Raw genomic sequence first — 57,054 nt, 5'->3', positions numbered from 1 at the left:
GCGCGGCGCCGGGCTCGTGCACGGCCCGTTCATGCGGGGGCTCGGCACACTGCATGTCGCCGGGGACGAACTGCTCGCGGAGCTGTCGGTCGGCCCGTCCGCCCGGGAGTACCTCGGCCACTTTCCTCTGCACCCGGCCTGCCTGGACGCTGCCGCGATCCTGCCCGCGTGGTTCGCCGACCGGCCCGACCGGCGTGGGTTCGGGGAGGCGGCTGCGGAGGCGCGTGGGCCGTACGTCCCGGTCCGCATCGAGTCCTTCCGCGCCCGTGGGCCCGTCGGTGCGGACAGCCGCGTGCGGGTGCGGCTGCCTTTCCGCGGCCTGGACTCCTGTGTCCTGGACCCCTGTGACCTGGACTTTTATGACGCGGACGGGGTGCGGCAGATGTGGCTGCACGGGCTCACGTCGCAGCGGGTCCACTCCGTGGGGGTGGTGAGGGGACGCGCGGACGCGCTCGACGCTCGGCTGACGGGCGTCCTGCGGGAGCTGCTCGGCGTGGGCGCCGCAGGGGTGACCGCGACCGACACGTTCGCCGAACTGGGCATGGACTACCCGGCCATGGCGGCGTTCGCGCGGCGGGCGGCGGCGGAGCTGGGGGCCGAGCCGTCCCCCTCCTTCCTCGGCTTCTTCCTCGACGGCGGGGCGACGGCGTCCTCGGTGGCCGCCCGGTTGCCCGGGGCGGGGACCGTCACGAGGGCCGTCGGCGCCGGCCCTCCGACGGGGGTGCCCGTCGCGGACCACCCTCTGCTCGGGACGGCCGTCGAACTGCCCGAAGGGCACCTCTTCACGGCGCGGCTGTCCTTGGCGGACCACCCGTGGCTCGCCGATCACGTGATCGGCGGTTCGGTGCTGCTGCCCGGTACCGCCTTCGTGGACCTCGCCTCGCACATCGCTCACCGCATGGGTGTGCCCGTGGTCGAGGAGCTGACCCTGTCCGCCCCCCTCGCCCTGCCCGGACCGCACGCGGCCGTCACCTTGCGCGTCTCGGCGGACGCCGCCGACGCCACGGGCCGACGGGGTTTCGCCGTCCACTCGCGGCCGGAGGACGCCCGGGAGGGTGCGCCGTGGACGCGGCACGCGACCGGCGTGCTGGCCGCCGCCGGACCGTCTTCCACCGGCCGCGCGACCTGGCCGCCGCCCGCCGGTGCCCGGACCGTGCCGGTCGCGGGGACGTACGAGCGGCTGGCCCGGGCGGGGCTCGGCTACGGCCCGTTGTTCCAGGGCTTGAGGGCGGTGTGGCGCCAGGGCCGGGACGTGTACGCCGAGGTCGCCCTGCCCGGTCCTGCCGACGCGGGCGGGGGCGGGGGCTTCGGGGTGCACCCGGCGCTGCTGGACGCCGCGCTGCACGCGATCGCCTTCGGGGATTTCCTCACGACGCCCGGCACGCCGTACGTGCCGTTCGCGTGGAGCGGGGTTCGGCTGCGCGCGGCTCCCGGTGTCGTGGGGCTGCGGGTACGGGTGTCACCGGCGGGGACCGACGCCGTGACCCTGGAGACGACGGACGTCACGGGCGCGCCGGTGGTCACCGTCGAGTCCCTGGCCCTGCGCCCGCTGTCCACGGGTGCGGGTGACGGCTCGTTCTTCCAGGTCGACTGGGTGGAGCTGTCCGCCGCTGCCGCCGGTACGGCCGTGCGGCGCTGCGCGGTCCTCGGCGATTCCCCGGCGCTCTCCGCCGCGCTGTCGGCGGCGGGCGTGCGCGTCGTGTCCGCCCCCGACCCGGCCGCGCTCGCGGCCTCGGGGACGGTCCCGGAGCTGGTCTTCGCCCCGTGCGCCGCGACGACGACGCCCGGCGGGGAGGCGGCGCGGTGGGCGCTGGCGCTCGCCCGGGCGTGGTCGGCCGACGCCCGCTTCGCGGGGTCCCGGCTGGTGTTCCTGACCCGGGGCGCGATGGCGGTCGCCACGGGGGACCGGGTGGACGACCCGTGGCACGCGGCGGTCTGGGGCCTGCTGCGCTCGGCCCAGTCGGAACACCCGCACGGCTTCGCTGTCGCGGACGTGGAGGGCGACATGACCACGGCCACCGCCCGCGCCCTGCTCTCCGCCCTCACGACGGACGAGCCCCAACTGGCCGTGCGCGCGGGCGTCGTCCACGCGCCACGGCTGGCCCGTTGGGCTCCGGACGGGACGGCGGCGGGGGAGCGGGGCGTCGCGGACGGCGCCTGGCGCGCCGGGGCGGGAGCGGGGGTCATCGGGCCCGGCCCGGAGGGCGTGTCGTCCGTCGTGGACAGGGCCCTCGCGCCGGGCGCCGAGGGGAGTGGCCGCGCGCTGCCGGGCCGGTCGTACGGGACCGCGCCGACGGCAGGGCGCACGGCTGGCAGCGCCGTGCCACCGGCTGCGGGTGGCTCCGGGACTACTTCGGCGGGTGTGTCGTGGGCCGGGCATGGGGCGTTCGCATCCGACGCGCCGGGCACGGCGGGCAGCCCGGTCGCCGCACAGGCTGCGGGTGGCCCCTCAGCCACCCCGGCGGGTGTGTCGTCGGCCGGGCATGGTGCCCTCGCGCCCGGTGCGTCGGTCGGCGTCGGCAGGGCCGTGCCACCGGCGGCGGGTGGCTTCACCGGTGGTTCGCGTACCGACACGGTGGACGTGGACGCCCACGGGAATCGCCGCGCGCTGCCGAGCGCGCCGGGCCCGGCCGGGCCCGGCGCGGCAGACGCGAAGCCAGCGAGGCCGGGGCCGGGCCCCGTCGCCGCGTTCACCCCCGGCGGGGCGAAGGCTCCGAACACCGGCTGGGCCGGGGCCGGCACCGTCGTGGTCACCGGTGCGTCCGGCGCGCTCGGCAGGCTCGTCGCCCGGCACCTGGTGGTCGAACACGGCGTGCGGGGCCTGCTGCTGCTCAGTCGTCGCGGGGCGCGGGCGCCCGGTGCCGAGAGGTTCGAAGCCGAGTTGGCCGGGTTCGGTGCGCACGTCACCACCGTGGCGTGCGACGTCGCCGACCGGGAGGCGCTGGCCGGTGCGCTCGCCCGGGTTCCGGCGGAGCGCCCGTTGAGCGCCGTCGTGCACGCCGCCGGTGTGCTCGACGACGGTGTGCTGGGCGAGCTGACCCCCGCCCGTCTGGACGCCGTGCTGCGGCCGAAGGCAGACGCGGCGTGGCACCTGCACGAGCTGACCCGCCATCTGGACCTGTCCGCCTTCGTGCTGTTCTCCTCCGTCGCGGGCGTCGTCGGTGGTCCGGGGCAGGCCAACTACGCCGCCGCCAACGCCTTCCTGGACGCGCTGGCCCACCACCGCCGCGCCCGGGGCCTGGCCGGGCTCTCGCTGTCCTGGGGGCTGTGGGAGAGCGCCGACGGCACGGCCGACGGCACGGCAGGCGGCACGGCGGCCGGCATGGGCGGCACGCTCGACGGAGCCGGCCGCCGTCGGCTCGGCCGTACGGGCGTCACCGCGCTCGCCGCCCGCGAGGGCCTGCGGCTGCTCGACGCGGCGGCCGCGTCCGGACGGGCGCACCTCGTGCCGGTCGCCCTCGACCCCTCCGCAGGCACGGGCCCCGTGCCGCCACTGCTGCGCGGCCTGGTCCGGGAGCCCGCCCCCGCCCCGCTCGCGGCCCTGCCCGCGTCCGGGCTCCGCGAGACGTTGGCGCAGTGCGTGCGCGAACAGGCCGCGGGCGTGCTCGGCCACGCGGACGCCGGTGCGATCGCGTCGGACCGGCCGTTCGCCGAGCTGGGCTTCGACTCGCTCAGCTCGGTGGAGTTCCGCAACCGGCTGGAACGCGCACTGGGCGCCGGCTGCCCGCGTCTCCCGGCCACGCTGACCTTCGACCACCCCACCCCCGACGCGCTGGTGGAGTACCTGTGCGGCGAGTTCGGCAGCAGGACAACCGCGCCGGACGTCACCGCCGGGCCCAGCCAGGAGCCCATCGCCATCGTCGGCATGGCCTGCCACTACCCCGGGGGCGTCCGCACGCCCGACGACCTCTGGCGGCTCGTCGCCACCGGCGCCGACGCCGTCACCGGCTTCCCCGAGGACCGGGGCTGGGACATCGGCGACGAGGGCACCACCCGCGAAGGCGGGTTCCTGCACGACGCGGCCGGGTTCGACGCCGGGTTCTTCGCCATGTCGCCGCGCGAGGCCCGCGTCACCGACCCGCAGCAGCGGCTCTTCCTCGAAACCGCCTGGGAGGCCGTCGAACGCGCGGGCATCGACCCGCACACCCTGCGCGGCACCCGCACCGGCGTCTACGCGGGCGTGATGTACCACGACTACCCCGGCGCCGACGCGGCCGGCAGCGTCGTCTCCGGCCGGGTCTCGTACGCCCTGGGCCTCACGGGCCCGGCCCTCACCGTGGACACGGCGTGCTCGTCGTCGCTGGTGGCGCTGCACCTGGCCGTGCACGCGCTGCGCCGCGGCGAGTGCGCGCTCGCGCTGGCCGGCGGGGTCACGGTCATGGCGACCCCGGGCACGTTCGTGGAGTTCGGCAGGCAGCGCGGGCTGGCGGCGGACGGGCGCTGCAAGTCCTTCGCGGCCGCGGCCGACGGCACGGGCTGGGCCGAGGGGGTCGGGGTGCTCCTCGTCGAGCGGCTCTCCGACGCGCGCCGCAACGGCCACCGGGTCCTCGCGGTCGTCCGCGGCAGCGCGGTCAACCAGGACGGTGCCAGCAACGGTCTGACCGCGCCCAGCGGCCCGTCCCAGCAGCGTGTCATCCGCGACGCGCTGGCCGACGCGGGCCTGTCGGCCGACCGGGTCGACGCCGTCGAGGCGCACGGCACCGGCACCCGGCTCGGTGACCCGATCGAGGCACAGGCCCTGCTGGCGACCTACGGACGAGGCCGGGCGCCGGGGCGGCCGTTGTGGCTCGGGTCCGTCAAGTCGAACCTCGGTCACAGCCAGGCGGCCGCCGGTGTCGCGGGCGTCGTCAAGACGGTGATGGCCCTGCGCAACGGGCTGCTGCCGCGCACCCTGCACGTCGACGAGCCCACCCCGCACGTCGACTGGTCGGCGGGCGACGTGCGGCTGCTGACGGGACCCGTGCCGTGGCCGGGCACGGCCGGCGAGGTGCGCCGGGCCGCCGTCTCGGCGTTCGGGCTGAGCGGCACGAACGCCCACGTGATCATCGAGGAGGCGGAGGCGGAGGAAACGGAGGAGGAGCCGGAGGGCATCCCGCGCGGACCCCTGCCCTGGCTGCTCTCCGCCCGCACCCGGGAGGCCCTCCGCGACCAGGCCGCCCGGCTGCGTGCCTGGGCCCGGGACCGTCCCGCGCTGCGCCCGCTCGATGTGGCGTACGCGCTGGCGACGACCCGTTCCGTCTTCGAGCACCGGGCGGTGGTGCTGGGGGCCGGCCGCGCGGAACTGCTGGCCGGGCTGGACGCGTTGGCGGACGGCGCGGCGGGCACCGGGGCCGTCATCGGTACGGCCGTGCCGGACACCCCCCTGACCGCGCTCGCACGGGCGTACGTCGGAGGCGGCCCGGTCCCGGACCGGGCCGCCGCCTTCGCCGGTACGGGCGCGCGGACCGTGGAGCTGCCCACGTACGCCTTCCAGCGCGAGCGGTACTGGGCCACACCCCCGGCCCCCGGCACCGGCGCCGCCCACCTCGGGCTGCGCGCCACCGCCCACCCCCTGCTGGGCGCGGCCGTCACGCTCGCCGACACCGAGGGGCTGCTGTTGACCGGCAGCGTCTCGCCGCGCACCCACCCCTGGCTCGCCGACCACACCGTGGACGGCACCGTGCTGCTGCCCGGCACGGCCTTCGTCGAACTGGCCCTCCGGGCCGGGGGCGAGGCGGGCTGCGACGTCCTGGAGGAACTGACGCTCCAGACGCCGCTGGCCCTCCCCACCGGCGGGGTGCGGCTCCAGGTGACGGTCGGCGGACCCGACGCGGACGGCCGCCGTCCGCTGGCCGTGCACTCCCAGGCGGCGGACGCGGACGATCCGGGCTCCTGGGTGCGGCACGCCACCGGAGTGCTGGCCGCCGGCGCCCCGACGGCCCCGCCCGCGGTGGGGGAGTGGCCGCCGCGGGGCGCCGAGGAACTGCGGCCCGAGGACGTCTACGCCGCCATGTCCGCGGCCGGGCTGGAGTACGGACCGGCGTTCCGCGGCGTACGGGCCGTGTGGCGGCAGGGCGCCGACCTGCTCGCGGAGGTCGCCCTGCCGTCCGGCACGTCCGGTTTCTCCGGCACGGAACCGGACGCGACCGCGTACCGCCTGCACCCGGCTCTGCTCGACGCCGCGCTGCACCCGTTGGCCCTGGGCCTGCCCGGAACGGGCGACGAGCCCGGGGGACGGCCCCGGCTGCCCTTCGCCTGGCGCGGCATCGCCCTGCACGCCTCGGGCGCGGGCACCCTGCGGGTCCGGCTGACGGCCGGGGCGGGTGGGGCGGGCGGGGTGCGCCTGTACGTCCACGACGCGGCCGGCGGCCCGGTGGCGACGGTGGACTCCCTCGTCGTACGCCCCCTACCGGAAGGAGCCCTCACCGCGGGTGCCGCCGGGGCGCGGGAGACTCCACTCTTCCGTGTCGAGTGGACGCCCCTCCCGGTCCCGCTTCCGGCGGAACCGGTGGCGCGGAGCGTGCCGTGGGCGGTCCTCGGTCCGGACGGCCCGGCGCTGACCGAGGCGTTGGAAGCGGGCGGTGTACGGGCACGGGCCTACGAGGGCCTCGCCGCACTGACCGCCGAGCCGCCACCCGGGCCGGTGCTCGTCCCCTTCTTCCCCCGCCCCGACGCGGACCTCGCGGCGACCGCCCGCACGGCGGTGCGCCGGGCCCTGTCCCTGGCCCAGGGCTGGCTGGCCGACGACCGCTACGCGCGGTCGCGGCTCGTGCTCGTCACCCGGGGCGCGTCGGGCGCCGAACCGCCCGGCGACCCGTCGCACGCGGCCCTCTGGGGCCTGATCCGCTCCGCCCAGTCCGAACACCCCGACCGCTTCGTCCTCCTGGACCTCCCGGCTTCGACCGCCCCCTCGGACGTCCCCTTGGCCGGTCTCCCGGCGGCCCTGGCATCGGGGGAGCCGCAACTCGCCCTGACGGCCGATGGCGTGCCGCGGGTACCGCGCCTGGTGCGGGTGAGTGCCGAGCCTTCCGGCAGGGGCGCCGTCGGCCAAGGCGCGGGCACCCCCCACCCACCGGGCCCGCGGCCCGCGCGCGCCACCTGGGACCCCACCGGCACCGTGCTGATCACCGGCGCCACCGGCACCCTCGGCGGGCTCGTCGCCCGGCATCTCGTCCGTACGCACGGCGTGCGGCACCTTCTCCTGGCCGGGCGCCGGGGGGCGGGCGCGCCCGGGGTGGCGGAGCTGGCCGACGAGCTGACCCGGCTCGGCGCGGACGTGGCGGTCGTCGCCTGCGACGTCGCCGACCGGGCCGCGCTGCGGGAGCTTCTCGCGGGGGTGCCCGAGGCGCACCCGCTGACCGGGGTCGTGCACGCCGCCGGGGTCCTCGACGACGGCGTGTTCGCCGCGCTCACCCCCGACCGGCTCGACCGCGTCCTGCGGCCCAAGGCCGACGCCGCCGCGCACCTGCACGAGCTGACGTGCGAACTCGGCATCGAGCTGTCCGCCTTCGTGCTGTTCTCCTCCGCCTCCGGCGTGCTGGGCGGGCCCGCCCAGGCCGGTTACGCCGCCGCGAACGCCTTCCTCGACACCCTGGCCCGGCACCGCCACGCGCGGGGGCTCGCCGCCTCCGCCCTCGCCTGGGGGCTGTGGGAGGAGCGCAGCGACATGACCGGTGCCCTGGGCGCCGCCGCCCGCGACCGGATGGCCCGTACCGGGTTCCTGCCGCTGGCCACCGAGGACGGGCTCGCGCTGTTCGATACTGCCCAGGCGGCCGACGACGCCGCGCTCGTGCCCGTACGGCTGGACGTGCGCGCCCTCCGTGCCCTCGCCGCGCACGACGTGCCGCCCCTGCTGCGCGGGCTGGTCGAGCCGCCCGCCCGGGCCGACGGTCCCGGATGGGCGGACCGGCTGGCCGCACTGTCCGGCAGTGCGCGCGAACAGGCGGCGCTGGACCTCGTCCGCGACCGTACGGCCACGGTCCTCGGCTTCGCCTCGCCCGACGCGGTCGAGACCGCACGCACCTTCCAGGAACTGGGCGTCGGCTCGCTCAACTCCCTGGAGCTGCGCAACCGCCTCGCCGCCGACACCGGCCTGCGGCTGCCCGCGACGCTGGTCCTCGACCACCCGACACCCCGGGAACTGGGCCGCCACCTGCTCTCCCTGCTCCCCGAACCGGACCGGCCCCCGGCTCCTGCCGCCACCTCCACCCACTCGCAGGACCCCGTCGCGATCGTGGCGGTGGCGACGGCCGACAGGCCCGACTTCGACCCGGACTTCTTCGCGGGTCCGGCCGCCGGACGGCTGGCGGAGACCGTCTGGGAGGCGTTCGAGTCCGCCGGCATCCTCCCGGCACACTGGTCGGAGGCGAGCGGCCGCGTGGGCGTCTTCGTCGGCCGCACCCACCGTGCTCCCGGCCCCCACGCGGGCCGGGTCTCCGCCGCCTACGGCTTCCAGGGCCCGGCGGTCACCCTCGACACGACGGACACAGCCGCCCTGATGGTGCCGCATCTGGCGGTCCAGTCCCTGCGCCGCCACGAGAGCGGGCTCGCCCTGGCGGCCGAGGTGACCGACGCGGGCTGCGCGGTGCTCGTCCTGCGACGTCTCTCCGATGCCCACCGTCACGGCCACCCCGTCCTGGCCCTCGTGACGGACAGCGCGGCCGGCTGGGGCCCGACAGCCGAAGCGGTCCCGCCCGGTGGCCCCGGCCTGGCCGGGCTGATCGCGTCGGTCCGAGCCGTGCGGCAGGGCACGCCCACACTGCGCGTCTCCGCGTTCGGCGCGGACGGAACCCACGCCCACGTGGTCCTCGACGGGGCCCCGGCCGATACCGCCCCCGCCACCCCCACCCCCGGCGGGCGCCCCGGGACGGCGGTGACCGTCTGCGTGGTGTCGGCGAAGTCGCCCGACGCGCTGCGGGCCCAGGCCCGCCGCCTCCGGGCGCACCTGAGGGAACGCCCCGGCCTCGCCCCGGCGACGGTCGCCCACGCCCTGGCCACCACCCGCACGGCCTTCGCCCACCGCGCCGCCCTCGTCACCGAGAGCCGCGCGGAACTCCTCGACGCGCTCACGGCCCTGGCCGACGGCAAGGACGCCGACGGCAAGGACAGCGCGGCCCTTTTGCGTGGGGAGACCGGCCCCACCCCGCCGACCCCGCTGACCATGCGCTTCGCCGCGCACGACGGCCGCAGGCCGGTGTTCGGGCGGGGCCTCTACCGCGCGTTCGGCCCGTACGCCGAGGCGTTCGACGCGACGGTCGAGCTGCTGGACGCCTCCCTCGGCCGCCCGATGCGGGACGTCGTCTGGTACGAGCCGGTGCTGCTGGAAAAGCCCGAGTACGGTCACCCGGCGCTCTTCGCCGTCCAGGTCGCGACGTTCCGGCTGCTGGAGCACCTGGGCCTGCGCCCGGACCGGCTCACCGGCACCGCGGTCGGCGCCGTGGCCGCCGCCCATGCCGCGGGCGTGCTCGATCTGCCCGACGCGGCCGCGCTGGCCGTGGCACACGGACGGCTGGTGGCCGGTACGCCGCGGGAGGAGTTCGAGCGGGTGGCCGGGCGCCTGACCTGCCGGCCGCCGACGGTCCCCCTGCTGTCCGACACGGGCCGGGCCGTCACCGACGAGGAGCCGGCCTCGCCCGCGTACTGGCTCCGCCGAACCGGCGAGACCGCCCCGCCCGCGTCCGACGTGCTGCAACTCGGCCCGTACGGCCCGCACTTCGGCCCGAACGGGCCCGTGGACGCCGCGTCCCAGACCCGCGCGCTCGCCGAGACCCTCGGCCGGGCGTACGTGCGGGGGCTGGCGCTGGACTGGGACGCGCTGTACGGGGGCGGCGGCCGGGGCGTGCGCCCCGGGCGGTACCTCGGCCTGCCGACGTACGCCTTCCGGCGAAGGCCCCGCGGCGGCTAGCGCGCGAACAGCGCGGGCAGCACCGCCGCCTGGTAGGGCGTCAGCTCGGGCCGGCGGGCGCGGGCGGGGTCCGGGCGTCCCAGGGTGCGCAGCGTGTCACGGGAGGCGCGCAGCGCGTCGAGTTCCGCGTTGCGGCGCATGGAGGGCAGGGCCAGGCCCCGGTGGCCGGCGTGCTCCAGGCACTGCCGGACCGGCTCGGTCAGCACGGGGTGCGCGCTGATCTCCAGGAAGACGCCGTGCCCGGCGCAGCTCAGCTGCCGGACCGCCGGGGCGAACCGTACCGGCTCGCGCAGGTTGTCGATCCAGTACGAGGCCGTCAGCTCCGGGCCCTCGATCCTGCGGAGGGTCACCGTGGAGTACAGGGGGACGGCCGCCCGGCGGGGCCGTACGCCGGACAGCGCCGTGCGCAGGTCGTCGCGCAGCTCGTCGACGCAGGGGCTGTGGGAGGGCGCGGTGTCCGGGATCCGCCGGGCGTGCACATCGGTGCCCGCCAGCCGGGCGAGGACCGCGTCGAGGGAGTCGTGGTCGCCGGACAGGACCGTCGTCGTCGGGCTGCCGTACCCGGCGACGACGGCCTTCCCGCCGGTGTCCGCGATCAGTGCCGCGGCCTCGGCGGCGGGCAGCTCCACCACGGCCATCGTGCCCCTGCCGCTGATCCGCTGGAGCAGCGCGCCGCGCCGGCACTGGACGGTCGCGGCGTCCTCCAGGGTCAGGGCGCCCGCGACGTGGGCCGCGGCGACCTCGCCCATGCTCTGGCCGACCACGGCGTCGGGCACCACGCCCCAGGACCGCCAGAGGGCTGCGAGCGCCACCTGCACGGTGAACAGCGTGGGCTGGAGGACGTCGGTGCGCCGCATCAGGGGCCAGGCGTCGTCGCGGGTGAGCCGGTCCACGACCGACCAGCCGGTGTGCGGGGCGAGCGCGGCGTCACAGCGCTCCACGGCCGCCCGGAACACCGCTTCCGTGCGCAGCAGGTCCCGGCCCATGCCGGCCCACTGGTGTCCCTGCCCGGCGAAGGCGAAAACGAGCTTCCCGCCGTCACCACCCGGACCGAGGTCACCCGGGCCGCCGTCACCCTTCCCGGCTGCCTCGCGCGCGCCCACGGCCACCGGATCGAGCGACATGGTCACCTCCGCACACCTCTCGTCAGCGTGCCCGGCGGGCACACGGACGAGAACCTCCGCCGGCCCCCGGAGGTCACTCCCGGCCCGGCGCGCGGGCGCGTGAGGCGCCGGTCAGGCGCCCGCGGCGGGGCCCGCGCGCCAGACCCACGGGGTGGCGTCCGGGCCGAGGGCCACCGCGCACAGCTGCTGTCCCGCGTCCGTGAGCAGCGAGGGCGTGCCCACGGGGACGAGGCCGCCCGGCGGTCGCCGCGGTTCGGAGTCGGGGTCCGCCGCGTCCTGGAGCTGTATCTGGCCGCTCACGGCCCGGCCCAGCACCATGACCGTGTCCTTGCCCCGGGCCGCCACGGAGCGCGCGACGATCGGCCCGTAGCCCGCGAAGTTCTGCAGACCGGTGCCGCTGACCTGCTCGGCGGCCGCGACCTGCTGCCCGCCCCCGCCCCCGCCGGGCAGGAAGCGGTAGACCACCGGTTCCCGCGCGGCCGGGGTGCGGTAGACGACGTTCAGCCCGCCGTCCGGGCCGACGGCCGCGGCGGGCTGGTCGCCGGGCTGCGGCAGGCCCGCCAGCGGCTGGTGGCGGACCGGCCCCGACGGGGTGTCCTGGGCCCAGTGGTGCACGGTGTCGCGGCCCGCCCCGAAGACGTGCACACGCTTGTCCCGGTCCAGCACGACGGTCAGGCCGTCCTGGATCTCCTGGCCGTGCAGGCTCTGCCAGTTCCCCCACCGGCCGTCGGGCTCGCGGACCCGGCTGGAGAGGCCCTTGCCGGCGTTGCGGACGAAGAGGTGGACCCGCCCGTCGGGGGTGGCGATCGCGGCCGGCATGCCGACGCGGCGGCCCCGGTCGGGCTTGCGCTCGGGGTTGCCGAGGCCCCGCCAGGCCTTGAAGGCCCCGCCGGGCTCGCGCTGCTCCAGAACGGCGATCTCGCGGGTGTTGGCCCGGCTGTCGAGGGCGGAGAAGCGCAGCGCGAACAGCAGCCGGCGCCCGGCGGTGTCCTTGACCGAGGCGAGGGCGGGGGCGAGGGGGCCGCCGCCGAGGTTCTGCGGCGCGCCCCAGCGGCCGCTGCCGGGGGAGGACTCCACCCAGCGCACGGCCTGGGTGCCCAGCACGCCGTACGCCTCCAGGCGCCCGGCCCGGTCGGTGTCGGCCACGGGCATCGCACCGGGGTAGCGGTAGTGGGTGGAGCGGATCCAGCCCTTGCGGTTCTTCAGCGGGCGGTCGCCGCCCTGGCCGTAGTCACCGCAGCCGGCGGCGTTGGAGCACTCCCAGGACGGGTCCCCGCCGTACGCCTGGACCAGGCGGTGCTTGGCGTCCACGACGTCCTGCGGGAGATTGTGCGGCCAGCGCTGGTTGTAGTAGCCGCGGAAGGCGGTGGTGGTGAAGCGGGGTGCCCGGCCGTCGCGCTTGACGGCGTCGGCCGTCCACTGGGACATGGCCTTCCAGGAGAACAGCGCGGTCGGCGTGTGGTCGCGGTGGTCCGAGCACGCCCCGTAGTCGTTGTCCTTGGGGTGGGTGGCGTCGTGGACCTGGTAGTCGGGGTCCGGATCCAGGGTGTGGATCACCGTCGGCTTGAACCGGTCCATGATCGCGGCCAGCGCGTCCACCAGCGTGTCGTGCCGGTAGGTGCTGACCGTGGTGCAGGGCGAGCCGGTGGAGACCAGGCTCTGCATGGCCGCGCGCGGGTCCTCCCACAGGTGCGGGATGCGCACGTTGTTCGCGGACTGCATGGCGATGTTCAGAAAGATCAGCCGGACGGTGTGTTTCCCGTCGCCCAGCTCGTTGGTCTCCGCCTTCACGCCCCCGGGGAGGTCCATGACGGACTTCTTCCAGGGCGAGAACTTGTCCATGCCGATCATCTCGGCGTACGCCTGGCGCAGCCCCTGGTGCCGGGCGGAGGCGTACGCGGCCTTGTCCGGCTTGGTCTTCGGCATCCCCTCGATCCAGTTCCGCCCGACCGCCTCACCGGCCGTGACGTACACGGAGACGACGGGCACCCCCGCTCTGGCGATGTTCTCGGCGTCGGGGTTCATGAAATACAGGTCGTCGTCGGGGTGCGCCATGATCTGCAGGAGCAGGGCGTGCTTGCCGTCGTCGAACGATTGTGTTGCCCTGGGGTCGACGGCCCGGGTGGGCTTCGCGCCGCCCGGCCGGTGCTTCCCGGAGTCGCCGCCGCTGCAGCCCACCGCGGTGACCAGCGTGGCCGCCGCCGCACCGGTGAGCGCGGCCCTGCGGGAGATGGCCCAGCGCGGTGAGATGTTCAACTCCGTGACTCCGTCCCGTCGTGCAGCGCCTGGTCCCCGGCTGCCCCAGCGTGTTAGGGGACGGCGAGGGAATCGCGTCGGTTGCCCAAGACCCGACAATGCCTGTTAACGGATTGGGCAAGATTCGGGTCGAGCGGCCGGTGCCGGAAGATACGGACGAGCCGGACGAGCCCGGACGAGGCAGTCGGGGCGGCGGGAAACTCAAGGCCCATAGTGTCCCGTATGTCGGCGGGGTGGTTTGACAACTGAGCCGGTCGGGGTACCTTCTTCGGCTGCGATTGGCGCACCTTCCCGCACGTATGGCACACTGTTCAGGTTGCTCGGTTGAGTGCCAATGCTGCGCGCCTCCCGCCGGGAGGACTGGAAGCGAGTCCCGCAGTACTCGTCACCGCACGTTCCTGCTGTTTCAGTAGGGGCACGGGGTGGAAGTACGGGAATCTTCCGGGAAGTGTCAGCGTGGCCCCGGCCAGGCACTCGGTGGGTGCCCTTCCCCCACAGCCCCCTTCATCAGGGAATTTCCTTCGGGAGATTTTACTGGAAGGGGCGCGACACGCCCGACCGCGTGGGTCGGAGAAGGGCGGCGCTTCAGCAGAGGCGCAGCACACCGAGTCCCAGAGCGTTACGAGAGACAGGACTACGAAGTAGCCATGGCGGGACAGAAGATCCGCATCCGGCTCAAGGCCTACGACCACGAGGTCATCGACAGCTCGGCGAAGAAGATCGTCGAGACGGTGACGCGTACTGGTGCGTCGGTCGCGGGCCCGGTGCCGCTGCCCACTGAGAAGAACGTGTACTGCGTCATCAAGTCGCCGCACAAGTACAAGGACTCGCGCGAGCACTTCGAGATGCGCACGCACAAGCGCCTCATCGACATCCTCGACCCCACGCCGAAGACGGTTGACTCGCTCATGCGCCTCGACCTGCCGGCGGGCGTCGACATCGAGATCAAGCTCTGAGGTGACGCGCGAGATGGCTAAGAACATTAAGGGCGTCCTGGGCGAGAAGCTCGGCATGACCCAGGTCTGGGACGAGAACAACCGGGTTGTCCCGGTGACCGTCGTCAAGGCCGGGCCCTGCGTCGTCACCCAGGTCCGCACCAACGACAGCGACGGCTACGAGTCGGTCCAGATCGCCTTCGGCGAGATCGACCCGCGCAAGGTGAACAAGCCCCTCAAGGGTCACTTCGCCAAGGCCGACGTCACCCCGCGCCGCCACCTGGTGGAGCTGCGTACCGCTGACGCCAGCGAGTACACGCTCGGCCAGGAGATCACCGCTGCCGTGTTCGAGTCGGGCGTCAAGGTCGACGTCACCGGCAAGAGCAAGGGCAAGGGCTTCGCCGGTGTCATGAAGCGTCACAACTTCAAGGGCCTCGGCGCCGGTCACGGCACCCAGCGCAAGCACCGCTCCCCCGGTTCCATCGGTGGCTGCGCCACCCCGGGCCGTGTCTTCAAGGGTCTGCGCATGGCAGGCCGTATGGGCAACGAGCGGGTCACCACCCAGAACCTGACCGTCCACGCCGTTGACGCGGAGAAGGGCCTGCTCCTCATCAAGGGCGCGGTTCCTGGTCCGAACGGCGGCCTCGTCCTGGTCCGTACCGCGGCCAAGGGGGCCTGAGGTAACGATGAGCACCATTGACATCCTTTCGCCGGCAGGCGACAAGGCCGGGACCGTCGAGCTCCCCACGGAGATCTTCGACGCGAAGGTCAGCGTTCCGCTGATCCACCAGGTCGTCGTCGCCCAGCTGGCCGCTGCCCGTCAGGGCACGCACAAGACGAAGACTCGTGGCGAGGTCCGCGGCGGTGGCAAGAAGCCTTACCGCCAGAAGGGCACCGGCCGCGCGCGCCAGGGCTCGACCCGCGCCCCGCAGTTCGCCGGTGGTGGCGTCGTGCACGGTCCCGTGCCGCGTGACTACTCGCAGCGGACCCCGAAGAAGATGAAGGCCGCCGCCCTGCGCGGTGCCCTCACCGACCGGGCCCGCAACAGCCGCATCCACGTCGTCACCGGCGTGGTCGAGGGCGAGGTCTCCACCAAGGCCGCCAAGACGCTGTTCGGCAAGATCTCGGAGCGCAAGAACCTGCTCCTGGTCGTCGACCGCGCCGACGAGGCCGCGTGGCTGTCCGCCCGCAACCTGCCCCAGGTGCACATCCTGGAGCCGGGCCAGCTGAACACGTACGACGTGCTCGTCTCCGACGACGTGGTCTTCACGCAGGCTGCCTTCGAGCGCTTCGTGGCGGGCCCCGCCGCGGCCGCCAAGGCCACCGCTTCCGAGGCTGAGCTCGAAGGGAGCGACGCCTGATGAGCGAGCAGACTGCAGCGGTCATCACCAGCAAGACCTACACGGACCCCCGTGACATCCTGGTCAAGCCGGTGGTCTCCGAGAAGAGCTACGCGCTGCTGGACGAGAACAAGTACACGTTCATCGTCGACCCGCGCGCCAACAAGACCCAGATCAAGCAGGCCGTCGAGGCGGTCTTCTCGGTCAAGGTCACCGGGGTCAACACGATCAACCGCCAGGGCAAGCGCAAGCGCACCCGCACCGGTTTCGGCAAGCGCGCCAACACCAAGCGCGCCATCGTGACCCTTGCCGAGGGCGACCGTATCGACATCTTCGGCGGCCCGGTCTCCTAACGGAGTCCGAGTCGTCCGGAATCGGACGAGGACTGAGAAATGGGTATCCGCAAGTACAAGCCGACGACCCCGGGCCGTCGTGGCTCCAGCGTCGCCGACTTTGTCGAGATCACGCGGTCCACGCCGGAGAAGTCGCTGGTCCGCCCCCTGCACAGCAAGGGCGGCCGTAACAACGCCGGTCGTGTGACCGTTCGCCACCAGGGCGGTGGCCACAAGCGCGCCTACCGAGTGATCGACTTCCGTCGTCACGACAAGGACGGCGTGCCGGCCAAGGTCGCGCACATCGAGTACGACCCCAACCGCACCGCGCGCATCGCGCTCCTGCACTACGCAGACGGCGAGAAGCGCTACATCATCGCCCCGGCCAAGCTCGGCCAGGGTGACCGGATTGAGAACGGCCCCGGCGCCGACATCAAGCCGGGCAACAACCTCCCGCTGCGCAACATCCCGGTCGGTACCACGATCCACGCGATCGAGCTCCGTCCCGGTGGTGGCGCCAAGTTCGCCCGCTCCGCCGGTTCGTCCGTGCAGCTGCTGGCGAAGGAGGGCGCTTACGCCCACCTGCGCATGCCGTCCGGCGAGGTCCGCCTGGTCGACGTCCGCTGCCGCGCCACGGTTGGCGAGGTCGGCAACGCCGAGCAGTCGAACATCAACTGGGGCAAGGCCGGCCGTATGCGCTGGAAGGGCGTTCGCCCGACCGTCCGCGGTGTCGCGATGAACCCGGTTGACCACCCGCACGGTGGTGGTGAAGGCAAGACTTCCGGTGGTCGCCACCCGGTCTCGCCGTGGGGTCAGAAGGAGGGTCGTACTCGTTCGCCGAAGAAGGCGTCCAACAAGTACATCGTCCGCCGCCGCAAGACGAACAAGAAGCGCTAGGAGCGGGTTTAGATGCCGCGTAGTCTCAAGAAGGGGCCCTTCGTCGACGACCACCTCATCAAGAAGGTGGACGCACAGAACGAAGCAGGTACCCACAACGTCATCAAGACCTGGTCCCGTCGCTCCATGATCGTGCCGGCCATGCTCGGCCACACGCTCGCGGTGCACAACGGCAAGACGCATGTCCCGGTGTTCGTCACCGAGTCCATGGTCGGCCACAAGCTCGGCGAGTTTGCGCCGACCCGCACCTTCCGCGGCCACGTCAAGGACGACCGCAAGTCGAAGCGCCGCTAAGGCGGGGTGCGAAGACTATGAACGACACCGAAGGGACAACCATGGAAGCCAGGGCCCAGGCGCGGTACATCCGCGTCACGCCCATGAAGGCCCGCCGCGTGGTGGACCTTATCCGTGGCATGGATGCCACGGAGGCTCAGGCGGTCCTGCGTTTCGCCCCGCAGGCCGCCAGCGTGCCGGTCGGCAAGGTGCTTGACAGCGCCATTGCCAACGCCGCGCACAACTACGACCACACGGACGCCTCCTCGCTGGTCATCAGCGAGGCGTACGTCGACGAGGGCCCGACCCTGAAGCGGTTCCGTCCGCGTGCCCAGGGCCGTGCCTACCGGATCCGCAAGCGGACCAGCCACATCACCGTGGTCGTCAGCAGCAAGGAAGGAACCCGGTAATGGGCCAGAAGGTAAACCCGCACGGGTTCCGGCTCGGCATCACCACCGACTTCAAGTCGCGCTGGTACGCCGACAAGCTGTACAAGGACTACGTCAAGGAAGACGTTGCCATTCGTCGCATGATGACGAAGGGCATGGAGCGCGCCGGTATCTCGAAGGTTGAGATCGAGCGCACCCGCGACCGCGTCCGCGTCGACATCCACACCGCTCGTCCGGGCATCGTCATCGGCCGCCGCGGCGCCGAGGCCGACCGCATCCGCGGCGAGCTGGAGAAGCTGACCGGCAAGCAGGTCCAGCTGAACATCCTCGAGGTCAAGAACCCCGAGGTGGACGCTCAGCTGGTGGCCCAGGCCGTCGCCGAGCAGCTCTCCTCCCGCGTCTCCTTCCGTCGCGCCATGCGTAAGAGCATGCAGTCGACCATGAAGGCCGGCGCCAAGGGCATCAAGATCCAGTGCGGTGGCCGTCTCGGCGGCGCCGAGATGTCCCGCTCGGAGTTCTACCGCGAGGGCCGTGTGCCCCTGCACACGCTCCGCGCGAACGTGGACTACGGCTTCTTCGAGGCCAAGACGACCTTCGGTCGTATTGGCGTGAAGGTCTGGATCTACAAGGGCGACGTCAAGAACATCGCCGAGGTCCGCGCCGAGAACGCCGCCGCCCGTGCGGGCAACCGCCCGTCGCGTGGTGGCGCCCAGGACCGTCCGGCCCGTGGTGGCCGTGGCGGCGAGCGTGGCGGCCGCGGCCGCAAGCCGCAGCAGAGCGCTGCCGCCGAGGCCCCCAAGGCCGACGCGACCGCCGCTGCTCCGGCAGAGACCACCGGAACGGAGGCCTGACCGACATGCTGATCCCTCGCAGGGTCAAGCACCGCAAGCAGCACCACCCGAAGCGGTCGGGTATGGCCAAGGGCGGCACGGAGCTGGCGTTCGGCGAGTACGGCATCCAGGCCGTCACGCCGGCGTACGTCACCAACCGCCAGATCGAGTCCGCTCGTATCGCCATGACCCGTCACATCAAGCGTGGCGGCAAGGTGTGGATCAACATCTACCCCGACCGTCCGCTGACGAAGAAGCCTGCCGAGACCCGCATGGGTTCCGGTAAGGGTTCGCCGGAGTGGTGGATCGCGAACGTCAAGCCCGGTCGGGTGATGTTCGAACTGTCCTACCCGAACGAGAAGACTGCTCGTGAGGCGCTCACCCGCGCTGCTCACAAGCTTCCGATGAAGTGCCGGATTGTTCGGCGCGAGGCAGGTGAGTCGTGATGGCCGCTGGTATCAAGGCGACCGAGCTGCGTGAGCTGAACGACGAGGACCTCGTCGCGAAGCTCCGTGAGGCCAAGGAAGAGCTGTTCAACCTCCGCTTCCAGGCGGCGACCGGGCAGCTCGAGAACCACGGTCGGCTCAAGTCCGTCCGTAAGGACATCGCCCGGATCTACACCCTGATGCGCGAGCGCGAGCTGGGCATCGAGACGGTGGAGAGCGCCTGATGAGCGAGAAGAATGTGACTGAGACGAACGAGCGCGGCTTCCGCAAGACCCGTGAGGGTCTCGTCGTCAGCGACAAGATGGACAAGACCGTCGTCGTCGCCGTCGAGGACCGCGTCAAGCACGCGCTGTACGGCAAGGTCATCCGCCGTACGAACAAGCTCAAGGCGCACGACGAGCAGAACGCTGCCGGCGTCGGCGACCGCGTCCTCATCATGGAGACGCGTCCGCTGTCGGCGAGCAAGCGCTGGCGCATCGTCGAGATCCTCGAGAAGGCCAAGTAAGGAAATTCCCGCAAGGGAATTCCAAAGAAACCGTCTGAGGGGTTTCCCTCGGATAAGTTCCGCCAGGCTCGGTGCGGGGCTTCGGGGCTGCTTTTGAACAAGCACCGTGAAGCCCCCGCCGGGAACCGGCAGACGATCAGGAGATAGACGTGATCCAGCAGGAGTCGCGACTTCGCGTCGCCGACAACACTGGTGCCAAGGAGATCCTTTGCATCCGTGTTCTCGGTGGCTCGGGTCGCCGCTACGCGGGCATCGGTGACGTCATCGTCGCCACCGTCAAGGATGCGATCCCCGGTGGCAACGTGAAGAAGGGTGACGTCGTCAAGGCCGTCATCGTTCGCACCGTCAAGGAGCGCCGCCGTCCCGACGGCTCGTACATCCGTTTCGACGAGAACGCCGCTGTCGTTCTCAAGAACGACGGTGACCCCCGCGGCACCCGTATCTTCGGCCCGGTGGGCCGAGAGCTGCGCGAGAAGAAGTTCATGAAGATCGTCTCGCTCGCGCCGGAGGTGCTGTAACCGATGAAGATCAAGAAGGGCGACCTGGTTCAGGTCATCACCGGCAAGGACAAGGGCAAGCAGGGCAAGGTCATCGTGGCCATGCCCCGCGAGAACCGCGTCCTGGTCGAGGGTGTCAACCGGGTCAAGAAGCACACCAAGGCCGGCCAGACCGCTCGTGGTTCGCAGACCGGCGGCATCGTGACGACCGAGGCCCCCATCCACGTGAGCAACGTTCAGCTCGTCGTGGAGAAGGACGGCAAGAAGGTCGTCACTCGTGTCGGTTACCGCTTCGACGACGAGGGCAACAAGATCCGCGTTGCCAAGCGCACCGGTGAGGACATCTGATGACTGCCACCACCAACGCACCGCGTCTCAAGCAGCGCTACCGCGACGAGATCTCCGCGAAGCTCCGTGAGGAGTTCTCGTACGAGAACGTCATGCAGGTCCCCGGCCTGACCAAGATCGTGGTCAACATGGGTGTGGGCGACGCCGCCCGCGACTCCAAGCTGATCGACGGCGCGATTCGCGACCTCACCACGATCACGGGCCAGAAGCCGGCCGTGACCAAGGCCCGCAAGTCGATCGCGCAGTTCAAGCTGCGTGAGGGGCAGCCGATCGGCTGCCACGTCACCCTCCGCGGTGACCGCATGTGGGAGTTCCTGGACCGTACGCTGTCGCTCGCGCTGCCGCGCATCCGCGACTTCCGTGGTCTGTCCCCGAAGCAGTTCGACGGTCGGGGCAACTACACCTTCGGTCTCACGGAGCAGGTCATGTTCCACGAGATCGACCAGGACAAGATCGACCGCGTCCGGGGTATGGACATCACCGTGGTCACCACGGCGACCAACGACGACGAGGGCCGCGCCCTCCTTCGTCACCTCGGCTTCCCCTTCAAGGAGGCGTAAGCGAGATGGCGAAGAAGTCTCTTATTGCCAAGGCTGCCCGCAAGCCGAAGTTCGGTGTGCGCGCGTACACCCGCTGCCAGCGCTGCGGCCGCCCGCACTCCGTTTACCGCAAGTTCGGCCTCTGCCGCGTGTGCCTTCGTGAGATGGCTCACCGTGGCGAGCTGCCGGGCGTGACCAAGAGCTCCTGGTAACACCCCACTTGGGGTGTCCAGGGCTCTCGGTAAGCATCCTGGATGGCGGTCGCCCGACCTGATCTTGTCGCGTTGCGTTTTCGCTCGCGTACAGTAGAAGGGTTGGGCGCCCGCCGCCCATGACCGTCTTACTACGCCGTAGGTCCCCGCGCCGCACCCGTCCCGACTCTGCTCGGGGAGAGGGATGGCGCAGATAGGAAACCACGGCGAGAGAGGCCGAAGGCCAAACATGACCATGACCGATCCGATCGCAGACATGCTGACGCGTCTGCGAAACGCTAACTCGGCATACCACGACTCCGTGTCGATGCCGCACAGCAAGATCAAGTCGCACATCGCGGAGATCCTCCAGCAGGAGGGCTACATCACCGGCTGGAAGGTCGAGGACGCCGAGGTCGGCAAGTCCCTGACCCTCGAGCTGAAGTTCGGCCCGAACCGCGAGCGCTCGATCGCCGGCATCAAGCGCATCTCGAAGCCGGGCCTGCGGGTCTACGCAAAGTCCACCAACCTGCCGAAGGTCCTCGGCGGCCTGGGCGTGGCGATCATCTCCACGTCCCACGGTCTCCTGACCGGCCAGCAGGCCAGCAAGAAGGGCGTGGGTGGGGAAGTCCTCGCCTACGTCTGGTAATCGGGAACGGAGGAAAAGCCAATGTCGCGTATTGGACGGCTGCCCATCCAGGTTCCCGCTGGTGTGGACGTCACCATCGATGGCCGTACGGTGCATGTGAAGGGCCCCAAGGGTTCCCTCGCGCACGCCGTGTCCGCGCCCATCGAGATCGCTAAGGCCGAGGACGGCACTCTTGTCGTCACTCGTCCGAACGACGAGCGTCAGAACAAGGCCCTGCACGGCCTGTCCCGCACGCTGGTGGCGAACATGATCACCGGCGTGACCCAGGGCTACAGCAAGGCTCTTGAGATCAGCGGTGTCGGTTACCGCGTCCAGGCGAAGGGCTCCAACCTGGAGTTCGCCCTGGGCTACAGCCACCCGATCCTGATCGAGGCCCCCGAGGGCATCACCTTCAAGGTGGAGTCCCCGACCAAGCTCAGCGTCGAGGGCATCGACAAGCAGAAGGTCGGCGAGGTCGCCGCCAACATCCGCAAGCTTCGCAAGCCTGACCCTTACAAGGCCAAGGGCGTGAAGTATGCGGGTGAGGTCATCCGCCGCAAGGTCGGAAAGGCTGGTAAGTAAGCCATGGCATACGGTGTGAAGATCGCTAAGGGCGACGCCTACAAGCGTGCCGCCATTAAGCGTCGCCACATCCGCGTTCGTAAGCGGATTTCCGGCACGCCCGAGCGTCCCCGCCTCGTGGTGACGCGCTCGAACCGCCACATGGTGGCCCAGGTCATCGACGACATCGCGGGCCACACGCTCGCGTCGGCGTCGACCCTGGACTCGTCCATCCGTGGCGGCGAGGGTGACAAGAGCGCCCTGGCCAAGCAGGTCGGCGCGCTTGTCGCCGAGCGTGCGAAGGCCGCCGGCGTCGAGGCCGTCGTGTTCGACCGCGGTGGCAACCAGTACGCCGGGCGCATTGCCGCTCTGGCGGACGCCGCCCGCGAAGCCGGGCTGAAGTTCTAAGCCCCGGTTCCGGAGCTAGCGGACGTAACAGAGAGAGGTAAATCCAATGGCTGGACCCCAGCGCCGCGGAAGCGGTGCCGGTGGCGGCGAGCGGCGGGACCGGAAGGGTCGCGACGGTGGCGCTGCCGCCGAGAAGACCGCGTACGTTGAGCGCGTTGTCGCGATCAACCGCGTCGCCAAGGTTGTCAAGGGTGGTCGCCGCTTCAGCTTCACCGCGCTGGTCGTGGTGGGCGACGGTGACGGCACCGTAGGTGTCGGATACGGCAAGGCCAAGGAAGTTCCCGCGGCCATCGCCAAGGGCGTGGAAGAGGCCAAGAAGAACTTCTTCAAGGTCCCGCGCATCCAGGGCACCATCCCGCACCCCATCCAGGGCGAGAAGGCCGCGGGCGTCGTCCTGCTCAAGCCTGCTTCCCCCGGTACCGGTGTTATCGCCGGTGGCCCGGTGCGTGCGGTGCTCGAGTGCGCCGGCGTCCACGACATCCTGTCGAAGTCGCTCGGTTCTTCGAACCCGATCAACATCGTGCACGCCACGGTGACCGCGCTTCAGGGCCTTCAGCGCCCCGAGGAGATCGCGGCCCGTCGTGGCCTGCCGCTGGAAGACGTCGCCCCCGCCGCACTGCTGCGGGCGCGTGCCGGGGCGGGTGCGTAATGGCTCGCCTCAAGGTCACGCAGGTTAAGTCCTACATCGGTAGCAAGCAGAACCACCGCGACACCCTGCGTTCGCTCGGGCTCAAGCGCCTGAACGACGTGGTTGTCAAGGAGGACCGTCCCGAGATCCGCGGCATGGTGCAGACCGTCCGCCACCTCGTGACGGTTGAGGAGGTCGACTGACATGGCGGAGCAGAACCCGCTGAAGGTCCACAACCTCCGGCCCGCCCCGGGCGCCAAGACCGCCAAGACCCGTGTGGGTCGTGGTGAGGCGTCCAAGGGTAAGACCGCAGGTCGTGGTACCAAGGGCACCAAGGCCCGTTACCAGGTTCCGCAGCGCTTCGAGGGCGGGCAGATGCCCCTCCACATGCGTCTGCCGAAGCTCAAGGGCTTCAAGAACCCGTTCCGCGTCGAGTTCCAGGTCGTGAACCTGGACAAGCTGGCCGCGCTCTACCCGCAGGGTGGCGAGGTCACGGTGGCCGATCTGGTCGCCAAGGGCGCGGTTCGTAAGAACCAGCTCGTGAAGGTGCTCGGCACCGGCGAGATCTCCGTGGCGCTGCAGGTGACGGTTGACGCCGTCTCCGGCTCCGCCCAGGAGAAGATTGTCGCCGCTGGCGGCACCGTCACCGAGCTCGTCTGAGCTCGTTGATCTGACAACCGGGGATGTCCCAAAAGGGGCATCCCCGGTTGGTCGTTCCAAGGGGGGCACGGTCGCCGGTAAGGTGGCGTGCACTGTTACAGTCCGCGCGGCATGAGTCCGTGCGGATTTTGACTGATATGTATTCGTCGATCCTCAAGACCGTCACCTCTCGCGCGGCTGCGTGAGGGGCGCAGGAGGCACCGTGCTCACCGCGTTCGCCCGGGCGTTCAAGACGCCCGACCTGCGCAAGAAGCTGCTGTTCACGCTGGGCATCATGGTGCTCTTCCGGCTCGGGGCGCACGTACCCGTTCCCGGCGTCGACTACCAGAACGTTCAGACGTGCATGGACCAGGCCAAGAGCGGTCAGGGCCTCTTCGGCCTCGTGAACATGTTCAGCGGTGGCGCGCTGCTGCAAATCACGATCTTCGCGCTCGGGATCATGCCGTACATCACGGCGAGCATCATCCTGCAGTTGCTCACCGTCGTCATTCCACGTCTGGAAGCCCTCAAGAAGGAGGGCCAGACCGGCCAGGCAAAGATCACGCAGTACACGCGTTATCTGACCGTCGCCCTCGCGATCCTGCAGGGCACCGGCCTGGTGGCCACCGCCAGCAACGGCGCGCTCTTCGGCAACTGCACCGTCGGCAACCAGATCGTCCCGGACAAGTCGATCTTCGCTACGGCCGTCATGGTCATCACCATGACCGCGGGCACCGCGCTGATCATGTGGCTCGGTGAGCTCATCACCGACCGCGGCATCGGCAACGGCATGTCGATCCTGATGTTCACGTCCATCGCCGCCGGCTTCCCGGGCGCCCTCTGGGCGATCAAGATGCAGGGCAACCTGATGGGCGGCTGGCTGGAGTTCGGCCTGGTCATCCTGTGCGGTCTGGCGATGGTCGGCCTCGTCGTCTTCGTCGAGCAGGCCCAGCGCAGGATCCCCGTTCAGTACGCCAAGCGCATGATCGGCCGCCGTTCCTACGGCGGTACGTCCACCTACATTCCGCTCAAGGTCAACCAGGCGGGCGTGATCCCGGTCATCTTCGCCTCGTCGCTGCTGTACATCCCGGCCCTGCTGGTGCAGTTCACCAACTCCAAGGCGGGCTGGGCGAACTGGGTCCAGGCCAACCTGGTCAAGGGTGACCACCCGATCTACATGGCCACGTACTTCCTGCTGATCGTCTTCTTCGCGTTCTTCTATGTCGCCATCTCCTTCAACCCCGAAGAAGTTGCCGACAATATGAAGAAGTATGGTGGGTTCATCCCGGGTATCCGGGCAGGACGTCCCACCGCGGAGTACCTGAGCTACGTGCTGAATCGCATCACGTGGCCCGGCTCTCTCTACCTGGGCCTGATCGCCCTCGTGCCGACCGTGGCTCTGGTCACACTTAACGCGGACCAGAACTTCCCGTTCGGTGGAACCAGCATCCTGATCATCGTCGGTGTTGGCCTGGAGACTGTGAAGCAGATCGAGAGCCAGCTTCAGCAGCGCAATTACGAAGGGTTCCTCCGCTGATGCGAATCGTCCTCGTCGGGCCGCCCGGCGCCGGCAAGGGAACGCAGGCCGCGTACCTTGCCAAGAACCTCGCGATCCCGCACATCTCGACGGGCGACCTCTTCCGGGCGAACATCAGCCAGGGCACACCGCTCGGGCAGAAGGCCCAGGAGTACATGCGCGCCGGTCAGCTCGTGCCGGACGAGGTCACCATCGGCATGGCCAAGGACCGCATGGAGCAGGCCGACGCCACCGACGGCTTCCTGCTGGACGGCTTCCCGCGCAACCTGGCCCAGGCCGAGGCGCTGGACGGGATCCTGAAGGCCGACGGGCTGAAGCTCGACGCCGTCCTGGACCTGGAGGTCCCGGAGGACGAGGTCGTCAAGCGGATCGCCGGTCGCCGCATCTGCCGCAACGAGAGCAGCCACGTCTTCCACGCGATCTACAACCCGCCGAAGACCGAGGGTGTCTGCGACGCCTGCGGCGGCGAGCTGTACCAGCGCGAGGACGACAGCGAAGAGACCGTTCGCAAGCGCCTCGAGGTCTACCACAGCGAGACCGAGCCGATCATCGACTACTACAAGGCCCAGGGCCTCGTGGTGACGATCTCGGCGCTCGGCAAGGTCGCCGAGGTCACCCAGCGGGCCATGGCCGCGCTGGACCGCGACTGACCTCGCCGGTCACCCCAGCAGTCGCATACGGCCGCGATGCCCGCCCGGGCATCGCGGCCGTATTGTGTATGGGGCGGTCACGCCCCGCGCAGGACCGAGGACGCCCCGGGCCCGCCGGACCTCCTCCGACGCGCTCACGCCCTCGGGGCAGAGCCTGACGACGGTCCCGCGGGCACACCGTCACCAGATGCGTGGTGGCACAAGCCGCGCGAGGTTCCATCCGTCGTTCAGAAAGGCGCCAGCCGTCATGGTCGAGATCAAGACCCCGGACCAGATCGCGAAGATGCGCGAGGCGGGGCTGGTCGTCGCCGCCATCCACGCCGCCACCCGGGAGGCGGCCGTTCCGGGCGCCACGACCAAGGACCTGGACGAGGTGGCCCGCAAGGTGATCGCCGACCACGGTGCGAAGTCGAACTTCCTGGGCTACGGCGGTTTCCCCGCCACGATCTGCACCTCGGTGAACGAGGTCGTCGTGCACGGCATCCCGGACACCAAGACCGTCCTCAAGGACGGCGACATCATCTCCATCGACGCCGGCGCCATCATCGACGGCTGGCACGGTGACGCCGCCTTCACGGCCTTCGTGGGCACCGGACACGCCCCGGAGCTGCTGGAGCTCTCCCGGGTGACCGAGGAGTCCATGTGGGCCGGTATCGCCGCCGTGAAGAACGGCAACCGCCTGGTGGACATCTCCCGGGCCATCGAGGGCTACATCCGCCGCCAGCCCCGCCCGGCCTCGGGCAAGTACGGGATCATCGAGGACTACGGCGGGCACGGCATCGGCAGCGAGATGCACATGGACCCGCACCTGCTGAACTACGTCTCCCGCAAGCGCGGCAAGGGCCCGAAGCTGGTCCCCGGCTTCTGCATCGCCATCGAGCCCATGGTCAGCCTCGGCACGGCGCGTACGCACGTCCTCGAGGACGACTGGACGGTCCTGACGAACGACGGCACCTGGTCCTCGCACTGGGAGCACTCCGTGGCGCTCACGGAGGAGGGCCCGCTGGTCCTCACGGCGGTCGACGGCGGCAAGGCGAAGCTCGCGGAGTACGGCGTCGTGGCGGCGCCCGACCCGCTGGCGTAAGCCGGCCGGTCCCACCGGACGGAGTCCGGTGCAGCCGCTCGAAGCTTGTGAGGCGCCCCGGCGCCGATCCCGCGAGAGCGGCGTCAGGGGGAGAGGTCCCGCTGGCCTGAGCCGGTCCCGCGGGAGCGGTCTCGCTCTGGTGAGCGAGGTCTGAGCCAGCTTAAGGATCTTTGCGGCGGGGCAGTGGACCTGGATTAGTCTTTCCGGTTGCCCTGACGTAGACTGATGCGTCGGCTCTCGTGTATCCCCATGCCTGCGTCCGTATAGGTATGGGCTCAGGAGAGTCGATCAAGGTAGCCGATTCGAAAGGCGAAGCGTGGCCAAGAAGCAAGGTGCCATCGAGATCGAGGGCACCGTGATCGAGTCTCTGCCGAACGCGATGTTCAAGGTAGAGCTCCAGAACGGTCACAAGGTCCTCGCGCACATCAGCGGCAAGATGCGGATGCACTACATCCGCATCCTCCCGGATGACCGGGTCGTCGTGGAGCTGTCTCCCTACGACCTGACGCGTGGCCGGATCGTCTACCGCTACAAGTAGATCTTGTCGACGCCCCCCTTCGGGCGGGGTGACGGCACTGACCCGGAGAACCTCACATCCCATGAAGGTCAAGCCGAGCGTCAAGAAGATCTGCGACAAGTGCAAGGTGATCCGCCGTCACGGCCGGGTCATGGTCATCTGCGACAACCTGCGCCACAAGCAGCGCCAGGGCTGACGCAGAACCTGCACCTCGCAGTACTTCGCGCGACGCAAGCGAATTTTTGTACATACGCAGACACCCGACCCCCGCGTGATCACGCGAGGGGACGACACCCCCGGCGGAGGCCGGGGACCCGGCTCGTAACTCTTACGGGAACGGTGCTGCGGAAGACCTCCGACACACAGGAGCCAATCAATGGCACGCCTTTCCGGCGTTGACCTCCCGCGCGACAAGCGCGTTGAGGTCGCCCTCACCTACGTCTTCGGCATCGGGCGCACCCAGTCGCAGAAGGCGCTGGAAGCGACCGGCGTCAACCCCAACACCCGCGTTCGTGACCTGGCCGAAGAGGACCTGGTCAAGCTCCGCGAGTACGTGGACGCGAACCTCAAGACCGAGGGTGACCTCCGTCGCGAGATCCAGGCCGACATCCGCCGCAAGGTCGAGATCGGCTGCTACCAGGGTCTGCGCCACCGTCGTGGCCTGCCCGTCCACGGTCAGCGCACCAGCACGAACGCTCGTACCCGCAAGGGCCCGCGTCGCGCGATCGCCGGCAAGAAGAAGCCGGGCAAGAAGTAGTCCTCAGCGGACGCTCATCAGCGGTCTTCGCTGTAGGACCGATCACCTCCACTCCACAGGAGTAAAGACATGCCTCCTAAGGGCCGTCAGGGTGCAGCCAAGAAGGTGCGCCGCAAGGAAAAGAAGAACGTCGCTCACGGGCACGCCCACATCAAGAGCACGTTCAACAACACCATCGTTTCGATCACGGACCCCACGGGCAACGTGATCTCCTGGGCCTCCGCCGGCCACGTCGGCTTCAAGGGCTCGCGCAAGTCCACTCCGTTCGCCGCGCAGATGGCCGCCGAGTCGGCTGCCCGTCGCGCGCAGGAGCACGGCATGCGCAAGGTCGACGTCTTCGTCAAGGGTCCGGGTTCCGGTCGTGAGACCGCCATCCGTTCGCTGCAGGCGACCGGCCTCGAGGTTGGCTCCATCCAGGACGTCACCCCGACCCCGCACAACGGCTGCCGTCCGCCCAAGCGTCGCCGCGTCTGATCCAACGGGTCCTCCGACCCGCTGATCATCTTCGCGCCGCTTGAAACGGCACACGGGCGGTACGGCTCCTTCGAGCCGTGCCGCCCGTACCCTTGGACCTAGGCATCAAATAGTGGGTGCCTAAGACTGGAAGGCAACATCTCATGCTGATCGCTCAGCGCCCCTCGCTGACCGAAGAGGTCGTCGACGAGTTCCGCTCCCGGTTCGTGATCGAGCCGCTGGAGCCGGGCTTCGGCTACACCCTCGGCAACTCCCTGCGTCGTACGCTCCTCTCCTCGATCCCGGGTGCGGCGGTCACGTCCATCCGTATCGACGGTGTCCTGCACGAGTTCACCACCGTGCCGGGCGTCAAGGAAGACGTCACCGACCTCATCCTCAACATCAAGCAGCTGGTCGTCTCCTCGGAGCACGACGAGCCGGTCGTGATGTACCTGCGCAAGCAGGGCCCCGGCCTGGTCGCCGCTGCTGACATCGCCCCCCCGGCCGGCGTCGAGGTGCACAACCCCGACCTGGTCCTGGCGACCCTGAACGCCAAGGGCAAGCTGGAGATGGAGCTGACCGTCGAGCGCGGTCGCGGCTACGTCTCCGCCGTCCAGAACAAGCAGGTGGGCCAGGAGATCGGCCGTATCCCGGTCGACTCCATCTACTCGCCGGTTCTCAAGGTCACCTACAAGGTCGAGGCGACCCGTGTCGAGCAGCGCACCGACTTCGACAAGCTGATCGTCGACGTCGAGACCAAGCAGGCCATGCGCCCGCGTGACGCCATGGCGTCCGCCGGTAAGACCCTGGTCGAGCTGTTCGGTCTGGCCCGCGAGCTCAACATCGACGCCGAGGGCATCGACATGGGCCCGTCCCCCACGGACGCCGCCCTTGCCGCCGACCTGGCGCTGCCGATCGAGGAGCTCGAGCTCACGGTCCGCTCGTACAACTGCCTCAAGCGCGAGGGCATCCACTCCGTGGGTGAGCTCGTCGCCCGCTCCGAGGCCGACCTGCTCGACATCCGCAACTTCGGTGCGAAGTCGATCGACGAGGTCAAGGCGAAGCTGGCCGGCATGGGCCTGGCCCTCAAGGACAGCCCGCCCGGATTCGACCCGACCGCCGCGGCGGACGCCTTTGGCGCCGACGACGACGCGGACGCGGGTTTCGTCGAGACCGAGCAGTACTGATCCTGACCCGTCCGGCGGCTGGGGCTTTGTCCCCAAGCGCCGGACGGGCTTGATCCACACACTTTCCGGTGGGCAACCGCCCGCTGGGACCTGACATCGGTACCTGATACGGCCGGTGCAGAGAACAAGGAGAAACACCATGCCGCGTCCCGCAAAGGGTGCCCGTCTGGGCGGCAGCGCCGCGCACGAGAAGCTGCTCCTGGCGAACCTCGCCAAGTCGCTCTTCGAGCACGGCCGCATCACCACCACCGAGGCCAAGGCCCGTCGCCTTCGTCCGGTCGCCGAGCGTCTGATCACCAAGGCGAAGAAGGGCGACATCCACAACCGTCGCCAGGTGCTGCAGACGATCACGGACAAGAGCATCGTCCACGTGCTCTTCACCGAGATCGCCCCGCGCTTCGCCGAGCGTCCGGGTGGTTACACCCGTATCACGAAGATCGGCAACCGTCGTGGCGACAACGCCCCGATGGCCGTGATCGAGCTCGTCGAGGGCGAGATCGCCAAGAAGGCGACCGTCGCCGAGGCCGAGGCCGCCACCAAGCGTGCGGTCAAGGAGTCCGAGGCTGCTGCCGAGGCTCCGGCCGAGGAGTCCAAGGACGCCTGACGCATTTGATGCGTGTGTACGGACGGGTCCGCTCCCTCTTGCCAGGGGGCGGGCCCGTCCCGCATTTCTGAGAGGAACTCTGGTGAGTGACGAGGCGGAGCCCGGTTTCGTCCGGGTGCGGCTGGACCTGTCGTACGACGGCAAGGACTTCTCCGGCTGGGCCAAGCAGCGCGCGGGACAGCGCACGGTGCAGGGCGAGATCGAGAACGCGCTCCGGACGGTGACCCGTTCCGACCGGACCTATGAGCTGACGGTCGCCGGCCGCACGGACTCGGGCGTGCACGCGCGCGGCCAGGTCGCGCACGTCGATCTGCCGGTCGAGGTGTGGGCCGAGCACGAGGAGAAGCTGCTGCGCCGGCTCGCCGGCCGACTCTCGCACGATGTGCGGGTGTGGAAGGTCGCGGAGGCACCGGCCGGTTTCAACGCCCGCTTCTCGGCGGTCTGGCGGCGGTACGCCTACCGGGTGGTCGACCACATCGGTGGTGTCGATCCGCTGTTGCGCGGTCATGTCCTGTGGCACGACTGGCCGTTGGACGTCGAGGCGATGAACGCCGCGTCGCAGGCGCTGCTCGGTGAGCACGACTTCGCGGCGTACTGCCGCAAGCGCGAGGGGGCGACGACCATTCGCACGCTCCAGCAGCTGAGTTGGGAGCGTGACGCGTCCGGCGTCGTCACCGCGACCGTACGGGCGGACGCCTTCTGCCACAACATGGTGCGTTCGCTGGTGGGCGCCCTGCTGTTCGTCGGTGACGGGCACCGGCCGGTGGAGTGGCCCGGCAAGGTGCTGGCCGCGCGGGTGCGGGATTCCGCGGTGCATGTGGTGCGGCCGCACGGTTTGACGCTGGAAGAGGTGGGTTACCCCGCTGATTCGGAGCTGGCCGCGCGGAACCTCGCGGCGCGGAATCGTCGGACGCTGCCTGGCGCGGGGTGCTGTTAGGGATTCGGGGCTCCGCCCCGGAGCCCGGTCCTCAATCGCCGGACGGGCTCAATTGTTGCGCCCGTCCGGCCGTCGAGGCCGGCTTTACGAACCGTCCACCGGGCAGCTGACTGCCAGATCGCTGTTGACCGTGAAGTACGGGCGGACGCCGTCCACGGTCGGGTAGAGATCCGTCTTGTTGCGGTCGACGATGTCGCCGACGAGGCGGGCGATCTTGATGGGTTCGCCGTCCGGGGTCAGCCGCAGGGCCAGGTCCCAGACGGTGTTCTCGCCGACCGCGCGGGCGGCGCGCAGCCGCTCGTAGGGCAGGGCGACGGTGAAGGCCGCCTTGTCCACGACGATCGCCTCCGCCGTCACCGGCTCGGCACCCTCGACGCGCGGTGTGCCGACGACGACCGGGTTGCTCTCGGCGGTGAACTCGACGCCGTGCAGGGTTCCTTCGACCATCAGCGCGGCGCCGCCCTGGCGCACCGCGCGGGCCTCCGCGTGCCGGGTGCGGTGCCAGGCGCGCAGCGCGAGGTAGCCGTCGACGGTCGGGTAGGGGATCCACCAGGTGAACGGGGTGCCGGGCAGCGGCTCCAGCTCCACCAGGCCGCGTCCTTCGGCGAGATGGGAGACGACCCGGCGGCGGGCGCCGTCCTCGCCCCGGACGACGTGCAGGTCCCAACGGCCTTCTCCGAGGCGGAGTTCGCGGCGGTCGAGGACGGCCGTCCAGGGGCCGGTCGCGGTGGCCGGCTGCCGGAGGGGGACGCTGACGGGCTTGCCCTCCTTGCGGCGGGTGACCGTCAGGGAGAGGTTGTCGCCGGAGAGGCCCTTGCGGTCGACGGAGACGTGGATGTTGCCGTCGGCGTCGACGCGGCAGGAGGCGGTGCAGCGCAGCGGCTTGCGGACGATGTCCTTGAGGGCTGCCTTCACCGTGGGCTTGGCGGGCTTGGCCACCGTGCGGCGCAGCGGGCGGATGATCTTCCCGGCGGTGCGGCGCAGCATTTTCGCCAGCGGTACGGGTGCGGCGGCGGCCTCGTCCGTGGTGGTGCCGGTCGCGGTGGTGGCGGCGGTGTCGCCGCCCAGGCTCGCGATCAGTTCCTCGTACTGCCGGGCGATGGAGTCCGGGTGGTAGCGCTCGGCGGATTCGCGGGCGGCGCGGCCCATGGCGTGGCGCAGTTCGTCGTCCTCGATGAGCTTGAGGAGGCCCTTGGCGATGCCGTCGCTGTCGCCGACGGGGACGAGGAGGCCGTCGGTGCCGTCGTTGATGATCTCGCCGGGGCCGTGCGGGCAGTCGGTGGCGACGACGGGGACGCCGCAGTTCATCGCCTCGACGATCGTCATGCCGAAGGACTCCTCGCGGGAGGTCACGGCGGCGATGGAGCCCTTGGCCCACTCGGTCTCGATGGGCGAGTGGGCGCCCATGAGCGTGATGTGCTCGTTGAGGCCGAGCGTGTCGATCTGTTCGCGCAGCTTGGCCTGCTGCGGGCCGCGGCCGTAGATGCGCAGGCGCCAGTCGGGGTGGGCGGCGGCGACGGTGGCCCAGGCCTTGACCAGCAGGTCGTAGCGCTTGACGGGGATGAGGCGGCCCGCGGCGACGACGAGCTTGGCGCTGCCGTCGGAGGGCTCGACCTCGGACGCCGGGACGCCGTTCGGCAGGGCGATCAGCTTGGTCCTGATGCCCGGGAACTGCTCGCGGTGGGTGGTGGCGTCGGCCTCGGAGACGGCGGTGTGGGCGTCGAGGTGCGGGATGGCGCGGTCCTGGGCGGCGCGGATGTTCGGCTCGTGGGTGCCGTAGATCCGGTGCTCCTGGCCGATCCGCAGATAGCGGTCCTGGCCGAACTCGGCGAGGTACATCACCAGTCCGGGCCGGGTGGCGATGACGACGTCGGCGTCGGTGCGGGCGAGGTGCTCGGCGACGCGCTTGTCGGTGAGGGCGCTGAAGTGGGCGCCCTTGGCCTCGACGGGCGGGACGTGCGCGCTGTCCTGCTGGAGCAGCGGGTTGTCCCGGTCGGCGCCCGTCTCGGCCCGGGTGTCGACGAGGTGGACGAGCTTGACCTTGCCGTGCAGGGGGAGCTTGGGCGTGCCACCGGTTCTGTGGATCGACACGATCTCCACGTCGTGCCGGGCGGCGAGCGCGCCGGCGACGTTGAACGTGGAGCGGATGGTGCCGCCGATGCCGTAGGCGTTCTGCAAAAGGAAAGAGATCTTCATGGCGGTGTGTGCGCGTCGCGTCGCGGCGTCGCGTCCGTCCTTCCCCCTGGCCTGGGTGTCCGAGTCGTCCCCTCTTGACCGGACCGCTCGGTAACTGCGGTCCGATCCGCCGAATAAGACCGTTGGGAGGGGTATCGGTTGCCTGCGCAGCCTACATTGTGGCTTGCGTCACATCCCGGACGTCAAGGGTGAGGTCGTTCTCGGGATCGAACAGCGGTCGAACGGCGACCGGGCCGCGCTCGGGATGGGTGAGGGTGCGGGCCGGGTGGACGTCGGTGCGCTTGCGGTCCACGCTGTCGCCGACGAGCCGTCCGACGGGCACGAGCGGGGCGCCCGGGGCGGGGCGCAGCCGCAGCTGCCATACGTCGCGCGCGGTGCCGCGCCGGGTGAGGAGCCGCTCGTAGGGCAGGGTGCAGCGCAGCCGCCGGCCGTCGAGGGCGGTGACCGGGACCTCGACGTCGTACGCGCTGTCCTCCGGCGACACGGCGACCAGCGTGGTGGCCTGCGGGTCGAGGACGGCCCCGTCGCCGTACAGGAGGGCGGTGACGGTGAGGGAGTCCTCGCCGACGGCGATCCGCTCCAGCTCGGCGTGGGCCGGGCGCAGCCAGGTGCGCAGGGTCAGGGAGCCCGCGGCCGTGGTGTACGGGACCCAGGCGGAGACCTGTCCGTCGTCGGTCAGCGGCAGGGTCAGCAGCCGGGCCTGTTCGACGAGGGCGGCGGCGACGCGGGCGCGCTTGCCGTCGTCGGCCCGCTCGACGTGGAAGTCCCAGCGGCCCTCGGCGAGCCGGGTGCCGGCCCGGTCGAGGACGGCCGTCAGCGGGCCCTTGCCGTAGCCGGGGTGGGCGAGCGGGAGCACGATGCGTTCACCGGCGCCGGTGCCGTCGGTGCCGCGCAGCCGGCCGACAAGGGTCAGCCACTCGCCGGTGACCCCGGCGCGGGGCAGCCGCACGGTGAGGCCGCCGTCCGCGGTGGAGCGGGCGGACGCCTTGGGGCGCAGTGCCTTGAGCGGCGCGGGCGTGGGCGCGGCGACCGGGGCGGGGGCCGGGGGCGCGGGCTTGCGGCGCAGCGGGCGGACGAGGCGGGCGGCGGTGCGGCGCAGGCTGCTCGCCGGGGCCGCGGCCGGAGCCGGCTTGGCCGCCGGGGCCGCCTTGGCCGCGGGTGCGGGAGCCTCGGGCAGCAGCTCGGGGCGGAGCGTACGGACGATGTCCTCGAACCGCTCGGCGATGCGGGCGGGCGCGTACCGCTGGGCGGATTCGCGGGCGGCGCGGCCCATGGCGCGGCGCAGTTCGTCGTCCTCGATGAGCTTGAGGAGGCCCTTGGCGATGCCGTCGGCGTCGCCGACGGGGACGAGGAGGCCGTCGGTGCCGTCGTTGATGATCTCCCCGGGGCCGTGCGGGCAGTCGGTGGCGACCACCGGGACACCGCAGTGCATGGCCTCGACGATCGTCATGCCGAAGGATTCGTAGTCCGAGGTGACGGCGGCGATGGAGCCCTTGGCCCACTCGGTCTCGATGGGGGAGTGGGGGCCCATGAGCTGGATGTGCTCGTTCAGGCCGAGCTCGTCGATCTGCGTGCGGAGCGCGGCGCGCTCGGGGCCGCGGCCGTAGATGCGCAGGGTCCAGTCGGGGCGCTCGGCGGCCACCTTGGCGAAGGCCTCGACGAGCAGGCCGTAGCGCTTGACGGGGATGAGCCGCCCGGCGGCGACGACCAGCTTGGTGTCGCTTTCGGAGGGCTCGACCGCGTCGGCGGGCACGCCGTTGGGCAGCGCGACGATGTGCGTGCGGGCGTCCGGGAAGTGCTCCCGGTGCGTGACGGCGTCGGCCTCGGAGACGGTGGTGTGCGCGTCGAGGCGGGGGATGGCGCGGTCCTGGGCGGCGCGGATGCCCGGCGCGTGGGAGCCGTGGATCAGGTGCTCCTGGCCGATGCGCAGGAAGCCGCGGTCGGTGGCGCACTCGGTGAGATAGACGAGCAGTCCGGGCCGGGTGGCAATCACGACGTCGGCGTCGGTGGCCTCCAGGTACTGGGAGACACGCAGATCGGCGAGGCGGGTGAACGCCTTGACCGAGCCCTCGGGGTGCGGCAGCAGCGCGCTCGGCTCCTGCTGGAGCTCGTTGTCGCTCTCGCAGCCCGCCTCGTCCTTGCGGATGTCGATCAGGGACGTGAGCCTGACCTTGCCGCTGACGGGCAGTTGGGGCGTGTCGGCGCCGCGGTAGACCGAGACGATCTCGACGTCGTGGCGGGCGGCGAGCGCGCCGGCGAGGTTGGCGGTCGCGCGGATGGTGCCGCCGATGCCGTAGGCGTTGTGAATCAGAAACGCGATCTTCATGAGCGTACGGAAGCGCGCCACCCCCCGGGCGCCGCGCGGGCCCCTCTCCCTGGCGATCCCTGCGGAACTGGTCTACCGCTCGGTACGGTGCGCGATGAGTACGCCCGTTAGTACGAGTGACCGAACTGTAGATGTATAGGTAAAGGACCTGCAAGCGCCGATAGGGGACATACGGCGCTTTTCACCGCGAACCCAAGGGGTTGGGCACTGTGAAGCGGACTGTGGTGCGTCTGGTGGGGGCCGTCGTGGCGGTGGCCGCGCTGGGAATGACGACCGCGTGCGGCGGTTCGGACGACGGCGGGGGCGGGGGCGACGGGAACGCCAGGACCCTGGGCGACGACCGCGCCACCACCAAGGGCCCCGGCTCCGGGGCCAAGGCGCTCGGTACGGCGCGGGTGGCCTCGGCCGTCCTGGAATCGGCGGACGCCAAGGGATACGCCGTCACCAGGATGTCGAAGGAGGAGTTCACCAGCGCGAAGGCCCCCAAGGCCAAGCAGGCCGAGTGCCAGCCCCTCGCGGCCCTCCTCGGCTCCTCCCCGGACCCGGCGCCCGCTGCCTGGGCCGTCAGCACCTTCGCCGTGCAGGACTCCAAAGCCGGGGCCATGGGGGGAATGGGCATGCTGGAAGTGTCCTCCTACGAGGGCGACGGCGCCGAGAGAACGCTCGCGAACCTCGGCAAAGCCGTCCGGGACTGCGCGGACGGCTTCAAGATGACCACCGGTGCGGGCACCGAGCAGACGTTCGGCGCGGTCGAGCCCCTCGACGCGCCGAAGCTGGGCGACGAGGCCGTCGCCTACCGCGCGGTGGACAAGGCCTCCGGCGCGCCGAGCCTCTACACGGTGGTGCGCAGCGGGGCCAACGTTTCCATGATCTTCGCCGCGAACATGATGGACCCGGCCAAGGCCACGATGGACCCGAACCTGGTGAAGGCGCAGGTCGCCAAGGTGGAGAAGACCGCCAAGGCGACGGGCTGAACCTCCGGGGCGCCGCGCGTCCGGCCGCGCCGCGCCCCTGCCGGGCGCCCGGCCCCGCACCGCTGTGCCGTCCGCCCCCGCCGTCCGCGCGTGAGACCGCCTCGCGGCGGGTAATCGAGCACCGGGCGTGGCGTCGTCGTGGGCCCGGCGGGCGCTGGGAGGCTGGGTGATGTGAAAGCGAAGGTGGCGGCCTCCGTGGCCGCGGTGGCAGTCCTGTCGGCACTGGCCCTGACGGCCGGGTGCACCGGTGGCGCGCCCGACCGCGTCGACGACAAAGAGGCCAAGGGGGACCGGCGGGACACCGGGCGGGTGCTCAGCACCGACCAGCTCCGACACGCCGAGCTGGGGCCGAGAGAGGTCCCCGGCTTCCAGATCGAGCGCGCGTCGATAGGGACGGCCGGGCACGGCAGGCCCCGGACGGACAGCGCGCCCTGCCGGCCGCTGGTGGCCCTCCTCGGCTCCAGACCGCAGCCCGCCCCCGCCGCCTCGGTGGTCAACACCTTCGCCAAGGCGGGCGACGGCCACCACTTCGACGGTCTGCTGGGCACGATCCGCGTCTCGGCCTACGACCGGGACGGCGCCGCCGCCACGCTCAAGCAGCTGCGCCGGGCCGCCGCGGCCTGCGCGGACGGCTTCGGGATGACGACCGGGGAGGGCGAGCAGCAGACCTTCAAGGCGGTCGAGACGCTTCAGCCGCCGTCCCTGGGGGACGAGGCGGTCGCCTACCGCCTGGCCAACGCGGCGGAGAAGGCACCCAGCCTCGTCACCGTCGTGCGGACCGGCAGCAATCTCTCGCTGTTCTTCGCGACGAGCCTGTCCGACCCGGAGGGCGTGGAGATCCCCAGGGAGCTGGTCGAGGCGCAGGTCGGGAAGATCGAGAAGCTGGCGAACGCGGAGCGGGTGCCCACCGCGCCGCCCTCGCCCTCCACCCTCGTGGCGCCGGAGGGCGGCGAGGCGGGGGACAGCGTCGAATAGGCACGAGCGACCGGGAGGGAAGGGGCGCTCGCGTCAGGCGCTCTTGTTCGAGTCGCCCGAGTCACCCGAGTCGTCCGCGTTGTCTGCGTTGTCGGCTCCCGCCTTGGCCGTCTTGGACGACTTGGGCGACGGCGACTTCACCGAGGCCGCGGCCTGGGCGTTGGCGCGGGCCATGATGCGCCGGAAGGTGTAGCCCGACACGTCCCGCCCGGCGGTGCGCGCCTTGGTGTCGTCCGAGTCGACGGCCTTGCCGCTGGTGTACCCGGCGACGGTGAAGTAGGCGTAGCGGCCCTCGGCGTTGGCCGTCAGACGGCAGGCGGTGCCCTTGCAGAAGCTCGGCCCGTCGTCGTCGGGCAGTGCGGCGATATTGCCGGTCGACTGCGACTTCGCCTTGTCGGCCGCTTCCTTGGTGTCGAAGACGGCGACCCCGACGGTGACGGCGACCCCGTCCCGGACGTAGGTGGCGCGCAGCACCTTGCGGCAGCCGTTGTCGCTGAGCACGGAGCCCAGCCCGCCCTGGGCGGCGGAGGCGCAGTCGCTGGTGGTGTCGGTGGCCACCTTCTTGTACGTGCGCTTGTTGAGCGAGGGCTTGGAGTGCGGGAAGAGCGACTTCGTGGTGAGCGGCGCCTTGTCCTTCTCGGCGCTGGCGATGAACTCCCGCGGATTGGGCGGGGGCGGCGGCGCCACCGGGGAGAACGACGGCTCCGGCGAGGAACCGCCATGGGGGAGCTTCCCGGCGGACGGCGGCTTCTTGCCCGACTCCTTGCCGGAGCTCGCCACGGCCGTCGCCACGATCCCGGCCACCGCGCCGGCGGCCAGCACGCCACCGCCGACCAGCAGCCACTTGCGACGCCGCCCGCGGGCCTCCGTGGTGGCGGCGAGCGCCGCCCAGTCCGGCGTCGACGCGTCCCCGAGCGGGGGCGGCGGGCCGTACGGGCTCGGTATCTGCCCGCCCGGCGGCAGCTGTCCGCCCGGTGGCCCTTGCGGATCCGGTGTGAAGTTCGGCGGCGGCGGACCCCATCCAGGAGTCGGCGGCTGAGATCCCCCGGGGGCCTCTTGCGGCCCTCCCTGCCCAAAGCTCATGGCGTGCATCGTAAACCGGTTGGTCACCGCCCCGGGAGCGGCGAGAATTCGGGCATGGGACATGTGGAAGCGGGACATCTGGAGTACTACCTTCCGGACGGCAGGGTGCTGCTCGGAGATGTGTCGTTCCGGGTCGGGGAAGGCGCGGCGGTCGCCCTCGTCGGGGCGAACGGCGCGGGCAAGACCACGCTGCTGCGGCTGATCGCGGGCGAGCTGCAGCCGCACGGCGGATCGGTGTCGGTCACCGGCGGACTGGGCGTGATGCCGCAGTTCGTGGGCTCCGTACGGGACGAGCGGACCGTCCGTGACCTGCTGGTTTCCGTGGCCGGGCCGAGCATCCGGCAGGCCGCCGCGGCCGTCGACGAGGCCGAGCACGCGATCATGACGCGTGATGACGAGGCCGCGCAGATGGCCTACGCCCAAGCCCTCTCCGACTGGGCCGAGGTGCGCGGCTACGAGGCCGAGACCACCTGGGACATGTGCACCACGGCCGCCCTCGGCGTCCCGTACGACCAGGCGCAGTGGCGCCAGGTGCGCACCCTCTCCGGCGGCGAGCAGAAGCGGCTGGTGCTGGAGTCGCTGCTGCGCGGCAGCGACGAGGTACTGCTGCTGGACGAGCCGGACAACTATCTGGACGTACCCGGCAAGCGCTGGCTGGAGGAGAAGCTGCGCGAGACGAAGAAGACCGTGCTCTTCGTCAGCCACGACCGGGAGCTGCTGGCCCGCTCCGCCGAGAAGATCATCAGCGTCGAGCCGGGCCCTGCCGGGTCGGACGTATGGGTGCACGGCGGCGGATTCGGCACGTACCACGAGGCCCGCAAGGAGCGCTTCGCGCGCTTCGAGGAGCTGCGCCGGCGCTGGGACGAGAAGCACGCCCAGCTGAAGAAGCTGGTGCTCAACCTCCGCCAGGCCGCTTCCATCAGCCACGAGCTGGCCTCCCGCTACGCCGCCGCGCAGACCCGGCTGCGGAAGTTCGAGGAGGCGGGGCCCCCGCCGGAGCCGCCGCGCGAGCAGGACATCCGGATGCGGCTGCGCGGCGGCCGCACCGGCGTGCGCGCGGTGACCTGCGAGCAGCTGGAGCTGACCGGCCTCATGAAGCCGTTCGACCTGGAGATCTTCTACGGCGAGCGGGTCGCGGTCCTCGGTTCGAACGGCTCCGGCAAGTCGCACTTCCTGCGGCTGCTGGCCGGGGAGCACGTGCAGCACACCGGCACCTGGAAGCTGGGCGCCCGCGTCGTGGCCGGCCACTTCGCCCAGACCCACGCCCACCCCGAGCTGCTCGGCCGCACGCTGGTCGACATCCTGTGGACGGAGAACGCCAAGGACCGCGGCGCCGCGATGTCCGTGCTGCGCCGGTACGAGCTGGAGAAGCAGGGCGACCAGCTCTTCGAGCGGCTCTCCGGCGGCCAGCAGGCCCGCTTCCAGATCCTGCTGCTGGAGCTCTCCGGCACCACGGCCCTGCTTCTCGACGAGCCGACCGACAACCTCGACCTGGAGAGCGCGGAGGCCCTCCAGGAGGGCCTGGAGTCCTACGACGGCACCGTGCTCTCCGTCACGCACGACCGCTGGTTCGCCCGCTCCTTCGACCGCTTCCTGGTCTTCGGCGCGGACGGCGTCGTCCGAGAGGTATCCGAGCCGGTCTGGGACGAGGGCCGCGTGGCGCGCAAGCGTTAGCCGTGCCCCGGCTGGTTTTGGCTGAGCTCAGCCAAAACCAGCCCGTCCGGCGCTTGGGGACGCGCCCGCAGGGCGCTCGCCGCCGCAGGCGGCACAAAGATCCGCCGGACGGGGCACTAGCGTGCGGGCACCGCACGGCGCAAGCCACCGGGGGCATGTTTTGACCCGGATGGGGGCCGGACGGTAGTCTGCCAGTTCGTTATGCGTATTGGCTTGGTCGTTCTCACGCGAGGGGCCCTTACGCTTGTCCACCGGGCCGATGACCAGCGGCAGGTACTCGGGTTGCGTCCCCGGGTGCGGCCAAGGCTGTCGTGATCGTCCGGGTGGCCTTGTCAGGACCCACTCACACACGAAGCGAAGGCTACGACCGTGCGTACGTTCAGCCCCAAGCCCGGCGATGTCCAGCGCCAGTGGCACATCATTGACGCGCAGGACGTTGTCCTGGGTCGTCTGGCCACTCAGGCCGCCAACCTCCTCCGCGGCAAGCACAAGCCCGTGTACGCGCCGCACATGGACATGGGTGACTTCGTCATCATCATCAACGCCGACAAGGTTCACCTGTCCGGCAACAAGAAGACCCAGAAGATGGCCTACCGCCACTCTGGCTTCCCGGGCGGTCTGCGTTCGGTTCGTTACGACGAGCTGCTCGACAAGAACCCCGAGAAGGCCGTCGAGAAGGCCATCAAGGGCATGGTCCCCAAGAACTCCCTCGGCCGTCAGATGCTCTCGAAGCTGAAGGTGTACTCGGGCAGCGAGCACCCGCACGCCGCGCAGCAGCCGGTTCCGTTCGAGATCACCCAGGTCAAGCAGGGCTAGTCCCGGCCACCGCCGAACCAGACAGAAAGCATCTGAGGAGAATCGTGGCTGAGACCACCGCCGAGACGCCCATCGAGGACATCACCGAGGAGTTCGCGGGCGACGCGACCTTCGAGTCCGAGGAGACCGAGTACACCAGCGAGTCCCTCGCGTCCCGCTTCGGCGACCCGCAGCCGGCCGCCGGCCTGGGCCGTCGCAAGAACGCCATTGCCCGCGTCCGGATCGTTCCGGGCACCGGCAAGTGGAAGATCAACGGTCGCACCCTTGAGGACTACTTCCCCAACAAGGTGCACCAGCAGGAAGTCAACGAGCCCTTCAAGGTGCTCGAGCTCGACGACCGCTACGACGTCATCGCCCGCATCTCGGGTGGCGGCGTGTCCGGCCAGGCCGGCGCCCTGCGCCTCGGCGTGGCCCGTGCGCTCAACGAGGCGGACGTGGACAACAACCGCGGCCCGCTGAAGAAGGCCGGCTTCCTCTCGCGCGACGACCGTGCGGTCGAGCGCAAGAAGGCCGGTCTCAAGAAGGCCCGCAAGGCTCCGCAGTACAGCAAGCGCTAAACAAGCGGCTTCGCTGCTTCTGCTCGAACGCCCCGGCGGCACGATCCGTGCCGCCGGGGCGTTCGGCTATCGGCGGCCCGGGGCGTATACCTGGATGCAATGCCCCGGACCCGGACCCGACACCTCATCTGCGGGGGCGACACCCCCTCCCCCCACCCGCGTTTTTACGGAGGACACCAGTGGGACGACTCTTCGGTACGGACGGTGTGCGCGGTGTCGCCAACGCCGACCTGACGGCGGAGCTGGCGCTCGGCCTGTCGGTCGCCGCGGCGCATGTGCTCGCCGAGGCGGGCACGTTCGAGGGCCATCGGCCGGTGGCCGTGGTCGGCCGTGATCCGCGCGCGTCCGGGGAGTTCCTGGAGGCCGCCGTGGTGGCCGGGCTCGCCAGCGCGGGCGTCGACGTCCTGCGGGTGGGCGTGCTGCCCACGCCGGCCGTCGCCTATCTGACCGGCGCGCTCGGCGCCGACCTCGGCGTGATGCTCTCCGCCAGCCACAACGCCATGCCCGACAACGGCATCAAGTTCTTCGCCCGCGGCGGCCACAAGCTCGCCGACGAGCTGGAGGATCGCATCGAGCGGACCTACCGCGCGCACGCCTCCGGCGAGCCCTGGGACCGCCCCACCGGTGCCGGCGTCGGCCGCGTCCGCGAGTACGACCAGGGCTTCGACAATTACGTCGCGCACCTGATCGGCGTGCTGCCCAACCGCCTGGACGGCCTCAAGGTCGTCATCGACGGCGCCCACGGTGCCGCCTCCCGCGTCTCCCCCGAGGCCTTCGCGCGCGCCGGCGCCGAGGTGATCACCATCGGTACCGACCCCGACGGCCTCAACATCAACCACGAGTGCGGCTCCACGCACCTGGGCAAGCTGCGCGCCGCCGTCGTCGAGCACGGCGCCGACCTGGGCGTGGCCCACGACGGTGACGCCGACCGCTGCCTCGCGGTCGACGGGACCGGCGCGGAGGTCGACGGCGACCAGATCCTCGCCGTGCTCGCCCTCGCCATGCGCGAGGCCGGGACGCTGCGGAAGAACACCGTGGTCGCCACCGTCATGTCCAACCTGGGCTTCAAGCTGGCCATGGAGCGCGAGGGCGTCGACCTCGTCCAGACCTCCGTCGGTGACCGGTACGTCCTGGAGGAGATGAAGGCGAACGGCTTCGCCCTGGGCGGCGAGCAGTCCGGCCACGTCATCGTCCTCGACCACGCCACCACCGGCGACGGCACCCTGACCGGCCTGATGCTGGCCGCCCGGGTCGCCGCCACCGGCCGCTCGCTGGCGGAGCTGGCCGGGGTCATGGAGCGACTGCCGCAGATCCTGATCAACGTCCGCGACGTCGACAAGTCCCGGGTGGGCTCCTCGCCCGAGCTGGCCGCCGCCGTCAACGACGCCGAGCGCGAGCTGGGTGCCACGGGCCGGGTGCTGCTGCGTTCGTCCGGCACGGAGCCGCTGGTGCGGGTCATGGTCGAGGCGGCGGACATCGAGCAGGCGCGGAAGGTGGCCCAGAGCCTGGCCGACGTGGTCAAGTCGGCTTTGGGCTGAGCAGCCTTAGGGCTCTGCCCAGGCCCCGCTCGGGATGGGGGCGCACCACCGCTGCGCGGCGGTGTCCTCAAACGCCGGACGAGCTGAAATCAGCCCGTCCGGCGTTTGAGGACGCGCCCGCAGGGCGCTCGCGGCCGCCGGCCGCCGCCCGGTGATCAGGGAGCAGCCGCCAGGCGAAGAGTCATTTCGCCACGGAGCGCCGCCGCTGATTCGCCCAGAACAACCGCTGAGCGACCAGCGTCAACGTCCCCGCCATGATGATCCCCAGCAGGTTCAGCGCCAGCTGCACCGCCGAGCCACGGGTCTCCGACCAGTCGCCGTAGGACAGGGCGACGGCGGCGTTGGCCGCGGCGGGGACGGTCGTCACCGAGATCGCCACGCCGATCAGCGCGCCCGACTTCGCCGAGGTCAGCGACAGTATCCCGGCGATACCGGCCAGGAACGCCACCACGAAGGAGAAGGCGTCCGGCTGCCAGATGAACGAGGTCTGCGGGCGGTCCGCGAGGAACTTCGCCTCGTGGAAGAGCCCGACCCAGTCCATCAGCAGGCTGAAGCCGCCGGTCAGCACCATCGCCACGGGGAAGCCCACCAGCAGCGCCAGCACCGAGCGCCAGGCGAGGCGGGGCGCCCGCCGGACGATCGCCGTGCAGAGCCCGGCCAGCGGGCCGAACTCCGGGCCGACCGCCATCGCGCCCACGATCAGGATCGCGCTGTCCATGATCACGCCGCAGGCGGCGAGCATCGTCGCGACGGTCAGGAACGCCAGGAAGGTGATGCTGAGCGTCGACTCCTCGTGCGTCTCCTCGACCAGCGACTCCCAGACCACCGCGTCCGCGCCGTCGCCGGGCGCCTCCTCCTCGGCCTCCTCCGCGCGCCGGGAGAGCATCAGCCCCACGTCGTCGACCGAGATCGAGCCGACGTCCGGCAGCCCGGTCGCCCGCAGCCGGGCCAGCAGCCCGTCGGCGGCCTCGCGGGCCACGTCGCACAGCACGATGTCGCCCCGCGGATGACGGGCCGCCTTGGCGAGTACGGCCACATGGGTGACGCCGATGGTCCGCTCCAGCAGCTCGACGATCTCGTCGGTGCGGTCGGGCGGGGTGATCATCCGCAGATGCAGCATGAGTGTCTTTTCTAGAGTTTCCGCAGAGAGAGCCGCTGCACCTTGTGGTCGGGCCCCTTGCGGAGGATCAGGTTCGACCGTCCGCGGGTGGGAGCCACATTCTCCAGCAGGTTCGGCTTGTTGATGGTGCGCCAGTTCCGCCGGGCGTAGTCCAGGGCCTCCTCCTCGGAGACCTGGGTGTACCTGCGGAAGTACGAGTCGGGGTCCTGGAAGGCCGTCGCGCGCAGCTTCCGGAAGCGCTCGTAGTACCAGCGCTCGATGTCGTCGGCCCGCGCGTCGACGTACACGCTGAAGTCGAAGAAGTCGGCCAGCCCGACGCGGGTGCGGCCGTCGCTGCCGGGCAGCGCCGGCTGGAGGACGTTGAGGCCCTCGATGATCAGGATGTCCGGGCGGTGCACGGTCAGCCGCTCGTCGGGCACGATGTCGTAGATCAGGTGGGAGTAGACCGGGGCGGTCACTTCCGCCTTGCCGGCCTTCACGTCCGCGACGAAGCGGGTCAGGGCGCGCCGGTCGTAGGACTCGGGGAAGCCCTTGCGGGACATCAGGCCGCGCCGCTGGAGCTCGGCGTTGGGCAGCAGGAAGCCGTCCGTGGTGACCAGCTCGACGCGCGGGTGCTCGGGCCAGCGGGCCAGCAGCGCCTGGAGCAGTCGGGCGGTGGTCGACTTGCCGACCGCGACGCTGCCCGCGACGCCTATGACGAAGGGCGTGCCCGGCTGGGAGCCGTGGCCGCCGCCCACGTCGCCCAGGAAGGTGTTCAGGGCGCCGCGCAGCTCGCTGGTCGCTCCGACGTAGAGGTTGAGCAGCCGGGAGAGCGGGAGGTAGACGTCCCGGACCTCGTCCAGGTCGATGACGTCGCCGAGCCCGCGCAGCCGCTCGACCTCCTCGGCGGTCAGCGGCAGCGGGGTGTTCTCGCGCAGGGCGCTCCACTCCGCACGGGTCAGATCCACGTACGGGGAGGAGTCGGCGCGGCGTCGTTGCTGCGGCTGCTCTGTGGTGGTCGGCACGGGCCCATTCTGCGCGGGTGGCGGGCGGGGCTCACTTCGGGGGCTCCTTGGAGCGCGTACTGGCGGTTACCCCGGGCGTGCGCCGGGTGCGTATCCGGACCTGTGTCCAGGTGTGGGATTCGGGTGTTCTTTGTGGGGTTTATGGGGTGTGGGAGCGGGATTGTGGGACACAAGCGGGTGACGTTCGGCCTCATTCCCTGTACCTACCGGTGGGTCGGAGCTACGTTCCAGCCACTCCGGACGCCCCACTGCCACCGGAGCCCCCCACCCTCAGAGGGACACCGTGTTCGCTCTCAGATCCCTGCGCCGCCGTCACGGACGCCACGCCCCCCACGGCTGCGGCACCGACCGGTCCGCCTTCGCCGACCAGGTGAAGAGCGAGCTGACCGACGAGCTGCCGGACGAGGACCTCGGTCAGGACCTGGAGGACTGCCTGGCCGTGTACGAGCTGGGCAGCAAGCCGCGCTGCGAGGAGGTCGAGTACCTCGAACTCGTCCAGGAAGCCATCGACCGGATCGACCGCGGCCGTTGAGTCCTGGGCCTTACGCTGCACTCCATGTGCGGAATCGTTGGCTATGTGGGAGGGCAGTGCGCCCTCGACGTCGTATTGGCGGGCCTGAAGCGCCTGGAGTACCGCGGCTATGACTCGGCCGGGGTCGCGGTGCTGGCCGACGGCGGTCTCGCCGCCGCGAAGAAGGCGGGCAAGCTCGCCAATCTGGAGAAGGAGCTGGCCGAGCGGCCGCTGCCGTCCGGCCCGACCGGCATCGGCCACACCCGGTGGGCCACCCACGGCGGTCCCACCGACGCCAACGCCCACCCGCACCTGGACAACGCCGGGCGCGTCGCGGTGGTCCACAACGGCATCATCGAGAACTTCGCCGGGCTCCGTGCCGAGCTGGCAGAGCGCGGCCACACCCTGGGCTCCGAGACCGACACCGAGGTCGTCGCCCACCTGCTCGCCGAGGCCTTCTCCTCCTGCGGCGACCTCGCCGAGTCCATGCGGCAGGTGTGCCGCCGCCTGGAGGGCGCCTTCACGCTCGTCGCGGTGCACGCCGACGACCCGGACGTGGTCGTCGGCGCCCGTCGCAATTCGCCCCTGGTCGTCGGCGTCGGTGACGGCGAGCACTTCCTCGCCTCCGACGTCGCCGCCTTCATCGCCCACACCCGCGAGGCGATCGAGCTCGGCCAGGACCAGGTCGTGGAGCTGCGCCGGGACGGCGTGACCGTCACGGACTTCGACGGCGCCCCCGCGGACGTCCGGGCGTACCACGTGGACTGGGACGCCTCCGCCGCCGAGAAGGGCGGCTACGACTACTTCATGCTGAAGGAGATCGCCGAGCAGCCGAAGGCGGTCGCGGACACGCTGCTGGGCCGGATCGACGCGTCCGGCGCGCTGCTGCTGGACGAGGTCCGCATCCCCGCGTCCGTACTGCGCGAGGTCGACAAGGTCGTCATCGTGGCGTGCGGCACGGCGTACCACGCGGGCATGATCGCCAAGTACGCCATCGAGCACTGGACGCGCGTCCCCTGCGAGACGGAGCTGGCGAGCGAGTTCCGCTACCGCGACCCGATCCTGGACCAACGCACGCTGGTGATCGCCATCAGCCAGTCCGGCGAGACGATGGACACCCTGATGGCCCTGCGGCACGCCCGGGAACAGGGCGCGAAGGTCCTCGCGATCTGCAACACGAACGGCTCGACGATCCCCCGCGAGTCCGACGCCGTGCTCTACACCCACGCGGGCCCGGAAGTCGCCGTCGCGTCCACAAAGGCGTTCCTGACGCAGCTGGTGGCCTGCTACCTCGTCGCCCTCTACCTGGGCCAGGTGCGCGGCACCAAGTGGGGCGACGAGATCGTCTCCGTCGTCCACGAGCTGTCGGCCATCGCCACCCAGGTGGAGGAGGTCCTGGAGACCATGGAGCCGGTCCGCGAGCTGGCCCGCTCCCTGGCCGACAAGAACACGGTGCTCTTCCTCGGCCGGCACGTCGGCTACCCGGTCGCCCTGGAAGGCGCCCTGAAGCTCAAGGAGCTCGCCTACATGCACGCCGAGGGCTTCGCGGCGGGCGAGCTGAAGCACGGGCCCATCGCCCTGATCGAGGACGACCTGCCGGTGGTCGTGGTCGTCCCGTCCCCCCGCGGCCGGTCGGTCCTCCACGACAAGATCGTCTCGAACATCCAGGAGATCAGGGCCCGGGGCGCCCGTACGATCGTCATCGCCGAGCGCGGTGACGAGGCGGTACGCCCGTACGCCGACCACCTCATCGAGATCCCGGCCACGCCGGTGCTGCTGCAACCGCTGGTCGCGACGGTCCCCTTGCAGGTCTTCGCCTGCGAGCTGGCCACGGCCCGGGGCAACGAGGTCGACCAGCCGCGCAACCTGGCCAAGTCGGTGACGGTCGAATGATCATCGGCGTCGGTATCGACGTAGCCGAGATCGAACGCTTCGACGCGGCCCTCCAGCGCACGCCGAGCCTCGCCGACCGCCTGTTCGTCGAGGCCGAGCTGTACCTGCCGAGCGGCGAGCGCCGCGGCATCGCCTCCCTGGCGGCCCGCTTCGCCGCGAAGGAGGCCCTGGCCAAGGCCCTCGGCGCCCCGGCGGGCCTGCTCTGGACGGACGCGGAGGTCACCACGGCGGACAGCGGCCGCCCGAGCCTGACGGTCACGGGCACGGTGGCCGCGTGCGCGGAGGCCCTGGGGGTGCGCTCCTGGCACATCTCGCTGAGCCATGACGCGGGGGTGGCGTCGGCGGTGGTGATCGCGGAGGGGTAGGGACGTTCCGGGGGCGCGGCTCGTCCGGCGGGCCGCACGCCGTCGGGTGCGCGCCCCGGTGTTGACTCTCCAGCGACGGGAGACATCAAGGTGACGGACATGGACGACGACGCCGTCCATTCCATCGGTGACCTGGCCCGGCTGACCGGTCTTTCGGTCAAGACCATCCGGTTCTGGTCCGATGCGGGAGTGGTGCCGCCGACCGACCGTACGCCCGCCGGCTACCGCCTCTACGGGCAGGACGCCCTGGCCCGGCTCGGCCTCGTCCGTACGCTGCGCGAACTCGGTGTCGGTCTCGCCGTCATCCAGCGGGTGCTGGAGCGCGAGATCACCGTCGCCGAGGTCGCGGCCGTACACGCCGAGGCGCTCGACGTGCAGATCCGCACGTTGCGGCTGCGCCAGGCCGTCCTGCGAGCGGTAGCCGGACGCGGGTCCACACCCGAGGAGATGGAACTCATGCACAAGCTCGCGAATCTCTCCGATCAGGAACGCCGCCGCCTGATCCACGACTTCATCGACCACTCCTTCGACGGCCTCGACGTCGATGCCGAATTCCTGGCCACCATGCGCAGCGCGATGCCGGAGCTGCCGGAGGACCCGGCGCCCGAGCAGATCGACGCCTGGGTGGAGCTGGCGGAGCTGGTCCAGGACGCCGATTTCCGTGCCGGAATGCGCAAGGCCGCCGTCGACCAGCTCCGGTCCCGTACGGAGGCCGGGGCGCCCGCTCCGGAGGATGCCCGTCGGCTGGCGGACCTGATCAGGGAGCGGACCACCCGGGCTCAGGAGTCCGGCGTCGAGCCGACCTCCGAGGAGGCGCGCCCGGTGGTCGACGAGCTGGTGGCCCGGAGCGCGGAGCTGTCGGGCCGTGAGGACGGCCCGGAGTTCCGGTCCTGGCTGCTGGAACGGATGGAGATCGGCAACGACTCACGGTTCGAGCGGTACTGGCGGCTGATCGCCGTGATCAACGGCTGGCCGGAGCCGAGCATGGGTCCGGCGATGGATTGGCTGATCGCGGGCCTGCGGGCCGGCCGCTGACGGCTGTGGGGTGAGGGGACGAACGGCCCTGCGAGGCAGGGCCGTTCGTCGTTCCCCCGCGACGGGGCGGGGTGCCGCTCTGCTGACGTAAGTCGAGCTTCGCGCTCTTGACGGAGGCGCTCATCGCGAGCACGCTCGTGCAAGTTGGCGTAAGCGCCCAAGCCCAAAACCGGAGGCATACGAAGAGCTCAAGGCCCAGTGCGAGGCCACAGTGATTCCGGGGCACGCGCCCGGGATTCCGCCCCACGAAGCGGTGATCCGGATTCCGGTCCGAATGGTGCCCATGCTGAGGGAGGCATGTGATGTCGCAGAACGAGCCGGGCTTTGACGAGCTGCTGGCTTCGGCCAAACGCTCCGCCGTGCACCTGGAAATGCGGGACGTGTACGGGGTAGGGGATGAGGCTCAGGACTTCGAGCGCTGGGCGCGTACGGGGGAACGCGATATCGACCCGACGTCCGACTATTGGGCGCCGTGGGTAGACCTCATTCAGCGGACTGTCGCCAGGGGCGTTGCAGTCCGTCGTGCCCGTGTGGTCTCCGAGCCGGTGACCGACTACATCAAGTACGAGCACGCGGGTACCGTCGTCAATCTTCAGGCGGGTGAGCAAGTCCGCTGGCTGCCCAGGCGACACGCGTCGGACATCGCACTGCCAGGCAACGATTGCTGGGTCTTCGACGACGAGACCGTTCTGTTCAACCACTTCACCGGTGAGGGAAGCTGGTCCGAACCTGGGTGGGAGGTGCGTACCGAGCCGGCGGTCGTACGGCTTGCCGCAGCAGCCTTCGAGGCCGTATGGGAGCGCGGGACCCCCCACGAGAAATATTCGATCTGAACCACGAACCACCGAAAGCTGACTCGTGTCCGTGTCCTCCTCGTCCAGTGCCCAAGCCGCGCGCGAAGTCATCGCTGCCCGGCTTCGGGATATGCGTATCGATGCGGAGCTGACCGGACATGAGCTGGCTCGTCGGTGCGGCTGGAGCCCTGCGAAGTCTTCGCGCATCGAAAATGCGAGGACACCGCCGTCCGACGCCGACATTCGGGCGTGGTGCACCGCCTGCGGAGGTGAAAGCCAGGTCGCGGACCTGATCGCTGCCAATCGCCAGGCCGATCAGATGTATGTCCACTGGAAGAAGCTGCACAGGCACGGGATGCGCAGGGCGCAGGAGGAGATTGTTCCCCTGTACCGGGGCACGCGTCTGTTCAGGGTGTACTGCTCCAACGTCATTCCCGGCATGGTCCAGACGGAGTCCTACGCAGCCGCCCTGCTGTCCACCATCGCCGCGTTCCAAGGCACCCCTGACGACTCACCCGAGGCGGCCGCTTCCCGTATCGAGCGCTCCGAAGTCGTCCATCAGGGCAACCACCGGTTCGCGCTGCTCATCGAGGAGACGGTGCTTCGATATCGCGTCGGTGACGCCGAGACGATGGCAGGGCAACTCGGCTACCTGCTCGCGGTCATGGCCCTGCCGAACGTGAGCCTCGGCGTCATTCCCTCCGACGCTCGGCGTCGAGTGTGGCCGCTGGAAGCGTTCTACCTCTTCGACGACCGTCGAGTGAGCGTGGAACTGCTGACCGCGGCTGTGAACGTCACGTCCCCCAGCGAGATCGCCCTCTACGCCAAGGCGTTCTCCGGGCTGTCGGAACTCGCTGTGTACGGGGTGAAGGCCCGTGCGCTCATCACCGGGGCCATCAACTCGCTCGGGTAGCGCGCGTGCAATCTCGTGCAAGAACGTGGAGGCGGCCTCCTTCCCGCCCCTAGCGTCCCTGGTAGGGCGAACGACGAAGCCGCGAGAATCTACGAAGGAGGAACCCATGGCGCAGTACGAGTTCCACGCCGCCGCTGCGTGCGGAGGTCCGTGCACCGAGGGATGCGTCGAGGTCGCCACAAACGTTCCCGGGATCGTCGCGTTGCGCGACACCAAGACCGAGGTCGTCATGCAGTTCACACCGCAGGAGTGGGGTGACTTCCTGGCGGGGGCCAAGGCGGGCGAGTTCGACCTGTTGGCTTGATCGGCCGGGCAGTGCCTGTGCACGTTCACGGGTACCTGTGGGTGGGGGAGAAGGCGGTGTACGACAGGGAGAGCGTTCGGCGCCCGCTCCCGGCAGAGGAGCCGACCTCCACGAGCCACCCTGATGTTGTCCAAAGGCGCCGTGAGGCAGCTGTGGAGTGGAGGGGCACCGAGGTTCCGCCGATCGAAACGGTCCTGTGGCTCGTGAAGCCGCCTGCGCGGATTCGTGGGACGTGGGAGGAGCCCAAGGAGGCGGGGGAATGGCTGGGGCGACGGCTCATGGAGTACGCCCCGCGCTTCGCCTTCGCCCGCGATCGGGGCGCCGAGTTCTCAGTGGCCTGCGTGGCCTCCGCAGTGGAACGACTGATGTGGGGCGGAGATGTCTCTCTGGGCTTCTACCTGAGGCAGCCACTGTTCCTGTCCCTGGCCTTGGTGACGTGCGCACCGAACCGGACCCGGCCTGACTTGCCATGCCCGGCGAGGTGATGACGTAGCTCGGAGAACGAACGGCCCCCGCGGAAGCGGGGGCCGTTCGTCGTTCCCCCGCGACGGGGCAGCGGTACCGTTCAGATGTCCAGTCAGAACGGAGCTCCCCATGCCCCCGTACATTGACGAGCACACCGGTACACGCATCGCGCACGCGCGCAAAGTACGTCGGCTGACGCAGCGCGAACTTGCCGACTTGTCCCACGTTTCGTACAGCACCATCACCAAGGTCGAGCAGGGCGTACTGCCCGCGAGCCCTTCAGCGATCGGGTCTCTCGCCCGTGCCCTTTCGGTTCCCGTCACCGAATTGACCGGGCAGCCGTACCTTGAGGAATTGCGCCAGGATCAACTGGACGGACTGATCCAGCCGATCCGTGAGGCGCTGAATGTGTACGACCTCGGGCGGGATCCGGACGTGTCCCCGCGCCCGTTCCATGAGTTGGAGGCACACGCCGAAAAGCTGTGCGCACTGGTTCGGGTCACGAACATCAAGCAGGTCGCCGCAGACCTACCGGGTCTGATCTGTGAAGCCACGACGGCGGCGCACGCTTCCCCCACTGATCGCAGCTGGCAGGTGCTTGCCAGCACTTACCGGACCGCCTACGACGTCACGACGAAGCTCGGTTTCCTGGATCTCTGCACGATCGCGCTGGACCGGCTGGAGTGGGCTGCTCAACGGGCCTCGGATCCGATCCTGGGCGGGATGCGCCAGTACCTACGGGCCCTGGCTTATCTGCGTGCCAGTGAATACCGAACCGGCAAGCGGCTCATCCGCCAGAGCATGGCTGTCCTGGAACAGGCCGAGGCTGGCAGAGTGCGCGACGTGGTGACGGGGCAGCTCCACTTGGGTGCCGCCGTGCTGGCGGGCCGCGACAAGGACGAGGGCGCGGCCGAGGGGCACCTGGACGAAGCCCAGCGCATCGCGGCGCGGACGGGGCCGGCTGAGAAGGTCCATTGGCTTTCGTTCGGGCCGACCAATGTCGGCGTGCACCGTGTGAGTGTGCTCGCCGAACTGGATCAGTATCCGGAAGCCGTGAGGATCGCCCAGGAGACGGCGATCCCCGAAGGGTGGCCTCCCTCCCGGCTGGCGCACCACTATTCCGAGGTGGCGCGAGCCCAATTGTGGACGGGCCGAACGGACGCCGCATTCAAGAACCTGCAGAAGGCCCGCAAGCTGGCGCCCCAGCAGACTCGCTACCACCCGACGGTGCGAGAGACGTACGCAGGCCTGGAGTCGGCGAAGCGGCGGATGCCGGACACGTTCAGCAACTATGGGGCGTGGCTGGGAATGTGACCGCCGGCAATCCATAGGCCGGGGCTATCAACAACCTCTGATAGTTCCGGCCTTGGTGTGTCGGCACTCTGTGATGGTCGAAGGACCCCCGCGACCGCTGTGAACGGCCCGGGGGCATGGCCAACGCTTACGAGGAGCGTCAACATGCCTGACTTTATCCGTCGTTGGACCCGCTGGGCGAGAGCCCCGTTCCCCCGCCGCTCAGCCGGCATCACGCGCGCCGTCGCGCCACCGCCCCCGGCGAGCCCGTACGGCCTCTGGGCGACAGCCCACGGTTTCGACGTCGTCCGCCGTCCCGTCCACCACGCGGAGGCGGGCCGATGACCTACCGGCTCGTCGCCCCCGCCGTGCCGACCTCCGCCCGGCTGGCCAGGGAATTCGTCTCCGCCGCCCTTGTCGCCGCCGACCGGCGGCCGTTGATCGAGAACGCCCGGGTCTGCGTCTCGGACGCCGTGACGAACGTCGTGCGGCACGCGCGCGTGCCCGTGCTCGCCGTGGAGGTGACCGTCGGGGCGGAGCACGTCGTGGTGGCCGTCCGGGATGACGACCTCCGCAGGCTGCCGTGGCCGCGTCGGGCGCGTGCGGACGAGGAAGGCGGGAGGGGACTGATGCTCGTACGGCGGCTGTCGCACGCCTCCGGCGTCACGTGGGTGTGGGACGGGCTCGACCTGGTCGGAAAGCAGGTCTGGTTCGAGCTGCGGGAGGGCGTCGCGTTGAGCGCGTGAGGAACGGGCGGGCCAGATGCCCTTACGGCGCCCATCTAGGACGTGTTCCGTCCTACTGGCCCGCTACCTTCAGGTTATCGGCCAACGAAGGGAGCGCACCGTGTTGCGAGGACTCACCACTCTCAACTTCTGGGCAGACGATCTGGAGGCGGCCAAGCGCTGGTACGCCGAGCTGCTGGGGATCGAGCCGTACTTCGAACGTCCGGGTTATGCCGAGTTCCGCATCGGCGACTACCAGCACGAGCTGGGCCTGATCGACAGCCGCTTCGCCCCCGAGGGTGCGACCGCCCGCCCGGCCGGTGCGCTCATGTACTGGCACGTCGACGACTTGGAGGCCACGGTCGAGAAGCTGTTGTCCATGGGCGCCAAGGAGTACCAGCCGCCGATCGAACGCGGCGAGGGGTTCGTCACCGCCTCCGTCGTCGATCCTTTCGGGAACATCCTCGGCGTCATGTACAACCGGCACTACCTGGAGGTTCTGGCCGGCCCGGCCGCGACGGCCTGACGCCTTCCACCGCTCCCGGCTCCGCCGGCCCGCACCTGGCGTATCGTCAGCTCCGCGCGTGGACGGGCGGAGGAGGGCGGCTGTGCACCCGGCAACGGAACGTATCGCGGCGGTGTTGGGCCGAAGCCAGGGGAGTGGCTATCTGCTGGCGCCCAGGCTCGTTCTGACCGCCGCACACGTGGTGGGCGATGCGCCCGCGCCCCAGGTCGTCGTGCCCGGCGGCGTCGGACCCGTGCGGTGCAAAGTGGTGTGGGCGCGGGACGAGAAGCGACGGTGTGACGCCGCACTGCTGCTCGCCGAACGGGACCTGGTGACCGAAGAGGTGGCGGGCGGTTTCGACCCCTTGCTGTGGGGGCGGGCCCGGGATCTGAGGGCCCTGCCGGGTGCCCAGACCGTCGGGTTTCCGCAGGTGCAACGGGACGTGGACGGTGAACTCGACACCGAGCAGGTCGTGGGGACGCTCAAACCGGGCAGCAATCTCCTCAGCGGCCGCCATGTGCTCGACAGCGACCACGGCGCCCCGGAGGCGCTCGCCGACGGGAGCTCGCCGTGGGCGGGCATGTCCGGATCCGCCGTCTTCGTGGACGGGCTGCTCGCCGGAGTGGTGTGCGCGGACCCGAAGGGCTGGAACCACGGACGTCTGATGGTGACGTCCTCCGCCACGCTCTGGTCGCACTTCGACTTCCTCAGCGAGTGCCTTCGCGCGGGGCACAAGCCCGAGACGCGCCCCCTCACCTCCTCCCGCCAGCTCGAGATCGAGGCGTTCGAGCGGAGGCTCCGCGACTACATCATCGGCAAGGTCGGCGAACTGACCATCGTGGGCCTCACCCTCTCCGACGGTGAGGGCGAGACATGGCCGCTCGACGCGGCCTACCTCAGCCTCGAACTGACCGGCGTGCCACGCTCCACGCGTCCCGGAGGCTTCGGGGTTTCGGACGGGGACACCGCCGTACGGTCGTCGCCGAGGCGGGCCGAAGACGCGCTGGCCGGACAGAAGCGGGTGCTGCTGCGGGGCGCGGCCGGCTCGGGCAAGACCACGCTGCTCCAGTGGCTCGCGACGATCAGCGCACGCGGCGACCTGCCCCCGGGGCTGAGCCACCTGAGCGACTGCGTGCCGCTCACCCTGCCCCTGCGATCGCTGATCCGGAAGGGCGAGCTGCCGCAGCCGGAGGAGTTCCTCGCTGCCGCCGCCCGACCGCTGGCCGGGCTTCCCGCAGCCGCGGGGTGGGTGACCCGCAGGCTGACCGAGGGCAGCGTGCTGTTGCTGATCGACGGCGTGGACGAGGTCCCCGAAGCCGACCGCCGACGCACGCTGACCTGGGTCAAGGACCTGCTGGCCGCCTACCCCGACGCGCGGTACGTCATCACCACCAGACCGTCCGCGGTCCGCGAGGGCTGGCTCGCGGACGCGGGCTTCACCGAGCTGGAGCTGCTCCCGATGAGCCGGGGCGACGTCGCGGCCTTCATCGACCGGTGGCACACGGCCGCCGGAGCGCGGCACAACGCGCAGTTGCGGACCTTCCGGGACGCACTCACCACGGCGGTCGTCGCCAAACCAGACCTGGGGCGGCTGGCCACCAACCCGCTGATGTGCGCGCTGATCTGCGCCCTCAACCGCTCCCGCCGCGGATATCTGCCGCACGGCCGGATGGAGCTGTACCGCGCCGCGCTGGAACTGCTGCTCGTACGGCGGGACCGCGAGCGCGAGATCGTCGCGGGCCGGGACGGGATGGAGCTCGAACAATCCCATCAGGTGGCGCTGTTGCAGAAGATCGCCTACTGGCTGATCCGCAACGGCCGGTCCGAGATCGAATGGCACAAGGCCGTCGAGATCGTCGAACGGGCGCTCCCCGCCATGCCCTCCGTCGCCGCGCGCGGCAGCGCCGAGGAGATTTTGAGCCATCTCGTCCTGCGCAGCGGGCTGTTGCGGCGGCCCACCAGCGAGACCCTGGACTTCATCCACCGCACGTTCCAGGACTATCTGGGGGCCCAGGCCGCCGTGGACGACTGGGACTTCGACGTCCTCGTCAACCACGCCCACGACGACCAGTGGGAGGACGTGCTGCGCATGGCCGTCGGCCACGCCCCGCCACGCGCGCGTGCCGAGCTGCTCGACATGCTCCTCAAGCGCGGGGACGCCGAGGAAACCCACCGCTACCGGCTGCACCTGCTGGCCGCGGCCTGTCTGGAGCACGCCACCGAGGTGGCCTATGACGTGCGGGCACGGGTCGAGAAGGCGGCCGCGGAGCTCGTGCCGCCGCGCGACCAGGAGTCGGCCAAGGTACTGGCGGCGGCGGGGCGGGTCGTGCTGGACCTGCTGCCGGGGCCCGAAGGGCTGGACGACGAGGTGGCCCACGCCGTCGTCGTGGCGGCGACCCTGGTGGCGGACGACCGGGCCATTCCCCTGCTGTCCCGGTACGCCACCCACCCCTCCCTGGCGGTCCGCTCCCAGCTCGCCTGGGCGTGGGACCGCTTCGACACCGATCAGTACGCGGACGCGGTGATCGGCAAGCTCTCGTACGAGGGAAAAAGAACTGCCTCGCTCGCGTTCGTCGCGAAGACCCGGGAGCACCTGGCCGCGCTCAAGAGGCT

General features: G+C 70.8%; 56 protein-coding genes (2 of these 56 only partly in view). 49 read left to right on the top strand and 7 right to left on the bottom strand.

All coding sequences use genetic code 11. The features are described 5' to 3' along the window. Positions 1–9,883: the 3' portion of a type I polyketide synthase gene (locus JO379_RS33690; protein ID WP_209515334.1), read on the top strand. 446 nt of this gene lie to the left of the window's left edge; only the last 9,883 of its 10,329 coding nucleotides appear in the window; the start codon falls outside the window, past its left edge; it ends in the stop codon at positions 9,881–9,883. Here the strand turns inward: JO379_RS33690 and JO379_RS15105 are convergent. Then, positions 9,880–11,007, bottom strand: a complete 1,128-nt coding sequence (locus JO379_RS15105; RefSeq protein ID WP_209515332.1) for an acyltransferase domain-containing protein — start codon at positions 11,005–11,007, stop codon at positions 9,880–9,882. The two genes, JO379_RS33690 and JO379_RS15105, sit on opposite strands and share 4 nt — an antisense overlap. 111 nt (positions 11,008–11,118) lie before the next feature. Then, positions 11,119–13,263, bottom strand: a complete 2,145-nt coding sequence (locus JO379_RS15100) for a PIG-L family deacetylase (protein WP_245381470.1) — start codon at positions 13,261–13,263, stop codon at positions 11,119–11,121. Positions 13,264–13,910: 647 nt separating this feature from the next. Here JO379_RS15100 and rpsJ point away from each other — a divergent pair. The 31 genes from rpsJ (at position 13,911) to truA (ending at position 31,375) form a co-directional block, all read left to right on the top strand. Next, the gene (gene rpsJ, locus JO379_RS15095) at positions 13,911–14,219 is read left to right on the top strand and encodes a 30S ribosomal protein S10 (RefSeq protein WP_003948644.1); all 309 of its coding nucleotides are present in this window, start codon (positions 13,911–13,913) and stop codon (positions 14,217–14,219) included. Between the two features lie 13 nt (positions 14,220–14,232). Beyond that, positions 14,233–14,877: a 50S ribosomal protein L3 gene (gene rplC / locus JO379_RS15090; protein ID WP_086567349.1), complete on the top strand. Its 645-nt coding sequence runs from the start codon at positions 14,233–14,235 to the stop codon at positions 14,875–14,877. A 7-nt stretch (positions 14,878–14,884) separates the two neighbouring features. Next, complete coding sequence (gene rplD, locus JO379_RS15085) at positions 14,885–15,559, top strand: 50S ribosomal protein L4 (protein ID WP_130878984.1); 675 nt, start codon at positions 14,885–14,887, stop codon at positions 15,557–15,559. After that, on the top strand, positions 15,559–15,891 hold the full coding sequence (gene rplW / locus JO379_RS15080) for a 50S ribosomal protein L23 (RefSeq protein WP_130878985.1): 333 nt from the start codon (positions 15,559–15,561) through the stop codon (positions 15,889–15,891). Before rplD ends, rplW begins: the two co-directional genes overlap by 1 nt. Positions 15,892–15,930: 39 nt before the next feature. Beyond that, complete coding sequence (gene rplB, locus JO379_RS15075) at positions 15,931–16,767, top strand: 50S ribosomal protein L2 (RefSeq protein WP_130878986.1); 837 nt, start codon at positions 15,931–15,933, stop codon at positions 16,765–16,767. 12 nt (positions 16,768–16,779) lie between these two features. Next, a complete protein-coding gene (gene rpsS, locus JO379_RS15070) occupies positions 16,780–17,061 on the top strand; it encodes a 30S ribosomal protein S19 (protein WP_030890751.1) in 282 nt (93 codons plus the stop codon). 41 nt (positions 17,062–17,102) lie between these two features. Beyond that, complete coding sequence (gene rplV, locus JO379_RS15065; RefSeq protein ID WP_004571827.1) at positions 17,103–17,450, top strand: 50S ribosomal protein L22; 348 nt, start codon at positions 17,103–17,105, stop codon at positions 17,448–17,450. Continuing rightward, a complete protein-coding gene (gene rpsC / locus JO379_RS15060) occupies positions 17,450–18,280 on the top strand; it encodes a 30S ribosomal protein S3 (RefSeq protein WP_130878987.1) in 831 nt (276 codons plus the stop codon). The genes rplV and rpsC overlap by 1 nt, the downstream gene beginning before the upstream one ends. Before the next feature lie 5 nt (positions 18,281–18,285). Beyond that, a complete protein-coding gene (gene rplP, locus JO379_RS15055) occupies positions 18,286–18,705 on the top strand; it encodes a 50S ribosomal protein L16 (RefSeq protein WP_130878988.1) in 420 nt (139 codons plus the stop codon). After that, entirely contained in the window at positions 18,705–18,929 is a 225-nt protein-coding gene (rpmC, locus tag JO379_RS15050) for a 50S ribosomal protein L29 (RefSeq protein WP_030368408.1), read from the top strand. The genes rplP and rpmC overlap by 1 nt, the downstream gene beginning before the upstream one ends. After that, a complete protein-coding gene (gene rpsQ, locus JO379_RS15045; protein WP_030026328.1) occupies positions 18,929–19,210 on the top strand; it encodes a 30S ribosomal protein S17 in 282 nt (93 codons plus the stop codon). Before rpmC ends, rpsQ begins: the two co-directional genes overlap by 1 nt. Before the next feature lie 149 nt (positions 19,211–19,359). Further along, positions 19,360–19,728 (top strand): 50S ribosomal protein L14, encoded by a 369-nt coding sequence (gene rplN / locus JO379_RS15040; protein ID WP_099199421.1) that lies wholly within the window; start codon positions 19,360–19,362, stop codon positions 19,726–19,728. Positions 19,729–19,731: 3 nt separating this feature from the next. After that, positions 19,732–20,055, top strand: a complete 324-nt coding sequence (gene rplX / locus JO379_RS15035) for a 50S ribosomal protein L24 (RefSeq protein ID WP_130878989.1) — start codon at positions 19,732–19,734, stop codon at positions 20,053–20,055. Continuing rightward, a complete protein-coding gene (rplE, locus tag JO379_RS15030; RefSeq protein WP_130878990.1) occupies positions 20,055–20,615 on the top strand; it encodes a 50S ribosomal protein L5 in 561 nt (186 codons plus the stop codon). The genes rplX and rplE overlap by 1 nt, the downstream gene beginning before the upstream one ends. A gap of 5 nt (positions 20,616–20,620) precedes the next feature. Then, a complete protein-coding gene (locus tag JO379_RS15025) occupies positions 20,621–20,806 on the top strand; it encodes a type Z 30S ribosomal protein S14 (protein ID WP_030368403.1) in 186 nt (61 codons plus the stop codon). Between the two features lie 229 nt (positions 20,807–21,035). Next, positions 21,036–21,434 carry a 30S ribosomal protein S8 gene (gene rpsH / locus JO379_RS15020; protein WP_087927570.1) on the top strand — a complete coding sequence of 133 codons (399 nt, stop codon included), beginning with the start codon at positions 21,036–21,038 and terminating at the stop codon, positions 21,432–21,434. 21 nt (positions 21,435–21,455) lie between these two features. Continuing rightward, on the top strand, positions 21,456–21,995 hold the full coding sequence (gene rplF / locus JO379_RS15015; RefSeq protein WP_130878991.1) for a 50S ribosomal protein L6: 540 nt from the start codon (positions 21,456–21,458) through the stop codon (positions 21,993–21,995). Between the two features lie 3 nt (positions 21,996–21,998). Further along, positions 21,999–22,382, top strand: coding sequence for a 50S ribosomal protein L18 (rplR, locus tag JO379_RS15010; RefSeq protein WP_130878992.1), 384 nt, complete (start codon positions 21,999–22,001; stop codon positions 22,380–22,382). A 46-nt stretch (positions 22,383–22,428) separates the two neighbouring features. Continuing rightward, positions 22,429–23,031, top strand: a complete 603-nt coding sequence (gene rpsE / locus JO379_RS15005; protein ID WP_116212431.1) for a 30S ribosomal protein S5 — start codon at positions 22,429–22,431, stop codon at positions 23,029–23,031. Beyond that, the gene (gene rpmD / locus JO379_RS15000) at positions 23,031–23,213 is read left to right on the top strand and encodes a 50S ribosomal protein L30 (RefSeq protein ID WP_087927574.1); all 183 of its coding nucleotides are present in this window, start codon (positions 23,031–23,033) and stop codon (positions 23,211–23,213) included. Before rpsE ends, rpmD begins: the two co-directional genes overlap by 1 nt. Position 23,214: 1 nt before the next feature. Next, positions 23,215–23,670, top strand: a complete 456-nt coding sequence (gene rplO, locus JO379_RS14995) for a 50S ribosomal protein L15 (protein ID WP_130878993.1) — start codon at positions 23,215–23,217, stop codon at positions 23,668–23,670. Between the two features lie 202 nt (positions 23,671–23,872). Further along, positions 23,873–25,186 carry a preprotein translocase subunit SecY gene (gene secY / locus JO379_RS14990; protein WP_130878994.1) on the top strand — a complete coding sequence of 438 codons (1,314 nt, stop codon included), beginning with the start codon at positions 23,873–23,875 and terminating at the stop codon, positions 25,184–25,186. Then, positions 25,186–25,836 carry an adenylate kinase gene (locus JO379_RS14985; RefSeq protein ID WP_130878995.1) on the top strand — a complete coding sequence of 217 codons (651 nt, stop codon included), beginning with the start codon at positions 25,186–25,188 and terminating at the stop codon, positions 25,834–25,836. The genes secY and JO379_RS14985 overlap by 1 nt, the downstream gene beginning before the upstream one ends. Before the next feature lie 247 nt (positions 25,837–26,083). Continuing rightward, entirely contained in the window at positions 26,084–26,920 is an 837-nt protein-coding gene (map, locus tag JO379_RS14980) for a type I methionyl aminopeptidase (RefSeq protein ID WP_130878996.1), read from the top strand. A 316-nt stretch (positions 26,921–27,236) separates the two neighbouring features. Further along, positions 27,237–27,458 (top strand): translation initiation factor IF-1, encoded by a 222-nt coding sequence (gene infA, locus JO379_RS14975; RefSeq protein ID WP_003956442.1) that lies wholly within the window; start codon positions 27,237–27,239, stop codon positions 27,456–27,458. Between the two features lie 61 nt (positions 27,459–27,519). Then, positions 27,520–27,633 (top strand): 50S ribosomal protein L36, encoded by a 114-nt coding sequence (rpmJ, locus tag JO379_RS14970; RefSeq protein WP_003956441.1) that lies wholly within the window; start codon positions 27,520–27,522, stop codon positions 27,631–27,633. A gap of 180 nt (positions 27,634–27,813) precedes the next feature. Beyond that, a complete protein-coding gene (gene rpsM / locus JO379_RS14965; RefSeq protein ID WP_130878997.1) occupies positions 27,814–28,194 on the top strand; it encodes a 30S ribosomal protein S13 in 381 nt (126 codons plus the stop codon). Positions 28,195–28,263: 69 nt separating this feature from the next. Then, positions 28,264–28,668 (top strand): 30S ribosomal protein S11, encoded by a 405-nt coding sequence (gene rpsK, locus JO379_RS14960; protein ID WP_003948617.1) that lies wholly within the window; start codon positions 28,264–28,266, stop codon positions 28,666–28,668. A 143-nt stretch (positions 28,669–28,811) separates the two neighbouring features. Continuing rightward, positions 28,812–29,834 (top strand): DNA-directed RNA polymerase subunit alpha, encoded by a 1,023-nt coding sequence (locus tag JO379_RS14955; protein ID WP_209515329.1) that lies wholly within the window; start codon positions 28,812–28,814, stop codon positions 29,832–29,834. 139 nt (positions 29,835–29,973) lie between these two features. Beyond that, a complete protein-coding gene (rplQ, locus tag JO379_RS14950; protein WP_130878998.1) occupies positions 29,974–30,438 on the top strand; it encodes a 50S ribosomal protein L17 in 465 nt (154 codons plus the stop codon). Positions 30,439–30,520: 82 nt separating this feature from the next. Beyond that, entirely contained in the window at positions 30,521–31,375 is an 855-nt protein-coding gene (gene truA / locus JO379_RS14945; protein ID WP_130878999.1) for a tRNA pseudouridine(38-40) synthase TruA, read from the top strand. A gap of 84 nt (positions 31,376–31,459) precedes the next feature. Here truA and JO379_RS14940 read toward each other — a convergent pair whose 3' ends face one another. Then, positions 31,460–33,571 (bottom strand): glycosyltransferase family 4 protein, encoded by a 2,112-nt coding sequence (locus JO379_RS14940; RefSeq protein ID WP_130879000.1) that lies wholly within the window; start codon positions 33,569–33,571, stop codon positions 31,460–31,462. Positions 33,572–33,722: 151 nt separating this feature from the next. Beyond that, positions 33,723–35,897 carry a glycosyltransferase family 4 protein gene (locus tag JO379_RS14935; RefSeq protein WP_209515326.1) on the bottom strand — a complete coding sequence of 725 codons (2,175 nt, stop codon included), beginning with the start codon at positions 35,895–35,897 and terminating at the stop codon, positions 33,723–33,725. A gap of 209 nt (positions 35,898–36,106) precedes the next feature. On the opposite strand from JO379_RS14935, the gene JO379_RS14930 reads away from it, so the two are divergent. Further along, positions 36,107–36,871: a hypothetical protein gene (locus tag JO379_RS14930; RefSeq protein ID WP_209515323.1), complete on the top strand. Its 765-nt coding sequence runs from the start codon at positions 36,107–36,109 to the stop codon at positions 36,869–36,871. 195 nt (positions 36,872–37,066) lie between these two features. Further along, complete coding sequence (locus JO379_RS14925; protein WP_209515320.1) at positions 37,067–37,846, top strand: hypothetical protein; 780 nt, start codon at positions 37,067–37,069, stop codon at positions 37,844–37,846. Positions 37,847–37,879: 33 nt separating this feature from the next. Here the strand turns inward: JO379_RS14925 and JO379_RS14920 are convergent, their stop codons facing one another. Then, positions 37,880–38,929, bottom strand: coding sequence for a hypothetical protein (locus JO379_RS14920; protein WP_207303947.1), 1,050 nt, complete (start codon positions 38,927–38,929; stop codon positions 37,880–37,882). 54 nt (positions 38,930–38,983) lie between these two features. Here JO379_RS14920 and JO379_RS14915 point away from each other — a divergent pair, with 54 nt between their 5' ends. The 4 genes from JO379_RS14915 to glmM all read left to right on the top strand — a co-directional run bounded on the left by JO379_RS14915 (position 38,984) and on the right by glmM (position 43,514). Then, positions 38,984–40,603, top strand: coding sequence for an ABC-F family ATP-binding cassette domain-containing protein (locus tag JO379_RS14915; RefSeq protein WP_130879004.1), 1,620 nt, complete (start codon positions 38,984–38,986; stop codon positions 40,601–40,603). Positions 40,604–40,972: 369 nt separating this feature from the next. Further along, on the top strand, positions 40,973–41,419 hold the full coding sequence (gene rplM, locus JO379_RS14910; protein WP_130879005.1) for a 50S ribosomal protein L13: 447 nt from the start codon (positions 40,973–40,975) through the stop codon (positions 41,417–41,419). 44 nt (positions 41,420–41,463) lie between these two features. Next, complete coding sequence (gene rpsI, locus JO379_RS14905) at positions 41,464–41,976, top strand: 30S ribosomal protein S9 (protein WP_130879006.1); 513 nt, start codon at positions 41,464–41,466, stop codon at positions 41,974–41,976. A 179-nt stretch (positions 41,977–42,155) separates the two neighbouring features. Continuing rightward, positions 42,156–43,514: a phosphoglucosamine mutase gene (gene glmM / locus JO379_RS14900; protein ID WP_130879007.1), complete on the top strand. Its 1,359-nt coding sequence runs from the start codon at positions 42,156–42,158 to the stop codon at positions 43,512–43,514. 181 nt (positions 43,515–43,695) lie between these two features. Here the strand turns inward: glmM and JO379_RS14895 are convergent, their stop codons facing one another. Next, the gene (locus JO379_RS14895; RefSeq protein WP_130879008.1) at positions 43,696–44,634 is read right to left on the bottom strand and encodes a DUF389 domain-containing protein; all 939 of its coding nucleotides are present in this window, start codon (positions 44,632–44,634) and stop codon (positions 43,696–43,698) included. A gap of 11 nt (positions 44,635–44,645) precedes the next feature. Then, on the bottom strand, positions 44,646–45,638 hold the full coding sequence (coaA, locus tag JO379_RS14890; protein ID WP_130879009.1) for a type I pantothenate kinase: 993 nt from the start codon (positions 45,636–45,638) through the stop codon (positions 44,646–44,648). Positions 45,639–45,921: 283 nt separating this feature from the next. Here coaA and JO379_RS14885 point away from each other — a divergent pair, with 283 nt between their 5' ends. From JO379_RS14885 to JO379_RS14835, 11 genes are all read left to right on the top strand, one after another. Then, complete coding sequence (locus JO379_RS14885; RefSeq protein WP_130879010.1) at positions 45,922–46,170, top strand: hypothetical protein; 249 nt, start codon at positions 45,922–45,924, stop codon at positions 46,168–46,170. Between the two features lie 24 nt (positions 46,171–46,194). Then, entirely contained in the window at positions 46,195–48,042 is a 1,848-nt protein-coding gene (gene glmS, locus JO379_RS14880) for a glutamine--fructose-6-phosphate transaminase (isomerizing) (RefSeq protein WP_130879011.1), read from the top strand. Then, positions 48,039–48,407, top strand: coding sequence for a holo-ACP synthase (locus JO379_RS14875; RefSeq protein ID WP_130879012.1), 369 nt, complete (start codon positions 48,039–48,041; stop codon positions 48,405–48,407). Before glmS ends, JO379_RS14875 begins: the two co-directional genes overlap by 4 nt. A gap of 99 nt (positions 48,408–48,506) precedes the next feature. Next, positions 48,507–49,442, top strand: coding sequence for a MerR family transcriptional regulator (locus JO379_RS14870; protein WP_209515316.1), 936 nt, complete (start codon positions 48,507–48,509; stop codon positions 49,440–49,442). A gap of 302 nt (positions 49,443–49,744) precedes the next feature. After that, positions 49,745–50,275 carry a DUF6879 family protein gene (locus tag JO379_RS14865; protein ID WP_209515313.1) on the top strand — a complete coding sequence of 177 codons (531 nt, stop codon included), beginning with the start codon at positions 49,745–49,747 and terminating at the stop codon, positions 50,273–50,275. A gap of 25 nt (positions 50,276–50,300) precedes the next feature. Next, positions 50,301–51,149 carry a helix-turn-helix domain-containing protein gene (locus tag JO379_RS14860; RefSeq protein WP_209515310.1) on the top strand — a complete coding sequence of 283 codons (849 nt, stop codon included), beginning with the start codon at positions 50,301–50,303 and terminating at the stop codon, positions 51,147–51,149. 106 nt (positions 51,150–51,255) lie between these two features. After that, positions 51,256–51,453 carry a DUF397 domain-containing protein gene (locus tag JO379_RS14855; RefSeq protein WP_130879015.1) on the top strand — a complete coding sequence of 66 codons (198 nt, stop codon included), beginning with the start codon at positions 51,256–51,258 and terminating at the stop codon, positions 51,451–51,453. A gap of 594 nt (positions 51,454–52,047) precedes the next feature. Continuing rightward, on the top strand, positions 52,048–53,232 hold the full coding sequence (locus JO379_RS14850) for a helix-turn-helix domain-containing protein (RefSeq protein ID WP_209515307.1): 1,185 nt from the start codon (positions 52,048–52,050) through the stop codon (positions 53,230–53,232). A gap of 320 nt (positions 53,233–53,552) precedes the next feature. After that, a complete protein-coding gene (locus tag JO379_RS14845; protein ID WP_209515304.1) occupies positions 53,553–53,957 on the top strand; it encodes an ATP-binding protein in 405 nt (134 codons plus the stop codon). Positions 53,958–54,057: 100 nt separating this feature from the next. Beyond that, positions 54,058–54,462, top strand: a complete 405-nt coding sequence (locus JO379_RS14840; RefSeq protein WP_130879019.1) for a VOC family protein — start codon at positions 54,058–54,060, stop codon at positions 54,460–54,462. Positions 54,463–54,544: 82 nt separating this feature from the next. Then, positions 54,545–57,054 carry the 5' portion of a serine protease gene (locus JO379_RS14835; RefSeq protein WP_209515301.1) on the top strand. 811 nt of this gene lie beyond the right edge of the window, so the window shows 2,510 of its 3,321 coding nt (coding positions 1–2,510); it begins with the start codon at positions 54,545–54,547; the stop codon falls past the right edge of the window.

This window comes from Streptomyces syringium, from assembly GCF_017876625.1.
Classification (GTDB): Bacteria; Actinomycetota; Actinomycetes; order Streptomycetales; family Streptomycetaceae; genus Streptomyces; species Streptomyces syringius.
Note: the sequence above shows the minus strand (reverse complement) of the source record. Positions and strands in the feature narration are given on the sequence as shown.

Excerpts from the sequence above, each read along its gene's own strand:
- JO379_RS14955 (WP_209515329.1), top strand. The coding sequence starts at position 28,812 with ATGCTGATCGCTCAGCGCCCCTCGCTGACCGAAGAGGTCGTCGACGAG.
- map (WP_130878996.1), top strand. The coding sequence starts at position 26,084 with ATGGTCGAGATCAAGACCCCGGACCAGATCGCGAAGATGCGCGAGGCG.
- rplX (WP_130878989.1), top strand. The coding sequence starts at position 19,732 with ATGAAGATCAAGAAGGGCGACCTGGTTCAGGTCATCACCGGCAAGGAC.
- JO379_RS14870 (WP_209515316.1), top strand. The coding sequence starts at position 48,507 with ATGGACGACGACGCCGTCCATTCCATCGGTGACCTGGCCCGGCTGACC.
- rplP (WP_130878988.1), top strand. The coding sequence starts at position 18,286 with ATGCTGATCCCTCGCAGGGTCAAGCACCGCAAGCAGCACCACCCGAAG.
- rplD (WP_130878984.1), top strand. The coding sequence starts at position 14,885 with ATGAGCACCATTGACATCCTTTCGCCGGCAGGCGACAAGGCCGGGACC.
- rplO (WP_130878993.1), top strand. The coding sequence starts at position 23,215 with ATGGCGGAGCAGAACCCGCTGAAGGTCCACAACCTCCGGCCCGCCCCG.
- JO379_RS14915 (WP_130879004.1), top strand. The coding sequence starts at position 38,984 with ATGGGACATGTGGAAGCGGGACATCTGGAGTACTACCTTCCGGACGGC.
- rpsH (WP_087927570.1), top strand. The coding sequence starts at position 21,036 with ATGACCATGACCGATCCGATCGCAGACATGCTGACGCGTCTGCGAAAC.
- JO379_RS14940 (WP_130879000.1), bottom strand. The coding sequence starts at position 33,571 with ATGAAGATCTCTTTCCTTTTGCAGAACGCCTACGGCATCGGCGGCACC.
- rplB (WP_130878986.1), top strand. The coding sequence starts at position 15,931 with ATGGGTATCCGCAAGTACAAGCCGACGACCCCGGGCCGTCGTGGCTCC.
- rplE (WP_130878990.1), top strand. The coding sequence starts at position 20,055 with ATGACTGCCACCACCAACGCACCGCGTCTCAAGCAGCGCTACCGCGAC.
- rpsJ (WP_003948644.1), top strand. The coding sequence starts at position 13,911 with ATGGCGGGACAGAAGATCCGCATCCGGCTCAAGGCCTACGACCACGAG.
- rpsC (WP_130878987.1), top strand. The coding sequence starts at position 17,450 with ATGGGCCAGAAGGTAAACCCGCACGGGTTCCGGCTCGGCATCACCACC.
- JO379_RS14855 (WP_130879015.1), top strand. The coding sequence starts at position 51,256 with ATGGCGCAGTACGAGTTCCACGCCGCCGCTGCGTGCGGAGGTCCGTGC.
- JO379_RS15105 (WP_209515332.1), bottom strand. The coding sequence starts at position 11,007 with ATGTCGCTCGATCCGGTGGCCGTGGGCGCGCGCGAGGCAGCCGGGAAG.
- rplV (WP_004571827.1), top strand. The coding sequence starts at position 17,103 with ATGGAAGCCAGGGCCCAGGCGCGGTACATCCGCGTCACGCCCATGAAG.
- rpsS (WP_030890751.1), top strand. The coding sequence starts at position 16,780 with ATGCCGCGTAGTCTCAAGAAGGGGCCCTTCGTCGACGACCACCTCATC.
- rplC (WP_086567349.1), top strand. The coding sequence starts at position 14,233 with ATGGCTAAGAACATTAAGGGCGTCCTGGGCGAGAAGCTCGGCATGACC.
- JO379_RS14875 (WP_130879012.1), top strand. The coding sequence starts at position 48,039 with ATGATCATCGGCGTCGGTATCGACGTAGCCGAGATCGAACGCTTCGAC.
- rpsE (WP_116212431.1), top strand. The coding sequence starts at position 22,429 with ATGGCTGGACCCCAGCGCCGCGGAAGCGGTGCCGGTGGCGGCGAGCGG.
- rpsQ (WP_030026328.1), top strand. The coding sequence starts at position 18,929 with ATGAGCGAGAAGAATGTGACTGAGACGAACGAGCGCGGCTTCCGCAAG.
- rpmD (WP_087927574.1), top strand. The coding sequence starts at position 23,031 with ATGGCTCGCCTCAAGGTCACGCAGGTTAAGTCCTACATCGGTAGCAAG.
- rpsM (WP_130878997.1), top strand. The coding sequence starts at position 27,814 with ATGGCACGCCTTTCCGGCGTTGACCTCCCGCGCGACAAGCGCGTTGAG.
- JO379_RS14865 (WP_209515313.1), top strand. The coding sequence starts at position 49,745 with ATGTCGCAGAACGAGCCGGGCTTTGACGAGCTGCTGGCTTCGGCCAAA.
- rpsK (WP_003948617.1), top strand. The coding sequence starts at position 28,264 with ATGCCTCCTAAGGGCCGTCAGGGTGCAGCCAAGAAGGTGCGCCGCAAG.
- JO379_RS14895 (WP_130879008.1), bottom strand. The coding sequence starts at position 44,634 with ATGCTGCATCTGCGGATGATCACCCCGCCCGACCGCACCGACGAGATC.
- JO379_RS14845 (WP_209515304.1), top strand. The coding sequence starts at position 53,553 with ATGACCTACCGGCTCGTCGCCCCCGCCGTGCCGACCTCCGCCCGGCTG.
- JO379_RS14935 (WP_209515326.1), bottom strand. The coding sequence starts at position 35,897 with ATGAAGATCGCGTTTCTGATTCACAACGCCTACGGCATCGGCGGCACC.
- rplR (WP_130878992.1), top strand. The coding sequence starts at position 21,999 with ATGGCATACGGTGTGAAGATCGCTAAGGGCGACGCCTACAAGCGTGCC.
- glmS (WP_130879011.1), top strand. The coding sequence starts at position 46,195 with ATGTGCGGAATCGTTGGCTATGTGGGAGGGCAGTGCGCCCTCGACGTC.
- rplW (WP_130878985.1), top strand. The coding sequence starts at position 15,559 with ATGAGCGAGCAGACTGCAGCGGTCATCACCAGCAAGACCTACACGGAC.
- rplF (WP_130878991.1), top strand. The coding sequence starts at position 21,456 with ATGTCGCGTATTGGACGGCTGCCCATCCAGGTTCCCGCTGGTGTGGAC.
- JO379_RS14985 (WP_130878995.1), top strand. The coding sequence starts at position 25,186 with ATGCGAATCGTCCTCGTCGGGCCGCCCGGCGCCGGCAAGGGAACGCAG.
- rpmC (WP_030368408.1), top strand. The coding sequence starts at position 18,705 with ATGGCCGCTGGTATCAAGGCGACCGAGCTGCGTGAGCTGAACGACGAG.
- rplQ (WP_130878998.1), top strand. The coding sequence starts at position 29,974 with ATGCCGCGTCCCGCAAAGGGTGCCCGTCTGGGCGGCAGCGCCGCGCAC.
- JO379_RS14850 (WP_209515307.1), top strand. The coding sequence starts at position 52,048 with ATGCCCCCGTACATTGACGAGCACACCGGTACACGCATCGCGCACGCG.
- rpmJ (WP_003956441.1), top strand. The coding sequence starts at position 27,520 with ATGAAGGTCAAGCCGAGCGTCAAGAAGATCTGCGACAAGTGCAAGGTG.
- JO379_RS14920 (WP_207303947.1), bottom strand. The coding sequence starts at position 38,929 with ATGAGCTTTGGGCAGGGAGGGCCGCAAGAGGCCCCCGGGGGATCTCAG.
- JO379_RS15025 (WP_030368403.1), top strand. The coding sequence starts at position 20,621 with ATGGCGAAGAAGTCTCTTATTGCCAAGGCTGCCCGCAAGCCGAAGTTC.